Origin of the sequence: Streptomyces lunalinharesii (assembly GCF_039532155.1) — a bacterium.
Lineage (GTDB): Bacteria > Actinomycetota > Actinomycetes > Streptomycetales > Streptomycetaceae > Streptomyces > Streptomyces lunalinharesii.
Window position 1 is genome coordinate 113,878 of sequence record NZ_BAAARK010000017.1, and the last position, 55,367, is coordinate 169,244.

The following is a 55,367-nucleotide window of genomic DNA, read 5'->3' on the forward strand; positions in this document are numbered from 1 at the left end:
GGCGACCCACGCCCGGAAGTGGCTGGCCTACGCCTATCTGCACACCGGCAGCGAGGACGCCGCCCGCGACGTGACCTCGGCGGCGTACGGACGGCTCAGTCAGATGTGGCCGCACGCGCTGCGGCAGGCGTCGGTGGAGGCCTACGCCTGGTCGCTGCTCAAGGAACAGGTCATGGAGTGGCTCTACGACCGGCGGCAGCCGATCGCGCTCACCGGGACCGCCGCCTTCGCCGTCGTCACCCACGCCCTGTTACGCGAGTGCCAGCAGCAGTTCGCCATGTTGGAGAGCCAGTTGGGGCTCTACGCGGCGATCTCGCGGCTGCCGGAGCGGCAGTGCGACGTCATCGTGCTCCGGCACGTCGTCGGGTACCGCGACGGGGAGATCGCCGCGCTGCTCGGGGTGGACGAGGTCACCGTGCGCTCGTACGCGAGCCGGGGCAAGCGGAAGCTGGCCGCCGCGCTCGGCATCGATCAGGGATAGCCGGCCGGGTGGCCGGACAGCTCGACAGGAGTCGAACATGGGGGAACGGAACATGACGAGGGCGTATCCGGACGCGGGCGAACGGCGCGAGACCGTCGAGACGTTGCTCAGCGCCGCGGCGGCGGTGGCCGGGATCGGCGGCCTGGCGGACTTCGGGGCGCTGGACGACGCGGGGGCGCTCGACGGGTTGGGCTGCCTGGCGCCGTCCGCGGCGCCCGGGCGGGGGGCGGAGGCGCCGCCCGCTGTGGTGCCGCCGGCCCGGCCCGGGCGGGCCGCACCGAGCGGGTATCCCACCGCTCGGGACGAGGCCACCCAGGAACTCCAGTTGGCGTGCGCGCTGGTGGTCAACGCGGCGGCGGCCGCGGCGAGCCTGGAGCGGCTGGTGGACGACCACCACATCGACCCCGAGGGCGCGTTGGTCTTCGGGTGCCTGCTGCACATCACCGGGCGGTCCGCGGCGGCGCACTTCTGGTGGCACTTCGGCGCCGGGGCCGGCAGCCGGACCGCGGCGTACTGCCTGTACCTCGCGCACCGCCGGGACGGCGAGTTCCGGGACGCCTCCTACTGGCGCGAGCAGGCCGCGCACGCACCCGACGAGGAGCCCCGGGCGGTGGCGGCGTTCGACGAGAAGCAGCTGCTGCCGGACGAGGCCCGGCACAACCTGCTCGTGCAGTGGCACAGCGGCCTGGCGCCGACGCTGCCGACCGCGCTGGAGAACGTGATCAACCGACTGGTGGTGGAGGGGGACGACGAGGACTTCGGCGCCATCCCCCGACCGTCGCCGACGCTGGTGGCGGACCTGGGACGGGCGGCGCTGCACTGATGGCCCGATCGCAAGGCCGCCTCAACACAGCGGGATTCAGAGGAAGTTGACGCCCTGGGCCAGGGGGAGGTCGGTGGAGTAGTTGACGGTGTTGGTGGCCCGGCGCATGTAGGAGCGCCAGGCGTCGGAGCCGGACTCCCGGCCGCCGCCGGTGTCCTTCTCGCCGCCGAACGCGCCGCCGATCTCCGCCCCCGAGGTGCCGATGTTGACGTTGGCGATGCCGCAGTCGGAGCCGTCGGCGGCCAGGAACCGTTCGGCTTCCCGCTGGTCGCGGGTGAAGATGCTGGAGGACAGGCCCTGCGGGACGCCGTTCTGCAGGGCGATGGCCTGTTCCAGGGTCCGGTAGGTCAGGACGTAGAGGATCGGGGCGAAGGTCTCGGTGCGGACGACGGCGGTCTGGTCGGGCATCCGGACGAGGGCGGGCCGGACGTAGGCGGCGTCGGGGGCCTCGTCGGCGAAGCGGCGGTCGCCGCCGGTGACGACGGTGCCGCCGTCGCGGCGGGCGGCGGCCAGCGCCTCGGTCATCGCGCCGTGCGCGGCGGTGCTGATCAGGGGGCCGACGAGGGTGTCCGGGTGGTACGGGTCGCCGAGCGGGAGCTGCGCGTAGGCGTGCGCGAGGCGTTCGACGAGCGGGGCGGCGAGGTCCTCGTGGACGATCAGCCGGCGCAGGGTGGTGCAGCGCTGGCCCGCGGTGCCGGCGGCGGCGAAGACCACACCGCGGACGGTCAGGTCGAGGTCGGCGGAGGGGGTGACGACGGCGGCGTTGTTGCCGCCGAGTTCCAGCAGGCAGCGGCCGAAGCGGGCGGCGACCCGCGGCGCCACCTGCCGTCCCATCCGCACCGAGCCGGTGGCGCTGACCAGGGCCACCCGGGGGTCGTCGGCGAGCAGTTCGCCGTGTTCCGGTCCGCCGAGCAGCAGGTGGTGGACGCCGGGCGGGGCGCCGGTGTCGGCGGCGGCGCGGGCCAGCAGGGCGGTGCAGGCGAGCGCGGTGAGCGGGGTGAGTTCGGACGGCTTCCAGACCACCGGGTCGCCGCAGACCAGGGCGATGGCGGCGTTCCAGGACCACACGGCGACGGGGAAGTTGAAGGCGGAGATCACCCCGGCGACGCCGAGCGGGTGCCAGCTCTCGGAGAGCCGGTGGCCGGGGCGTTCGCCGGCGATGGTCCGGCCGTAGAGCTGGCGGGAGAGGCCGACCGCGAAGTCGCAGACGTCGATCATCTCGCGGACCTCGCCGAGCGCCTCGGAGCGGATCTTGCCGGCTTCGAGGGTGACCAGGTCGGCGAGGTCCTCCTGGTGGGCGGTGAGCAGTTCGCCGAGCCGCTTGACCAGGGCGCCGCGGACCGGGGCGGGGACCGTGCGCCAGGTGCGGAAGGTGCGGTGGGCGTCGGCGAGGGCGGCCTCGGCCTGCTCGGGGGTGGTGGCGGGCAGGTGGGCGAGGACGGCGCCGGTGAGCGGGGTGCGGGCGGCGACCGTGGCGCCGGTGCCGGGGTCCCGGGCCAGGTGGGCGTCGAGGCCGGCCGCGCCGCAGCGGCGCAGCGCGGTGCCGGCGCGGGTCCGCAGGGCGTCGGTGTCGGGGAGGGCGAGGGCGGCGGGGTGGGCGCGGACGGTCATCGGTGACTCCTCGTGGGGTGGGCCGGGGTGGCTAGGCGTCGGTCGAGGCGGTGGGGGCCGGGGCGGGCAGGGCGCGCAGGGCCTCGTCGGCGCCCAGGGCGGTCAGTGCGGCGCGCAGCGAGCGGTCCTGCTGTGCGGCGTAGCCGGCGAACGGGTCGTGCACCGGGCGGCCGAGGGCTTCGGCGAGGCGGTGGGCGTCGAAGGGGGTGCCGTCGCGGTGCGGGTCGCGGGTGCCGTCGCCGGTGAGGTTGGAGCGGAAGATGCCGGCGGCGGAGCGGGGCAGGAAGTCCTCGTAGACGAGCGGGTGGGCGGTGAGCCAGCCGTCGGCGAGCAGGGCGGCTCGGTCGGCGGGCGGGCGGCGGCCGTCGCGGGGGCGGTCGGCCACCGGGCGGTAGGTGAAGAACGCCAGCCGTTCGGCGTGGAGTTGGGCCTCGGTGCGGGGGAAGTCCCGTTCCCACAGGGTGCGGGCGGTCGCCTGGCGTTCGGCGTCGGGGCGGCCGGCGGTGCGGCGGTCGGTCTCGGCCGTGAGGGCGTCGTAGCGGGCCCGGCCGGTGCGGGTCAGGGCGATGCCGCGGGCCTCGACCTCGCCGAAGCGCACCCGCAGCGCGCCGCGGGTGAGCCGGCCGTCGGGGTCGCGGAAGGTGCGGGGTTCGGCCAGCGCGCGGAAGGAGGTCTGGCGCAGCAACACGTCGGGGCCGGCCCAGCGCGGCGGGCCCTGGATGCGGTCGATCATGGTGATGCCGCGCTCCTCCATCCGCCGGTAGAGGGCGTCGATGTCCAGGACGCGCGGGGTGAGGTGGTTGACGTGGGTGGTGGTGACCCCGCCGATGTCGGCGGCGACCGCGGAGATCCGTTCCAGTTCGGCGTACCAGGCGCGGTCGACGGGCTCGGTGGAGAGGGTGAACGCGTCGACGGCGAGGGTCAGGAAGCGTTCCGCGGCCGCTTCGTCGAGGCCGTGCTCGCGCTCCGCCCGTGCGGCGAGGTCGAGGAGTTCGGGTGGGAAGAGCCGGCGGCGGGCGAGGAAGGCGGTCAGTCGGGACTCCAGGTCGGCGTCGAAGAAGCGGCGGTCGCCGGTGGTGAGGAGGGAGGTGAAGACCCGGAAGGGGTTGCGGTCGAGTTCGGTGGCGTCCAGGGGGCGGAAGGCGGTGGAGACGACGGGGACCGCGCCGACGTCGCCGTCGCGGAGGTCGTAGAAGCCCACCGGGTGCATGCCGAGCGCGGCGAACACCTGCCCGGCCTGGCGGAGTTCGGTGGGGGTGCCGACGCGGATGGCGCCGTGGCGTTCGGCGGTGACCCGGTCGAGGCTGCCGAGCCGGCCGGCGTCCGGGTCGCGGCCGGCGACCTCGTCGTTGATCTGCCCGGTGACCTCCAACAGGGTGGTGTAGGCCGGGACTTCGGTGCCGTACATGGCGGAGAGCCGGCGGGCGAACGCGGCGCGCAGCCGCCAGGTGGGGGTCAGGGCCATGGGTCGTGCCTTCCGGGGCGGTCGGGTCAGATGATGTGGGCTTCGGGGCGGACGGCGCGGTGGTCGTCGAAGCGGGTGGCGGCGAGCGGGCCGACGTCGAGGAAGGGCTCGCGGCGCAGGTACAGGTCGCGGACGAGCTCGCCGACGGCGGGTGCCTGGAGGAAGCCGTGGCCGGAGAAGCCGGTGGCGTAGAGGAAGCGGCCGGGGTGCGGGGCCTCGCCGATGAGGGCGTTGCGGTCCGGGGTCATCTCGTAGAGGCCGGCCCAGCCGCCGGTGATCGGCACCCGCGCGAGGTCCGGGACCCGGCGGGCCGCGGCGGCGCGGAACGGGGTCAGCCATTCTTGGCTGAACTCCCTTGCATAGCCCGGCTGTTGGTCCGGATCGGACAGGCCGACGAGCAGGCCGTCGGCGCCGTCGTTGTGGAAGTAGAGGGTGGAGGCGTAGTCGAGGGTGAAGGGGATGCGGGGCGGGCGGGGGCGCAAGGGGCCGGTGAAGGCGATCTGGCGGCGCAGCGGGGTGACCGGCAGGGTGACGCCGGCCAGTGCGCCGACGGCGGCGGACCAGGCGCCGGCGCAACAGATCACGGTGGGGGTGCGGACGGTGCCGTGCGGGGTGCGGACCGCCGTCAGCCGGCCGTCGACGGTGTCGATGGCGGTGACCGGGCAGCGGGTGCGGACGGTGGCGCCGAGCCGGCGGGCCGCGCGGAGGTAGCCGGTGACGGCGGCCTTGGGCGTCGCGTAGCCGTCGGTGGGCGAGAAGGCGGCGGCGACCAGGGTGCGGGGGTCGACGTAGGGGCACAGGTCCTGGGCGGCGCGCGGGGTGATCAGGCGGCTGGGCACCCCGTGGGCGTGCTGGACCTCGACGCCCGCGGCGAAGGTGTCCCGTTCGGCTTCGTCGCCGAGGAGGAAGAGGTAGCCGACGGAGTGCAGGGCGATGTCGGCGCCCGGGCGACGGGCGAAGTCCCGCCAGGCGTCCAGGCTGCGCCGACCGAGCCGGATGTTGAGCGGGTCGGAGAACTGGGCGCGGACCCCGCCCAGGGGTTTGCCGGACGAGCCGGAGGCCGGCAGGTCGCGTTCGAGCAGCAGCACCCGGCCGGCGTCCGCCTCGGCCAGGTGGAAGGCGATGCTGGCGCCGATCACCCCGCCGCCGACGACCACGACGTCGGCGGCCTCGGGGAGCGGGGCGGGCTGCGGGTCGGGGACTGGGTGGGCCAGGGCCGTGGGGTGGGCCATCGGGGCCGCCTTCCCGTCGTCACGTGGTCGCGTCGGCACGCCGCGCCGGGGGCACGTCGTCGTGTGGGCCGGCCGCCACGGGGCAGGGCCGGCCGCGGGGCCGGTGCTCTTCGATGGTGACGGCCGGGCGGGCGCCCGTCCATGCAGAGTCGCTGGAGGTGATCTGTGAGGAGCCGTGCAGGTCCGGGGGTTTGACGGGACGCGGGTGGTGCGCCGGGCCGGTGGGTAGGGTCCGGCCGTGGAATTGCCCGGGGTGCAGCTCAGGACGCTGCTGGAGCTGACCCGGAGCCGCACCATGACCGCGGCGGCCGCGGCGCTGGGCTACACGCCGGGGGCGGTCTCCCAACACATCGCGGCGCTGGAGCGGACCACCGGTGCCGAACTGGTGCGGCGGGCCGGGCGGCGGGTGGAGCTGACGGATGCCGGGCGGGTCCTGGCGGTGCACGCCGAGCGGATCCTGGGCGCCCAGGCCGAGGCGGTGGCGGCCCTGGAGCGGGCCCGGGGCGAGGTCGGCGGGCGGCTGCGGCTGGGGGTGTTCGGGACCGCGGCGGCGGTGCTGCTGCCGCCGGCGCTGCGCCGGTTGGCGGCCCGGCACCCCGGAGTGCGGGTGGCGAGCCGCGAGGTGGACGTGGACCAGGCGTACGCGGAGGTGCTGGCCGGCCGGGTGGACCTGGCGCTGGGCCTGGACTATCCGGACGCGCCGCTGGACCGCGACGGGGCGGTGGAATTGGTGCGGCTGCGGTCGGAGCGGTTCGCGCTGGCGGTGCCGGCGGGGCGGGTGCCGCGGGCGGCGGACCGGCGGCCGGTGTCCCTGGCGGCGGCCCACGACTGGATCCTGCCGGCGGCCGGCTCGTACTACGGGCGGGCGATCCGGACCGCGTGCCGCCGGGCCGGCGGCGAACCGCGGGTGGTGCACGAGGTCACGGACACCGCGACGTCGCTGGCGATGGTCGGGGCGGGGCTGGGGGTGGCGCCGCTGACCGGGCTGATGCTGCGGCTGCGGTCGGAGGGGATCGTGGCGGTGCCGCTGCGGGAGACGGTCGAGCGGCACGTCGTGGTCGCGGTCGGCTCGGCGGCGCGGGGCCGGCCGTCGGTGGCCGCGCTGATCGCGGCGCTGCGGGCGGGGGCGGAGGGGGAGGCGGGTGCGGCGGCGGACGGGGCGGCGGGGCGGCCGGGGGCGGGCGGTGCGACGTCCGGGTCGGGTGCCGGGTGAGGGGAACGTCACACGCAGGAGTTCAGACCGGCGGGTCGGCGGCGGGTCGCTCGCAGGCGTGACCCCTCCCCCACACGGCCCAGCCGGCCGCGCTTCAGCCCGCGGTGGCGTCGTCCGCGGGCGGCGGCCAGGTCGGGCGGCTGTCGACCGGGACGGCGGCCAGGGCGTGGCCGACCGTCGGGTAGCAGGAGAAGACCCCCATCGACTGCGTGCCGACCAGGAGCTTGAGCATCCGGACGCCCAGGGACGCGAGCAGCAGCCGGCCCTCCAGGCGGCGGCAGAGCCATTCCAGGGCGAGCAGGCAGCTCAGGCCCCGGGAGTCGCAGAACCGCAGGGCGGTCAGGTCGAGCACGAGGAACCGGTGTCCGGCCGAGACGATGGACCGCGCCTCGGCGAGGAACGCCTGCTCGGTGCGGAGGTCGAGCTCTCCGCTGACCCGCAGCACCGCGCACTCGTCCTCCTGGACGAGTGCGGTGACCGCCAACGACCGCATCTCCGAGCTCATGCCGTCCAGCCTAAGCGCCGCCGTACCCCGCACCACCGGGGTGCCACCGGCGCACACCGGCGGGCCCGGGCGGCCGCCGCGGGCGCGCGCACGGCCGGGAACGGGCCCGGCACCGGGTCGGCACCCCGGAGAACGGCGTCCGCAAGCGAACAGAAACGGGCAGCATTGGTGCCGTTGCGGGCAGCCGCGGGCGATTGATCTGTTGCTATAAACCTGGCTGCGGGCAGAAACGGGCAGCACCGTGACCGAACGGAAAGCGATCGGTGCGGATCGTGCCCGAACGGAAGACGGCGGACGAAGCGCGGCGGGTGGATTCCCGCCGGGGCAGGAGAGAGCCATGAGGGCCGAGGAACGCCAGAGCCGCCTCCTGGTGCTCGCCCGGCAGTCCGGACGCGTCGAGGTCGCCGAGGCCGCGGCGGAGTTCCAGGTGGCCCGCGAGACCGTGCGGCGCGATCTGCGGGAGCTGGAGCGCCGGGGACTGGTCCGGCGCACGCACGGCGCGGCCTACCCGGTGGAGAGCGCCGGGTACGAGACGACGTTGGCGCGGCGGGAGACCCAACAGGTGCCGGAGAAGCGGCGGATCGCGGCGGCCGCGGCGGAGCTGGTCGGCGAGGCGGAGACGGTCTTCGTCGACGAGGGGTACACCCCCGAGCTGGTCGCGATGCTGCTGCCGACGGACCGGCCGCTGACCGTGCTGACCGCGTCGCTGCGCACCGCCTCGCTGGTGGCGGCGTCCGACAGCACGACGGTGCTGCTGGCCGGCGGCCGGGTGCGGGCCGGGACCCAGGCGACGGTCGGGCCGTGGTGCCGGGACATGCTCGCCGGTTTCGTGGTGGACCTGGCGTTCGTCGGCGCCAACGGGATCTCCCGGGAGCACGGGTTGACCACGCCCGATCCGGCGGTCGCCGACGTGAAGGCGCAGGCGGTGCGCTCGTCCCGGCGGCGGGTGCTGGTCGGCGTGCACAGCAAGTTCGGGGCCAGCAGCTTCTGCCGGTTCGCCGGGATCGGCGACCTGGACGTGATCGTCACCGACACCGGGCTCTCCGCGCCGGAGGCGCACCGCTACTCCCTCCTGGGGCCGCAGGTGCTCCGGGTCTGATCCGCCCGGCCGGCACCGCCGTCGACCCACCACCCGCACCCAACTGACATGCCCATGTCCGTTCATGCACATGCCCGTACCCCCACGGGCCGAGTCACCTTGGAAAGGCAGGAGCCGTGCGAGCACGATCCCCCGGAGCCGTCGGCGGCGCGGGCCGCCACGGGCGCTGGCTGGCCGCCCTCGTGGCGGCCCTGTCGCTGGCCACCGCCGGCTGCTACCGCGGCGCCGGCGGCACCGGCGACGACGGGCCGCGCACCCTCAACGTGTTGATGGTGAACAACCCGCAGATGGTGGACCTGCAACGGCTCACCGCCGAGCACTTCACCAAGGAGACCGGCATCCGGGTCCACTTCACCGTGCTGCCGGAGGACGACCTCCGCGACAAGATGAGCCAGGACTTCTCCAGCCAGGCCGGACAGTACGACGTGGCCAGCCTCAGCAACTACGAGACGCCCCTCTACGCCCGCAACGGCTGGCTCACCCCGCTGGGGCAACGGGCCGCGAAGGACCGGGAGTTCGACCAGAAGGACCTGCTCACCCCGGTGCGCTCCTCGCTCACCGCAGCCGACGGCGAGGTCTACGCGGAGCCGTTCTACGGCGAGTCGTCGTTCCTGATGTACCGCAAGGACCTCTTCGAGGCCGCCGGACTGACCATGCCCGCCCACCCCACGTGGACCCAAGTCGCCTCCATGGCAGCCAAGTTGGACGGTTCCCGGAAGGGCCTGAAGGGCATCTGCCTGCGCGGGCAGCCCGGCTGGGGGCAGTTGACGGCGCCGCTGACGACGGTGGTCAACACCTTCGGCGGGACGTGGTTCGACAAGGACTGGCGGGCCCGCGTGGACTCCCCCGAGTTCGCCAGGGCGGCCCGGTTCTACGTCGGACTGCTGCGCGCGCACGGGGAGCCCGGCGCGCCGCAGGCCGGCTACACCGAGTGCCTCAACGACATGCAGCAGGGCAAGGTCGCCATGTGGTACGACGCGACCGCGGGGGCCGGTTCGCTGGAGAGCGCGGACTCGCCGGTCGCCGGTCGGATCGGGTACGCGCCGGCGCCGGTCGAGCGGACCGCCAGCGCGGGGTGGCTCTACACCTGGGCCTGGGGCATCCAGAAGGCCAGCACGCACCAGGAGGCCGCCTGGGAGTTCGTCCGCTGGGCGTCCGGGAAGGCGTACGAGGAGTTGGCGGGGCGGGAACTGGGCTGGTCGCGGGTGCCCGCCGGGAAGCGGGCCTCGCTCTACCGCGACCCGGACTACCTGAAGGAGGCCGGGGCGTTCGCCGCGGCGACCGAGCGGGCGATCACCTCAGCCCGGCCCGACGACCCGGGGGTGCAGCCGCGGCCGGCGCCCGGAATCCAGTTCGTCGGCATACCGGAGTTCTCGGACCTGGGCACCAAGGTCTCGCAGGAGATCAGCGCGGCGATCGCCGGCAAGCAGAGCGTGGACGACGCGCTGCGGGCCGGCCAGCGACTGGCGCGGGAGGTGTCCGATGCGTACACCGGTCGCTGAGCGGGCCAAGGGCTGGGCCCGGCGCGCCCCGCTGCTGCCCGCACTGGTCTTCCTGATCGTGGTCACCCAACTGCCGTTCGTGGTCACGGTGGTGATCTCGTTCATGCGGTGGAACGCGCTGGCGCCCGACCACCGCGGGTTCGCCGCCTTCGCCAACTACCGGGCGGTGGTCACCGATCCGGCGCTGCGCTCGTCGGTGGGCACGACGGTGCTGCTGACGGTGACGGTGGTGCTGGTCAGCCTGGTGTTGGGGCTGGGGCTGGCGCTGCTGCTGGACCGGAGCTTCCGCGGCCGGGGCGTCGTCCGCACCCTGCTGATCACCCCGTTCCTGGTGGTGCCGGTGGCCGCCGCACTGCTGTGGAAGCACGCCCTCTACAACGCCTCGTACGGACTGTTCAACGGGGTGCTGACCTGGCTGTGGCACCTGTTCGGGGCCGGCGACCCGCCGCAGCCGGACTGGATGACCGACTCGCCGCTCCTGGCGGTCGAGCTGTCGCTGGTCTGGCAGTGGACCCCGTTCATGATGCTGATCCTGCTGGCGGGGTTGCAGAGCCGGCCGGCGGACGCGGTGGAGGCGGCCCGGATGGACGGCGCCTCGACCTTCGACGTCTTCCGCCACCTCACCCTGCCGCACCTGCGGCGCTACCTGGAACTGGCGGCGCTGCTGGGGACGGTGTACGTCGTACAGAACTTCGACGCGGTGTTCACCCTCACCTCGGGCGGGCTGGGCACCGCCAACCTGCCGTACACCATCTACCAGACCTTCTACCAGGCCCATGACTACGGCCGGGCGTCCGCGCAGGGCGTCGTGGTGGTGCTCTGCTCACTGCTGGTGGCGAACTTCGCCCTGCGCACCGTGTCGTCCCTGCTGCGCGAGGAGATCACCCGATGACGCGAGGAGACCGCAGGGACGGACGGCGGATGCGCGGGGCGGCACTGGGCCTGCTGGCCTGGGCGTGCGGGATCGCCTTCTTCCTGCCGGTGGCGTGGATGGTGCTGACCTCCTTCCACCGCGAGCCGGACGCCGCGACCAACCCGCCGAGCCTGCTGGCGCCGCTCACCCTGCACGGCTACCGGGAGTTCTTCGGGGCCGGCGGCGCGGGGGTGAGTCCCTGGCCGCCGCTGCTCAACTCCCTGACGGCCTCGGTGGCTTCGACGCTGCTGGTGCTGGCGCTGGCGGTGCCGGCGGCGTACGCGCTGGCCATCCGGCCGGTGCGCAAGTGGCGGGACGTGCTGTTCTTCTTCCTCTCCACGAAGATGCTGCCGCTGGTGGCGGGCCTGCTGCCGGTCTACCTGGTCGCGCAGAACACCCGGATGCTGGACAGCATCTGGCTGCTGGTCATCCTCTACACCTCGATGAACCTGCCGATCGCGGTGTGGATGATGCGGTCGTTCCTGGCCGAGGTGCCGGTGGAGATCCTGGAGGCGGCGTCGATCGACGGGGCGGGGCTGCCCACCACACTGCTGCGGATCGTGGGGCCGGTCGCCCTGCCGGGCATCGCCGCGACCGCGCTGATCTCGTTCATCTTCAGCTGGAACGAGCTGCTGTTCGCGCGGGTGCTGACCGGCATCGTGGCCGGCACCTCGCCGGTGTTCCTGACCGGGCTGGTCACGAGCCAGGGGCTGTTCCTGGCGAAGGTGTGCGCGGCGGCCACCGTGGTGTCGCTGCCGGTGCTGGTCGCCGGGTTCGCCGCGCAGGACAAGCTGGTGCAGGGGCTCTCGCTGGGCGCGGTGAAGTGACCTGACCGCACCGGCCGGCCCCCGCTCGCCGGGCCGGCCGGTGCGGTCAGCCGGCGTCGTCGGCCCCGTCGGCCAACGCGTGGGCGAGCCGGTCCAGGAACTCCCGCTGCGCGGTGACCAGCCGTGCGCGCGCCTGCCGCGGGGTGCACCACGCCACCCGGTCGACCTCCGGGAAGCTGCGGAGCGTCCCGGAGCCGCGCGGCCACTCCAACGCGAAGGTGCCGGGCGTGATCGCCGCCGGGTCGAGGTCGGCCGCGACGGCCCAGACCGTCACCACCTTCCCGCCGGACTGGCGGACGTCCCCCAGCAGCACGTACCGCCCGTCCGGTGGCGGCAGCCCCAGTTCCTCGGTGAACTCCCGGCGGGCGGCGGCCAGCGGCTCCTCCGGCGGCACGTACTCGCCCTTGGGCACCGACCAGGCGCCGGCGTCCCGGCGGGCCCACAGCGGGCCGCCCATGTGCGCCAGCAGCACCTCGGTGCCGCCGTCCGCGCCGCTGCGGTGCAGCAGCAGTCCGGCGCTGCGTTTGCCTGCCATCCGCTGCGGTGCTCCCTTCCCGCCGGCGTGGGTGCGGGTCATCCGTGCGCGGCGCGCACGGTGTCGAGGGTGTCGGCCTCCGCGGCCGTCTTGTCGTCCCGGTAGCGCACCACGCGGGCGAACCGCAGGGTGACTCCGGCCGGGTAGCGGGACGAGGTCTGCAGCCCGTCGTAGGCGATCTCCACGACGAGTTCCGGGCGGACCGTCACCACGTGCCCGTCGTCCGCGACCGCCAGTTCCCGAAGCCGTGCGGTCTGCCAGGTGAGGGTGGCGTCAGTGAGCCCCTTGAAGGTCTTGCCCAGCATGACGAACCCGCCGTCCGCGGCCCGCGCCCCCAGGTGCAGGTTGGAGAGCTTGCCGGTGCGGCGGCCGTGGCCCCACTCCGCCGCCAGCACCACCAGGTCCAGGGTGTGCACGGGCTTGACCTTCAGCCAGGCGGCGCCGCGGCGACCGGCGCCGTAGGGCGCGTCGAGGGCCTTCACCACGACGCCCTCGTGGCCGCGCTCCAGGGTGCGGTCGAAGAACTCCGCGGCGGCGGCGCGCGCCCCGGCGTCGTCCGGGTCCGCCACCACGCAGCGCCGCACCCGCGCCGCCTCGGGCACGAGCGCGGCGAGTGCCGCGTGCCGCTGCTCGCCCGGGAGGTCCAACAGCGCGCGTTCGTCGAGCGCGAGCAGGTCGAAGAAGACCGGGGTCAGCGGCAGGGCGGCCCGGGCCGCGGCGACGTCCGTGCGGGAGCCGAAGCGGCCGGCGACCCGCTGGAACGGGACCGGGCGCCCGTCCGGCCCCAGGGCGATCACCTCGCCGTCGAGGATGCAGCGCGCGGCGGGCAGCGCCCGGACGAGGGCCACGACCTCGGGCAGCCGGTCGGTGACCTCGTCCAGGGTGCGGGTGTGGATCCGCACGTCGGAGCCGTCCCGGTGCACCTGGACCCGGATGCCGTCGAGCTTCTCCTCCACGGCGCAGCGGCCGAGCCGGTCGATCGCCTCGGCCACCGAGGCGGCGGTCTGCGCGAGCATCGGTCCGACCGGCCGGCCGACGGTGAGCCGGAAGTCGGCCAACGCCGGCGGCCCCTCCGAGAGCAGCGCCCGGGCGACGTCCGGGAGCGAGCCGGCCAGCATCACGGCGCGCCGGACCGCGTCCGGGGCCGCGCCGGTGGCGGCGGCGAGCCCTTCGACGGCGAGCGCGTCCAGGGCGCCCTGGCGGACCTCGCCGGTCAGCAGCCCGTGCAGGAAGCGCTGCTCCTCGGCGGTGGCGGCGGCGAACAGCTCCCCTACCAGGCACCGCCGCTCGGCCTGGGCGCCGGGGCCGGCCACCCGGGCCAGCGCGGTCAGTGCCCCGTCCGCGGCGCGGACGGTGAGGGTGGCCCGGTCGGCGGGGGGCGGCGGATCGCGCAGGGCGCTCCAGCCGATGCCGATCCTGCCCTGGGGCAGCCGCCCGGCCAGGTAGGGGATGACCACCGGGGCGTCCTCGGGGGCGGCGGCGCGGAACAGCTCGGCCAGCAGCGCCGTCTTCCGCGAGCGGGCCGTGGTGGCGGCGACCTCCGCGGACACCCGGGCGACGGCGGCGAGCAGCATGGGGCCATCGTGCCCCCGTGCCGGCGCCGCCGCCCCCGGACCGCCCCCATTTCGAACGTCCGACCGATTACGGGGTCGGGTGTCCGCCGCCGGCGGTCACCGCCCGCTCTCGTGGACGATCTCGCCGCCGACCACGACGGTCTCCGCGACCGTGCCGGGGATGTCCTCGGGTGCGGCCCGGAGGATGTCCCGGGACAGCACCACGAAGTCGGCGAGCTTGCCGACGGTCAGCGAACCCCGTTCCTCCTCCAGGAAGTTGGCGTACGCGGAGCCCATGGTGTAGGCGTGCACGGCGGTCTCGACGCTCACCGTCTCCTCGGGCTGCCAGGCCACGCCGCCGCCCAGCGGCTGCCGGGTGAGGGCGGTGTAGATGCCGATCATGGGGTCCATCTCGGCGACGTTCCAGTCGCTGGAGAAGGCCAGTACGGCACCGGCGGAGTGCAGGCTGCGCATCGGCCACGCCTTGTGCCAGCGCTCCGGACCGACGTTCTCAGCCCAGTCCTGGCCGGGGCCGGCGATCTCCGGGGCGCAGTGCCGGGGCTGCATGCAGGCGACCACGCCCAGCTCGGCGAAGCGCGCGGTGTCCGCCGGGTCCAGGCACTCGACGTGCACGACCTGGTGGCGGGCGTCGCGCGGGCCGTTGGCCGTCCGGGCGGCCTCGACGGCGTCCAGGACGGTGCGGATGCCGCGGTCGCCGGTGGCGTGCACGAAGCACTGGAAGCCGCGCGCGTCCAGCTTGACCAGCAACTCGCCGAATTCGGCGGCCGGGTAGAAGGTCTCGCCGCGGTGGTGGCCGCAGCCGGCGTAGGGCTCCAGGAGGGCCGCGGTGCGGGGTTCGACGACGTCGTCGATGTAGAGCTTGAGCGGGCCGACCCGCAGCCGGTCGTCGGCGAAGCGGCCGGCCGCGGCGGCGAAGTCGTCCAGGTCGGCGTCGGTGGTGCCGCGCGGGTGGAAGAGCGCCGCGACGATCCGGGAACGGAGTCGGCCCTCGGCCCGGGCGCGCTCGAAGAGGGACAGGTCGTCGAGGGAGTTCTGGGGTTCCACGACGGTGGTGATGCCGAACCGGACGGCGTCGTCGAGGCTCTTGGCGAGCCGCCCGTACTGGCGGTCGGCGCCGGCCCACGGGACGCCGAGTTCCTTGAGGGCGCGGTGGCCGTCGCGGGAGAGGCCCTTGACCGCGAAGTCCTTGACGAATCCGGTGGGTTCGCCGGTTTCCGGGTCGGTCTCGGCCTCGCCGAACGGCAGGCTGGTGTGGTCCCGGTCGATGCCCAGGCGGCGCAGTGCCGCGGTGTTCAACCAGGCGGTGTGCACGTCGTAACTGAGGACGAAGGCGGGGGTGTCGCCGGTGGCCGGGTCGAGGTCGGTGGCGCGCGGCATCCGGCCGTCGGGGATCGCGGAGTAGTCGAACGCCTCGGCCTCGATCCACTCGGCGTCGGGGTGCGCGGCGTGCCACGTGCGGATCTCGTGGTGGATGGCGTCCAGGGTGCGGACGCCGGCGAGTTGGACGCAGGCGTCGTCGGAACCGAGCCGGACGTGGTTGTGGGCGTCGATGAAGCCGGGCAGCACCAGTTTGCCGCCGGCGTCGAGCACCATGGTGTCGGGGCCGGTCCAGTGGGCGGCGTCGGCGTCCGCGCCGAGCCAGGCGATCCGGCCGTCGCGCACGGCGAGGGCCTCGGCCGCCGGCAGCTCCGGGTCGACGGTGTGGATGCGGGCGCCGGTGAGGACCAGGTCGGCGGGGCCGGTCGGGGCGGTGGTACGGGACATCGCGGGGTCTCCTGGGTCGTGCGGTGGTACGGGAGGTTCGGATGGTCGGGAGGGGCCGGGCGGGGCGCCGGTGACGGGGCGGGGCGGGGCGGGCGGGTCAGGCGGCCGGGGTGGTGGCGGCGACCGTGCGCCGGGCGAGCGCCCAGTAGACGAGGCCGGAGACGACGGCACCGAGGAGGGTGAGGTCGGCGCCGTCCAACGGGGCGACCAGCGGGCCGGTCCACAGTTCGGAGTGGCAGGTCAGCGCGGCGAAGGCCATGCCGGTCAGGAGGGCCACCATGCCCGGCGCGTGGTACCCGGCGCGGTACCAGTACCGGCCGGCCGGGCCGGCGTGCAGGGACCCGGTGTCGTAGCGGCAACGGCGCATCAGCATGTCGGCCAGGAAGACGCCGCCCCAGGGGGCGAAGACGATGATCAGCAGCGAGAGGAAGGAGAGCAGCGACTCGGTGAAGTCGGTGAAGAACAGGGCGCCCAGCGCGCCGAGCGCGGTGACGGCGGCGCTGATCAGGATCGCCTTGGAGCGGCTCCAGGGGATGCCGAGGACCTGGAGGTTCAGGCTGGACGAGTAGAGGGTGATGATCGAGTTGGTGACCGAGCCGAGCAGCACCAGGGCCAGGAAGGCGGCCTGGAACCACCCCGGGAGCAGCTTCTCCGTGCCGGCCACCGCGTCGGTCATCTCGGTGCGGGTCGCCGCCGCCGCGCCGATCACCCCGAGCGCCACCGAGGAGACGAAGCCGCCGAGGGCGCCGTACCAGGTCAGCGAGCGCAGCGAGGTGGACTGCGGCAGGTAGCGGGTGTAGTCGGCGGGCATCGGCACGTACGAGATGGGGCCGGCCAGCATCACCACGAACGCCAGGCTCCAGCCCGCGGCGCCGGCCGGGCCGCCGGGGGCGTCGACGTGCGCCCCGGGCAGCACCAGGACCAGCAGCGCGGCGAAGCCGACGGCCAGCACGTAGGCCATCCAGCGTTCGGCGAACTGGACGGTGGCGTGCCCCCACATCGCCACCACGAAGGTCAGGGCGAGGGTGATCAGCAGCGCGAGGGCACGGGCCGCGGCGCCGCCCTGCCAGCCCACATCGACGAAGAAGGCTTCCAGGGCGAGCGTGCCGACGACCGTGTTGACGATGGTGTAGCCGATGCTCACCACCCAATTGAGCAGGCCGGCCGGCCAGTTGCCGCGGACGCCGAAGGCGGCGCGGGAGATCACCAGGGTGGCGGTGCCGGTGCGGATGCCGCTCAGGCCGGCGGCGCTGATCACGAAGAAGGCCAGTCCGCCGAGCACGATGACGCCGGTGGCCTGCCAGAAGGAGAGCCCGAAGGAGACCGCGAGCGCACCGTTGATCACGTAGGTGAAGGTGAGGTTGGAGCCGAACCAGAGCCAGAAGACGTCGCGGGCGCTGCCGTGCCGCTCGTCGTCCGGGATCGGGTCGATGCCGTGGGTCTCGACCTTGAAGACCTCGTCGCTCTCCCGTTGGGCACCGACCGTACGGCGCTGACCTGCGGTTCCGTCGGGATCGGCGGTGTCGATGCCCCCGGTGTCCGGCTGCTGCTGTGCCATCGCGCCTGCCCTTCCGTGCCCCTACAGATCTTGAATGCCGTTCTAAGTTCTAGAACGGCATTCAAGATGTGCGACCGCTCCCCCGGTCGTCAAGACCCCTGCACGAATTCGCCGATAGGGTCGACCGGAGAGGGCACCACGAGCGAAGGGCACCACGGGTGGGACGGGCGGCACGACGGCGCGACGGGCACATCGCCCAGGAGCGCATGCTGGACGAGGCGATGGCGGCCATCGCCGAGAACGGACTGGCCGCGCTCACCATGTCGGCCCTCGCCGAGCGGCTGGGCACCAGCGGCGGCCACATCCTGTACTACTTCGGCAGCAAGGACCTGCTGCTGCTGGAGGCGCTCCGGTGGAGCGAGGCGGCGCTCGCCGAGGAGCGCACGGCACTGCTGGCGCGGCGACTGACCGCACAGCGCAAGCTCGACCTCTTCCTGGAGCTCTACCTGCCGCGCGGACCGCGCGACGCACGCTGGATGCTGTGGATCGAACTGTGGGCCCGCACCCCCTCCAACGAGGAGCTGCACCGCGCACAGGAGGAGATGGACCAGGGATGGCAGGACGATCTGGCCACGCTGCTCGCCAAGGGGGTGGCGCGGGGCCGCTTCGCCCCCATGGACACCACCGCGCGGGCCGGTGAACTCCTTGCACTGCTCGACGGGTTGAGCACCCGGGTCGTCCTCGGACAGCGCGGCACGGACCACGACCGGGCCCTGACCGTGGCCCGTTCGGCGGCCCGCCGACTGATCGGCCAGCCCGAGTGACCTGGGCGGGTCGCACGGCCCGCCCGAAGGCACCACCGACGACACCACCCAGCCGGCCGCACCCCGCGCATTCCCCGACGGCCGGGGCGCCCGGCGGCGGTACCGTGGAGGGGTGACCGCGCCCCGCGCCCCCGAACCCCTCGGCGCCGACGAGAGCCCCTCCCGCCCGCCCGCCGTCACGCACGTCTGGTACGCCGCGTACGGCTCGAACACCCACCCGGAGCGGTTCCGGCACTACCTCACCGGGGGCCGCCCGCCGGGCGGACGACGGGAGTTCCCCGGTTGCCGCGACCCCCGCCCGCCCCGGCGCAGCACCCCGCTCCTGCTGCGCGGCCGGCTCTACTTCGCCACCGAATCGGCGGTGTGGACCGGCGGCCGCGCCTTCTACGACCCCGACGCCGACGGCGAACTCCCCGCCCTGGCCTATCTCCTGACGATCTCTCAGTTCTCGGACGTCGCGGCCCAGGAGATGTACCGCACCCCGGACGCGGACCTCGACCTGACGGGCGTTCTCGCCCACGGCCGCGACCGGCTCGGCCCCGGCCGCTACGAGACGCTGGTCTGCGCCGGTCGGCTCGACGGCCACCCGGTGCTGACCTTCACGGCGCCCTGGCGCAGCACCGAGGTCCCCCCGAACCCGCCGTCCGCCGCCTACCTGCGGCACGTCGCGGCGGGCATCAGCGGCGCGCACGGCTGGAGCCCGCACCGGACCGCGACCCATCTCGCCGCGTGCCCGGGGGTGCACCCGCGGTGGTCGGTCCCGGCCATCGCGGAGCTGCTGGCACCGCCGGAACGCCCCGGCCCCGTCCCGCCGGGGCCGCCCTGACTTGCGGAACGACCTCGGATGGGGTTATGCCGGTTCTAGGTGTGAACGTGGCTTCCGACTCCCCTGAGTAGGGGGTGCACACAGTGCTGTTCACCGACCGCGCGGACGCCGGACGGCAGCTGTCCGAGGCGTTGCGCCATCTGGCGAAGGACGATCCCGTCGTGCTGGGGCTGCCCCGCGGCGGGGTGCCGGTGGCGTACCAGGTGGCCCAGGCCCTCGACGCCCCCCTCGACGTGATCGTGGTCCGCAAGCTCGGCGTCCCGTACCAACCGGAGCTGGGGTTCGGCGCGATCGGCGAGGGCGGCGTGCGGGTCCTCAGCGAGGACATCATCCGCCGGGGCCGGGTCGGTCCGGCGGACGTCGACGCGGTGCAGCGCACCGAGGAGGCGGAACTCGCCCGGCAGGCGGGGCGGTTCCGGGCCGGCCGGCGACGGCTGCCGCTCGACGGCCGCACCGCGATCGTCATCGACGACGGCATCGCGACCGGGGCGACCGCGGCCGCCGCCTGCCGGGTGGTCCGCGCCCAGGGCGCCGCCCGGGTCGTGCTGGCGGTGCCGGTGGCCCCGCCGGACGCGGCCGCGCGCCTGCGCACCGCGGCCGACGAGTTCGTCTGCCTGTCGACCCCGTACGCGTTCTCCGCGGTGGGCGAGTGGTACCGCGACTTCTCCCAGACGTCGGACGACGAGGTGATCTCGCTGCTGTCCCAGGCGGCGGGCGGCACCGCCGAACGGGCCGGTGCGACCGCGGCCGGCACCCGGGCGTCGCGCGCCGCGCGCGACACGGGCGGCACCGAGGAGGTGCGGATCGAGGCCGGTCCGGTCCGGTTGACCGGCGACCTCACCCGGACCGCCGCCGGCGCTCCGGTCGTGATGTTCGCGCACGGCTCCGGCAGCAGCCGGCGCAGCCCGCGCAACCGCGCGGTGGCCGCGACCCTGCACCGCGCCGGCCTGGGCACCCTGCTCTTCGACCTGCTCACCCCGGCCGAGGAGGCCGACCGGGCCAAGGTCTTCGACATCGACACCCTGGCCCGCCGCCTGGCCGAGGCCACCCGCTGGCTCCGCGCCCGGGAGGCCGTCCCGATCGGCTACTTCGGCGCCAGCACCGGCGCCGCGGCCGCCCTCAGGGCCGCCGCCTACCCCGACGCGGACATCGGCGCCGTGGTCTCCCGCGGCGGTCGACCCGACCTCGCGGGCCACTCGCTGCTCGCCGCCGTGCAGGCCCCGACGCTGCTGATCGTGGGCAGCGCCGACACCCTCGTCCTCGGCCTCAACCGCCAGGCCCAGTCGGCACTGACCTGCGAGAACCGCCTCGAAATCGTCCCCGGTGCCACCCATCTCTTCGAGGAGCGGGGGGCCTTGGACACGGTGTCCGCCCTCGCCCGCGACTGGTTCACCCGCCACTTCCACCTGCTGCCGGCGTGACGCCGTGACACCGGGAGCCCGCTGACCGGCACCGCAACGCCCGGCCGAGCCGCTACGACCGCACGAGGCTACGACCACGCGAGGACGGTGGCCGACGGACCGCGTCGGCCACCGTCCTCGCGCCACCCGGGGCTAGTAGCGCAACGCCCCCGCGATCCCGCCCACCTCGGCGAGCACGCCGTCCGGTACGAACCGCACCTCGGCGCCGGTGTCCAGGGACCGCTCCACGATCGAGTCCACGATGTCGTCGACGGCGTCCCGCGCCCGGGGGTCGGTGGGCACCACGTGGCCGCCGGTCTCCCGTACGGTCTCCCGGTAGTTCTCCTCCACGGCCAGCAGCGCGACCCGGCCGCTCTCGGCGCTCTGCCGGATCTCGTCCAATCCGGCCGCGAAGGTCCGCCGCCCGCGGGCCCGGTCCAGTTGCGCCAGCACGTCGGCGACTTCGGCCTCCGCGCGCTTCTCCGCGTACGGGCGGACGGCCTGCCAGAGGGACTCGGGCGGGCCGGCGGCCAACCCGGCCTGCGGCACCTGCGTCACCGCGATCTTCAGGCCGGTGCCGCCCCGCATGACCGTCCCCGCGTCGTCGAAGAGGGAGAGCGCGGGCGCCTCGCCGACCACGTACAGCGGCCGGGGGTCGGCCTTGAGGACGCTCGCCAGCGCGGTGTCCGCCTCCCGCAGGAACTTGCGGGTGTGCTCGTTGCGGAAGGTGCTGGGCACGTCCCCCACCTGCAACTGGTCCTCGGGGTCGGGGTCGACCAGGCTGCGGGTCAGGGGGAAGCCACCGCGCCGCACCTCGGTGAGGCGGTCCACCGCACCGCTCCACAGGGTGACGTGGTCGGCGGAGAGCGCCAGCACCCAGAAGGGGTGTTCGGCGGCGTGCGCGGCGACGAGGTTGCGGGTCAGGAAGGTGTCCGAGAGCACCACCCGGGCCGGCACCGTGCAGCCCAGCGACCACACCTGGTGCTCCCCCGGCGCGGCGAAGAGGACCATGCCGTCCTCGGCGTGCGCCAGGTCGACCTCCGCCGCCGCCTTGTCCAACTGCTCGATGACGTCGATCCGTCGCTCCCTGGAGACGTTCGGATCGGCCTGGAGCCGCTCCTTCGCCTCGGCGATCATGTTCCGCAGCAGGACCGGGTCCTGTGCGTTGTCCGGCTCACGACGGTGCGTGGGCATCAGCACCGACACGGCCGGATAGGGCCGCTGCCGGCGAAGCTTGGCGAGGTCGGCAGAGCTGAGCGCAGCATGCATCGGAACCCTTCTTTCGACGAGCGGATTCACGGGGCTTGCGGTGGGCGGACCGGCTGGCACGACCTCGAAGAACGGGTCCGGAACGGGCTCCCGGATCCGCGCCCCGGCCACCCCCGACGCCTTACCACACTATGAACGATATGCCCGATTCCCCGGTCGGGCAGCAGGTGCCGCGGCACCGCACCCGGGCCCGCGCGGCCGGGGATTCCGGCCCGGTCGGCGGCGCTGCGGCCCCGGAAGCGACCTTGCGCCATCCGTGGTGTCATCGAAGGGAAGACGCCGTGCGAACGGCGCGGACGCCGTGCGAGAGGCGCGGTCGTCGCACCGCACGAGCCCGCACCAGGACGCCGGAACGACGCGGCGGAGCACACCGGACGGGCCGGCGGGCGCCACGCGGCCGAGCGCGCCGCGCGGACCACCACAGTCGAGAACCAGTCGAGAACCACCATCGCCGAGAACGCTGTGACAGCGGGAGGAACCATGGCCGGCAAGCTGCGAGCCCGGGACATCATGACCGGCGGCGTGCAATGCGTCGGTGCGCACCAGTCGTTGAAGGACGCGGCGCAGATGATGCGCGACCTGAGGGTCGGCGCCCTGCCGATCTGCGGTGACAACAACAGGCTGACGGGGATGATCACCGACCGGGACATCGTCATCCGGTGCTGCGCCGAGGGCATCGACCCGTCGACGGTGCAGGCCGGTTCGTTGCAGAGCAAGATCCACTGGATCGACGCCGAGGCGGACGCCGGCGAGGTCCTGCGCACCATGGAACAGCACCGGATCAAGCGCCTCCCGGTGATCGACGTCAAGGGCGGCCACCAACTGGTGGGCATGATCACCGAGGCCAACCTCGCCAAGACCCTGACCGAGGCCCAGGTCGCCGAATTCGCCACCCGCGTCTACGCGACGGCCTGACCCCACCGCCCCGACTCCCGGCGGCCGGGCCCGCGACCCGTTCCCGCACCCGGCCGCCGCGGACCCCACCACCGAACCCACGACCGAGCCCGCCACCGACCCCGCCACCGCCCCCTACAGGTCCGCCTCCTCGCCGAGGTACAGCCCGGCGAACGCCTTGGCCGCGGCCTCCGAACCGAGCAGCCGCCGCAGCCGGGCCGCGGCCGTCCCGGCCCGGAACCGGTCGCCGGACGACGCGCCGTGCAACACCTCCGAGAGCCACTGGGAGAACTCCAGGTACTGCCAGACCCGGCGCAGCGCGGCCGCCGAATACCCGGCCAGCGGACGGTCGTCGCCCTTGTAGTGGGCGATCAGCGCCGCGCCGAGCAGCAGCGCGTCGTTGATCGCGAGGTTCATGCCCTTCGCCGCGACCGGCGCGAGCAGGTGCGCCGCGTCGCCGGCCAGGTGCAACCGGCCGTACGCCATCGGCTCCACCACGTAGTTGTGCATCGCCAGCACGGTCTTCTCGCTCAACGGGCCCTCGCGCAGCGGCCGGGCGCCGTCCGCGGCGAGCCGGACGCGCAGTTCCCGCCACACCCGCTCGTCGGGCCAGTCCGCCGCCGCGTCCGCAGCCGGGACCTCCAGGTAGTACCGGGTGACGTGGGCGCTGCGCGCCATGTGCGCGCCGAATCCGCGCGGGTGGATGCCGAAGACCACTCCGTCCGCGGACGGCGGCGCCTCGGCCAGCACCGCGAGCCAGGCGACCCCGTGGTCGTGACGGGTCATCCGCACCTGCCCGTCGGGGATCGCGGCGCGGCTGACCCCACGCGCCCCGTCCGCGCCCACGACGTGGTCGCAGGTGATCCGGTGCCGCTCGCCGGTGTGCGGGTCACGGTAGGAGACCGCGGCCCGCGGCCCGTCGAGGTCGTGCAGCCGCACGTCCTGCACCTCGAAGCGCACCGCGCCGCCCGCCCGGTCCGCGTACGCGGCGAGGAGGTCGCCGACCAACAGCGGCTGCGGGTAGACGAAGTGCCGCCGGCCCGACAGCCGCGCGGTCCGTACCGCGTGCCGGGCGCCGTCGACGCGGAACTCGAACTCCCCTTGCGTCTCCGCCCGTTCCAACAACCGCTCGGCCAGTCCGTGCCGGCCGAGCGCCCGCACCGCCCACTCCTCGACGAACCCGGCCCGCGGCCGCCGCTCGACGAACTCCCGGCTCTCCGCCTCCAGTACGAGGCAGTCGACGCCGGCGGCCCGCAGCACGTTGGCCACGGTGAGCCCGGCGGGCCCGGCCCCGATGACGACGACGTCGGCACGGTCGGTGGGCGGGGCGGCGGACGAGGGGGAGGGCGAGGACACGGCGGGCGGTTCCCTTCGGGCCGGGCACAGGATCGCTCGCAGTATGGCGGTTGGCCGAAATCCTGCGCCCGGCGCCCCTGTTGGGGCTCCCACCAGCAGCCCGCGCAATCCCGCACCCCTCCGGCCATTTCCGTACGTAACCCCGCCCGACCGTGCCGGAACACCGGCCGAAGACGGCCGCGGGCCCCTGTGGTGCGCATCCACAGGGGCCCGCGGCCGGCGCCGTCGCGCCACGTCGGCTCAGGAGGCGTCGTCGCGGTCCTTGAGCGAGTCCTGCACGCCCCGGGCCTTCTCCTTGGCGCTGTGCACGGCGCCCTTGGTCTTGCCCTTGGCCTGGTCGGTGCGGCCCTCGGCGGCCATCCGCTCGTTGCCGGTGGCCTTGCCGGTCATCTCCTTGGCCTTGCCCTTCATCTTGTCCATCGAGCCCTTGTCGGCCATGGCGAACTCCTTCGTTCGGTGGGGAGGGTGCGGAGCCCCGACGGGCGCGGGGCTCCGCCACCACGCTGCCGCAGCACGCCACGGGCCGCATCCGCAAAGCCCGGGCCGCCGCACCGCTCAGTGCGCGGTCCAGCCCCCGTCCAGCGCCAGCGACGCCCCGGTCATGTACGACGCCTGCGGGGTGCACAGGAACGCCACCGCCTCGGCGACCTCCTCGGGCTCGATCAGCCGTTTGAGCGCCGAGTCGACCAGCAGGACCTCGGTCAGCACCCGTTCCTCGGGGATGCCGTGCGCCGCGGCCTGATCGGCGATCTGCCGCTCCACCAGGGGCGTGCGGACGTATCCGGGATTGACGCAGTTGCTGGTCACGCCGTGCGCGGCCCCCTCCAGCGCGGCCGTCTTCGACAGCCCCTCCAGACCGTGTTTGGCGGCGACGTACGCGGACTTGAACGGCGAGGCCCGCAGGCCGTGCACGGACGAGACGTTCACGATCCGGCCCCAGCCCTGCCGGTACATGTGCGGCAACGCCCCGCGCAGCAGCCGGAAGGGCGCCTCCAGCATCACGGTCAGCACCTCGTGGAACACCTCCGGCGGAAAGTCCTCGATGGGCCGGACGAGTTGGATGCCGGCGTTGTTGACCAGCACGTCGCTGCCGGCCGCGACCCGCTCCGCGGCGTCCAGGTCGGTGAGGTCCAGCGGGAGCGGCTCGACGGTGCCCGGGGTGCCGGCCGGCAGCCCGTCCGCCAGTGCGGTGAGCCCGGCGGCGTCCCGGTCCACCGCCCGCACGGTGGCGCCGGCCGCCGCCAGCCGGCGGGCGCAGGCCCGTCCGATGCCGCTGGCGGCGCCGGTGACCAGGGCGGTCCGGCCGTGCAGGGCGAGGGACACCGGGCCCGGGGCATCCGGCGTGCCGGGATTGCTGATCGCGGTCATCTGCGCATGATCGCAGTGCGGCCGGCGCCGGAACAGTGCCGCGCAGGACGCCGCCCGGTCCGCCGCACGTCACCCGAACGGCCGCCCCGGATCGCCCCGCCGCACCCGGCCTCCTAGCGTCGAACGACGCGGAGCGCCGACGCCGCACCGCCACGAGGAGGCCGCCATGCACAGGCTGATCGCCGTGCCGACCGTGCTGCTCGCCCTGGCCGCCGCCGGCTGCGCGGGCGGGGACCACCCGGCAGACGCACCGGCCGCCTCGGCCCCGAACACCACCCCCGCCCCGCAGGACTCCCCCACCATCCCGGGCCAGCCGGTGAGCTGCGGCGAACTCTCCGACGTCCTGGGGCAGGCACACGGCGTGGCGCTGTTCGCGGACCCCGGCGCCGCCGGCACGGTGGGCTGCACGGAGGCGCGGACGGTGATGGCGGAGTTCTTCCGCAAGGCGCCGCCGCAGTCGAGCGGACCACCGCCGGCGCTGGCCGTGCGCGGCTGGTCCTGCCAGTACGACGGCGGGCCGACCGGCACCTGGGTCACCGAGTGCCGCCGGGGCGAACGCGCGATGCACACCGAGGACACCGGGCAGGGCGGCGGCCCCGGCGGTCCGCCGGACTCCTCACAGCTGCCCGGACTGCCCGACGACTCGTCGCTCCCGATGGAGGAGCCGTCGACGACGGAGCTGTGACCCCGGTCGTCGTCAGCCGGCCGCCTCGGGCTCCGGCTGCGCCGCGCCCTGGAACCACGTCGGGCCGGCCGCCTGGGCCTTCTCGATCCGGTGCAGCGCGTAGTCGTCCAGCGGCGGCAGGGCGTCCGGCGCGAACCAGCCGACCTCCAGCGACTCGTCGTCATTGACCCTCGCCTCGCCGCCCACCGCCCGACAACGCAGCGTCACGTCCATGAACTGGCACACGTCGCCGTTGGGGTAGCGGGTCGGCGGCATGGTCTCGACGAGGACCACACCCTCGGGGACGACGCGCACCGCGGTCTCCTCGTACACCTCTCGGACCGCGGTCTCGGCGGGCTGCTCACCGGGGTCGGGGATGCCGCCGATCACCGACCAGCCGCCGGTGTCGGCCCGCTTGCCCAGCAGCACCCGGCCCGCGTCGTCGAACACCACCGCGCTCACCCCCGGCAGCCACAGCAGCTTCGTGCCGATGTCGGTCCGGAGGTCACGGATGAAGTCGGGGATCGCCATGCACCGACCCTACGGGACCGGTGGGAGCGCCCCCGGCCGCGCGGACGACGCCACCGGACGCGCCGGGGCCCCGGGCGATGCCGGTCGCGGCGCTATGCCGTCGACGCCGGGCGGCGCAGCCGGAGCCGCTCGCGCACGCAGCGCACCGCGCCCTCGGCGTCGTCGACCGTGACGGTGAAGGTGCGCCCGTCGCCGAGCCGGAGCACCATCGCCTCGCCGCGCCGGACGACCACGGCCGTGCCCTGCTCGGGCCGCCAGCGGTAGCCCCAACCGCCCCAGTGGCGCGGGGTGACGCGGGGCGCGAAGTCGGCGCCGACGACGGTGTCCAGGGGGATCCGGCGGCGCGGCACTCCTATGTGGCCGCACCGCACCTCCAGGGCGTCGGCGTCGACCCGGACCGCGACGTGGACGAAGGCGAGGGTGCCGAAGATCACCAGCAGACCGGCCGCGACGCAGCCCACCACCGCCATCACCAGGGGCGCCAGGCCGGAGGTCCAGGTGCTGTTGACCGCGAGTTCGATGCCCAGTGCCAGGCAGGCGGCGCCCACACCGGCCAACAGCCACTGGACGCGGTTCGAGGCCCGGCCGTGCCAGACCTCGGGAATCTCCGCATGGGAGCCACCGGCCGGGCGGACACCGGCCGGGACGCCGCTCGTCGTGCCGTGCTCGTCGGGGGCTGCGGCCCCCTCGTGGGGGTGGTCCCTCATGAGACGCAGCGTACGCGCCTTCGCACCCAGGGGCAGGGCGCCGGAACGCGGCGGTGCGCCGGCCGTCGGGTCAGGCGGTGTACGGCGCGGCCGGGACGGCGCCGGCGAGCAGCCGGCCCTCCTCGTAGGCCAGGACCACCTCGGGCAGGGCACCCGGACGGCCACTGAGGAGCACGCCGAGGGTCCCGGTGGGAGCGGCCGCGGGGGCCGGCTCGGCACCGATGCGGCGCAGCGCCTGGGCGGCGACCGCCTCGGCGGAGCCGTGCAGCACCAGCGGCGGGTTGCCGGCCTGCTGGACGGCGGCGCGGATGCGCTCGGCGACCAGTTCGTAGTGGGTGCAGCCCAGGACGACGGCCCGGACCTCGCGCGGGGTGAGCTGCGCGGCGGCCGTCACCGCGGCCTCGATCGCGGCCTCGTCGGCCTGCTCGACCGCGTCGGCGAGGCCCGGGCAGGGCACGCCGGTGACCTCGACGCCCTGGGCGAACCGGGCGATGAGGTCCTGCTGGTACGGGCTGCCGGTGGTGGCCGGGGTGGCCCAGATGGCGACCGGACCGCCGCCGGCCGCGGCGGGCTTGATCGCCGGAACGGTGCCGATGACCGGGATGTCCGGTTCCAGTGCGGCGCGGAGCGCGGGCAGCGCGTGCACCGAGGCCGTGTTGCAGGCGACGATCAGCGCGTCCGGGCGGTGCGCGGCGGCGGCCCGGGCCACGGCCAGGGCGTGCGCGGTGACGTCGTCAGGGGTGCGCGGGCCCCACGGCAGGCCGTCGGGGTCGGTGGAGAGCACCAAGTCCGCGTCGGGCCGCAGGCGCCGTACGGCGGCGGCCGCCGGGAGCAGGCCGGTTCCGGAGTCCATCAGCGCGATCTTCACCCGGACACTTTACTCAACGGCCCGTCCCGTTTGTCATACCGGGCCGGGGCGACCGCCGGGCCGCGGGCCCCGGGAGGGCGTGTCGAGCGCCGGTCCGCGGCGGCCCCGGTGGGGCAGACTGCGGCCGTGGAAGCGATGGAGTGGATCGGCGCCGGGTCGCTGCTGGCCTGGCTGTGGCTGCTGCTGGGACAGGGCTTCTTCTGGCGGACCGACGTCCGGCTGCCGGACCGTCGCGACCCGGACCGCTGGCCGTCGGTGGCGGTGGTGGTGCCGGCGCGGGACGAGGCCGCGGTGCTGCCGGCGAGCCTGCCGACGCTGCTGGCGCAGAAGTACCCGGGCCGGGCGGAGGTCTTCCTGATCGACGACGGCAGCACCGACGGGACCGGCGCGCTCGCCCGTGAGCTGGCCGCCGCCGGGGGCGGGCTGCCGTTGACCGTCGCCTCACCCGGCGAGCCCGAGCCCGGCTGGACCGGGAAGCTGTGGGCGGTGCGGCACGGCATCGCGCTGGCGCGGGAGCGCACCGCACCGGAGTACCTGCTGCTGACCGACGCGGACATCGCCCACGCGCCGGACAGCCTGCGGGAGTTGGTCGCCGCGGCCCGCTCCGCGGGGCTGGACCTGGTGTCCCAGATGGCCCGGCTACGGGTGGCGACCTTCTGGGAGCGGCTGGTCGTGCCGGCCTTCGTGTACTTCTTCGGGCAGCTCTACCCGTTCCGGTGGATCAACCGGCCCGGCGCCCGGACCGCGGCGGCCGCCGGCGGCTGCGTGCTGCTGCGGAACCAGACCGCGGAGCGGGCCGGCGTGCCGGAGGCGATCCGGCACGCGGTGATCGACGACGTGTCGTTGGCGCGGGCGGTGCGGCGGGCCGGCGGAACCGTCTGGCTGGGGCTGGCGGACCGGGTGACCAGCGTGCGCCCCTATCCGCGGCTCGCGGAACTGTGGCGGATGGTCTCCCGCAGCGCCTACGCCCAGCTGCGGCACCACCCGCTGCTCCTGCTGGGCACCGTCCTGGGGCTGGCACTGGTCTATCTGGCGCCGCCGGCCGCCCTGTTGGCCGGGCTCGCGACCGGCACCCCGGTGGTGGCCGCGCTGGGCGGCGCGGCCTGGGCGGTGATGTGCGGGACGTACCTGCCGATGCTGCGGTACTACCGGCAGCCCCCCTGGGCGGCGCCGCTGCTCCCGTTCACCGCGCTGCTCTACCTCCTGATGACCGTGGACTCGGCGGTGCAGCATTACCGGGGGCGCGGCGCCGCGTGGAAGGGCCGCACCTACGGCGCGCCCTGAGCGGTCACTTGCTGGCCGGGGACCAGTTCAGGCCCCAGCCGTAGGCGTGGTCGACGGTCCGCTGGGGGCTGACGCCCGGCTCGGGGACCAGGTAGCGGGCCTCGCGCTGGACGACCAGCTCGCCGCCGGTGTTCGTGATCAGGGCCAGGGCGCAGACGGTGGCCGGCACGGTGCAGGCGTCGAGGGTGAACTCGACCGGGGCGCCGTGCTGCGGCTGGAGGGTGACGGTGGCGTCCAGGCCCTCGAAGCTGCGGGCGCCGGCGTAGATCGTCACGAAGATCAGGATGCGCCGGAAGCGGGCCTGGTGGTCGAGGTTGATGGTGAGGTTCTCGCCGGTGGCGACGGCGCCGGTGCGGTCGTCGCGGTCGAGCTGGATGTACGGCGGGGCGTGCAGGTCGCCGAATGCGTGGGCGAGCGGGTGCACCACCCCGGCCGCCCCGTCGCTGAGTTCGTACAGCGCGCACAGGTCGAGGTCGAGGTCGCCGGAGGACGGCAGCAGCGCGCCGCGGGCGCCCAGTGCCTCCATCGCCTTGCGACCGAACTTCTTGCCGAGGCGCTTGCCGGCACCGCCCGCGCTCCAGTTGAGGTTGACCCGCATCGCGCCGGACGTGCCCCCCTGCTTCGTCAACGAAACGGCCGGCGCCTCCTTCGTCAGGGTGACCTTCGTCAGGCGGACGGGACCGGGCGCGGGCGCCGGCGCACCGTGGCCCAGCGGGGGCGGAATTGACGCCACCGGTTGACCGGTCGGCAACGGCGGGGCGGCGGACGGCACCGGCGGGGCCACCGGGGGCGCCACCGGCGGTGGCGGAACGGCGGCCGGGGCGGGCGCCGGCGCGGGCGCTACCGGGGGCGCGTCCGCCACGCTGATGCCGAAGTCCGTGGCCAGCCCCGCGAGCCCGGTGGCGTACCCCTGCCCCACCGCGCGGAACTTCCAGCCGCCCTGCCGGCGGTAGAGCTCGCCGAGCACGAAGGCGGTCTCGGTGGTGGCGTCCCGGCTCTCGAACCGGGCCAGTTCGGCGCCGTCGGAGGCGTCCAGCACCCGCACGCAGAGTCCGGGCACGCCGCCGAAGTCGCCGCCGTCGGCGGAGGCGGCCAGCACCACGGAGTCGACGGCCGACTCGACGGCGGCCAGGTCCACGTGCAGGACGTCGGTCACCGCCGCGCCGGCCGGCCGCTTGCCCTCGTGGCGCACCGCTCCGGAGGAGTGCTCCGGTTGGTTGTAGAAGACGAAGTCGGCGTCGCTGCGGACCCGCCCGGACACCAGCAGGAGCGCCGAGGCGTCCACGTCGGGCGTCCCGGGGCCGGACCGCCAGCCGAGTTCCACCCGGACCGCCGGCGCCGGCACCACAACGTTGCCGCCCTTGAGCATCGACATCGCCGCACCTTCCTGTCGTCCCCGTCGTCGTGGAGCGTCCGTGCCCCCGTCAGCGGTGGCTGCCTCCAACCTACTTGGCCCGGAACGCCCCGAACGCCCACCGTTCATCTGCGGGAAGCAGGGTCTTTACACGATCCCTACGGGCGATCGCGACCGATTTTCACAAGTTCGCTCACTTTGGTGACCCGGGGCCGCTCCGAACCCGTAAAACAACCCTCTTGTCAGGCTCCCCAATCGACACATCGTGGGCTTAACTTATGAGGCATGACCTCCCCCCGCTCCACTTACAGCGGCGGCTACTACGCATCGCCCTCCTTCCCGGACACCCCCATCTACGACAGCCTCGTCGCGGAGCGGGGCACCCCGCAGATCGCCCCGATCCGCGTGAACCCCTCCCCGTGGGAGACCGGTTCCTCGCTGCCGGCGCTGCCCTCGGCACTGCCGGCGCTGCCCCCGGCGCCCTCCGCGCCGGCGGCCGGCCACGGGTACCCGGGCGCCGCGGCGCAACCGGTCGCACCGTTGCAGCACGCCCCGGCGCCGTACATCCCGCAGCAGGCCGGGAACCGCGGCTACCCGCCCCCGCAGCAACACCAGCGCCCGGCTCCGGGCACGGGGTACGAGGCGATGCGTCCGGCCGCCCCGGTCGCACCGCGGCCCGCCTCGCCGTTCGACGACCCGGGATACGGCCGCCAGTACCCGCGCGGGTACTGAGCCGACCGATCGAGCAGTGGTGCGAAGCGGCTGGCAGGATGGGGGGCATGCCCACGCCACAGGTCCAGTCGCTGCACGTCTACCCGGTCAAGGCCCTCACGGGGTCAGGTCCCGGCGAAGCGGTGGTGGAACCGTGGGGGCTCGCCGGGGACCGACGGTGGCTGGTGGCCGATGCCGAGGGCCGGCAGATCACCCAACGCCAGCAGCCGCGGCTGGCGTTGGCCCGGGCCGAGGAGCTGCCCGGCGGCGGCCTGCGGCTGACCGCACCGGGCATGCCGGCGCTGGTGGTCGAGGTTCCCGAGCCGGTGGGCACGGTGGCGGTCGAGGTCTTCAGTGACGTGGTCGAGGCGGTGCCCGCGGGCCCGGAGGCGGCCGCGTGGTGGCACGGCTTCCTGGGCGTCGCGTGCCGACTGGTGCACATGGACGCCCCTGAGAAGCGCCGCCCGGTGGACCCGGAGTACGGCGAGCCGGGCGACACGGTCAGCTTCGCCGACGGCTTCCCCCTGCTGCTGACCACCACCGCCTCCCTCACCGCCCTCAACGCCCTCATCGCCGACGGCACCCGGGCCGCCGAGGGGCCCCTGCCCATGAACCGTTTCCGGCCCAATGTGGTGATCGAGGGCACCGCGCCCTGGGCGGAGGACCACTGGCGGCGGGTGCGGATCGGCGAGGTCGAGTTCCAGGTGGCCAAGCCCAGCGGTCGCTGCGTGGTGACCACCACCGACCAGCTCACCGCCGAGCGCGGCAAGGAGCCGCTGCGGACCCTCGCCCGCCACCGACGCTTCGGTGGCCAGCTCGTGTTCGGCCAGAATCTGATCCCGCGCGGAGCCGGCACGCTCCGCATCGGCGACCCGTTCGAGATACTCGACTGACGGTCCGCGCGCGACCGCCGCGGGCTCCGTTGCGGGCCGGTCGGCGGCTGCCTACAGTGAGCGCTCAGCGCCGCCGACGGGACGGGCCGCGGGGGGAGACAGAGAGCTGTTGTGCCGATGCCTGCCAGGGACGCGTTGAGCGATCGCCTCATCCCCGTCCAACACCTGCGCCCCGGGGACCATGCCTTCGTCAGCTACGGCGACGACGAGGTGCGCTGGGAGGCCGTCACCGCCTTCGTCCGGCTCGGGCTGGCCCGCGGCGAGCAGGTGCTGGTCCTGCCCTGTCCGGCCGTGCCGGAAGAAGAGGTGCTGGCCAGGATCGACTTCCCCGGCGGCAGCACCGCCCGGGCACGCGAACGCGGCCAGCTGCGGATCACCAGCATGCGGGAACTGATCGGACCGGACGCCGCGTTCACCGCCGACCGCCAGATGGCGCAGCTGCACGCGGCGGTCGACCGGGCGCGGGCCGAGGGGTACGGCGGCCTGCGGGCCTTCATCGACATGGGCTGGGTGGCCGCGCTCGGCGCCGACGTGGCCGCGGTGGCCCGCCGCGAGTCCGGCGCCCACGCACTGTTCGCCGGGCGGCCGTACACCGAGGTCTGCGCGTACGACCGCCGCCGGTTCGACCCGGCGGTGGTGGCCGCGATGCAGCAGGCCCACCCGCGCGCCGTACTGGAGCGGTTGGGCAGCCTGCGGACGGTGTCCGGGCCGCATGGGGCGGTCTCCTTCGTCGGCGAGGCGGACGCCGCCAACCGGGCCGGGTTCGTCAGGTCGCTGGAGATCGCGCTGGCCCGGACGGCGGCGGCCCGCCGGCTCACCGTGGACCTCACACGGCTGCACTTCCTTTCGGTGGGCTGCGCGGTAGGTCTGCTCACCCTGGTCCGGGGCGCCACGGGCCACGATCTGGTCGAGGTGTGCTGCGACCGCGGGCAGCACCGGACGTTGCGCCGGCTCGGCGCCGATGCGGTGCCGCGGCTGGCGGCGAGGGAGGTGGTACGGCCGTGCTGAACCCGGAACCGGCCGGACACGGTCAGGCGGAGGTACCGGCCGAGGAGCCCGGACGCCGGCTGCTGCAGCGGCGCTTCACCGCGCGGCTGCTGCCGCAGCTGCGGCTGCTGGTCGAGGAGTGCGCCGCCCGCGAGGGGCTGAACGAACCGCGGCGCGGGGAGTTCGTCCTGGCGGTGGACGAGATCGCGGGGAACGCCGTGGAGCACGCCGGCGGTTCCGGGCGCCTGGTGTTGCAACGGGTCGGCGACGAGTTGGAGTGCCGGATCAGCGACGCCGGCCCCGGCTTCAGCGAAGCGGTGATCCCGGAGCTGCTGCCGGGGCTGGACGGTGCGCCGAAGGGGCGGGGCCTGTGGCTGGCGCGGCTGGTGGCGGACCGGTTCGCGGTCGCCCCGGGCACCGGCACGGCGGACCGGCGGGGCGCGGTGGTGACGGTGGCGGTCCGGCTGTCCTGACCGCGCCGCCGGGCGTTCGGGACGCGGCCCCGCGGGCCTTCCCGCCTCCAGCAACGGGCGGCGCCGGCAAGGCCGTTGACAGGTCGGCCCGTGCGTTCCCGGCGGGGACGCACGGGCGTCCCGGTCGCGGTGTGCACGGACGACGACGGAGGGGGCACGATGCAGGCGGTCACGGGCATCTGGCGCTGGCGGCGCAACCCGCTGCGACGCGGGACGGATCGACTGGAAGCCTGGGTGGCGCTGGCCGCCGCCCTGCTGATCGCGGTCGGGGCGCCCGCCGCCGGCTGGTTCACCGGCCGGGCCGCGCACGGCGCACTGTCGGAGGCCGTACGGCTCCAGCAGCACCAGCGCCGCCTGGTGTGGGCGACCGCGGACGGGCCGGCGTCCGACGCCCCCGCCGATCCCGACCCCGAGACGGCCCCGCAGCGCGACGCGCACCTGCGGGTCCGCGCCCACTGGCCCGGACCGGACGGCCGCCCGCGGAGCGGGGAGGTGACCGCGCCGCGCCCGGCGGACCCCGGTGACCGGTTCCGGATCTGGGCCGACGAGCAGGGGCGGGCGGTGACCCGGCCGATGGACGAGGACACCGCGGCGGCGCACGCGGTGCTGGCCGGCGGGGGCGCCGCGGCGGCGGCCGGCGCGCTGGTCGAGGGCGGCCGGCGGCTGGTCGTACGGCGGCTGATGGCCCGTCGGTTCCGCCGTTGGGACGCGGCCTGGGCGCGCGCCGGGCAGGACTGGGGCCGGGCCGGCGCCGGGAGTTGAGGCATGGCTGATCAGGCGGTGGACCGTGTCAACTGGCGCCCTCCGAGCGCGCTACGGTGGTGCACCCAGCCTCTCGGCTGGTGCCCCGCAGACCTCAAAGCGGACATCCGCGGACGGATGGCGGCCGGGGCGACATCTGCCGTACGAAGTGGGGACACGACACCGCCATGGCACAGGGCTCGGTCCAGGTGACGCACTCCGGAACGTCGCGATGGCGGCGCCGCACCGGTGAGTACAGCTCGCTCGCCGCCGCCCTGGAAGCCGCCGGGGACGGCGACGTGCTGACCGTGCCGGCGGGGACGTACCGGGAGAACCTCGTGCTTCAGCGGGCGGTGACGCTGCGCGGTCCGGAGGGGGCGCGCGGGTCGGTGCGGATCGCGCCGGCCGACGGGGTGGCGCTGACGATACGGGCCTCGGCCACCGTCCACGACCTGCACCTGGAGGCGACCGACTCGGCGTCGCCGGCGCTGCTGGTGGAGGAAGGCGCCCCCGAACTGGCCGACATCCGGGTGGTGACCCGGTCCGCGGCGGGGATCGAGGTGCGCGGCGGGGCCCGGCCGACGGTGCGGCGCTGCACGGTCGACAACGCCGGCGGGGTCGGCATCAGCATCCTGGACGGGGCCGGCGGGCTCTTCGAGGAGTGCGAGGTGATGGCGGCCGGCCAGGCAGGGGTGGCGGTGCGCGGCGGCGCCCACCCGCGGCTGGAGAACTGCCGGATCCACCACTCCTCCGGCGCGGGGCTGTCGCTGACCGGCGACGGCACCGCGATCGAGGCGGTCGGCTGCGAGCTGTACGAGATCAAGGGCGCCGGCATCCAGGTCGCGGCCCGGGCCACCGGCCACCTCACCGACTGCACGGTGCACCGCACCACCGCCGACGGGGTCACGTTGGACACCGACGCGGTGCTGACCCTCGCCGACTGCGACATCCACGACGTCCCGGAGAACGCGGTGGACCTGCGGTCCCGGTCGGTGCTGACGCTGACCCGCAGCACCGTGCGGCACTTCGGCCGGAACGGCCTGTCCGTGTGGGACCCGGGCACCCGGGTGGACGCCAACCAGTGCGAGATCCACGACAGCACCGGCGACTACCCGGCGGTGTGGGTCAGCGACGGTGCGACCGCGGTGCTGGACTCGACGCGGGTGCATGACGTCCCCGACGCGCTGTTCGTCCTGGACCGGGGTTCCCGGGCGGACGTCGTGGACTGCGACCTCGCGCAGGTCCGCAACACCGCGGTGTCGGTGAGCGACGGCGCCACCGTCCAACTCGACGACTGCCGGATCCGGGAGGCCTCGACCGGAGCGTGGTTCCGCGACCACGGCAGCGGCGGCACGCTCGCCAACTGCACCATCGACGGGGCGCAGACCGGCGTCATCGTCACCAAGGGCGCGGACCCCAACATCGAGGGCTGCACGGTCAGTTCGCCCGCCGAGGCCGGCTTCTACGTCTCGGCGGAGGGCCGGGGCACCTTCCACAACTGCCGGGTCACCGGCAGCTCCGGCTTCGGCTTCCACGTGATCGACGGCTGCCGGACGACGCTGACCCGGTGCCGCACGGAGCGCTGTGCGCGCGGCGGTTACGAGTTCTCCGACGCGCACGGCACCGGCGCCGGCCCCACCGTCGAGGACTGCACCAGCGACGAGAGCCGCACCACGCAGGCGCCGACGTTGACCACGCCGACGGTGCAGCAGGCGACCCAGACGGCCGGGCTGCTGGGCAACGTCCCGGCGCCGCGCTCGGCCCCGGCCGCCCCCGCGCCGCCGGACGCGCCGGCGCCCGGCCGCCCCTCCGAGGAGGTGCTGGGCGAGCTGGACACCCTCGTGGGGTTGGACAGCGTCAAGCGGGAGGTGCGCACCCTGATCAACATGATCGAGGTGGGGCGCCGCCGGCAGGAGGCCGGCCTGAAGGCCGCCTCGGCCCGCCGGCACCTGGTGTTCACCGGCTCCCCCGGCACCGGCAAGACCACGGTGGCCCGGCTCTACGGCGAGATCCTGCACGCCCTGGGAGTACTGGAGCGCGGGCACCTGGTCGAGGTGTCGCGGGTGGACCTGGTGGGCGAGCACATCGGTTCGACGGCGATCCGCACCCAGGAGGCGTTCGACCGGGCGCGCGGCGGGGTGCTGTTCGTCGACGAGGCGTACGCCCTCTCCCCCGAGGACTCCGGGCGGGACTTCGGCAAGGAGGCCATCGACACCCTGGTGAAGCTGATGGAGGACCACCGGGACGCGGTGGTGGTGATCGTGGCCGGCTACACCGCGGAGATGGAACGGTTCCTGGCCGTCAACCCCGGCATCTCCTCGCGTTTCTCCCGCACCATCAGGTTCGGCGACTACGCCCCGGAGGAGCTGCTGAGGATCGTCGAGCAGCAGGGCGAGGAGCACGAGTACCGCCTCGCCGACGGCGCCGGCGAGGCGCTGCTCAAGTACTTCACCACGCTGCCCAAGGGCCCGGCGTTCGGCAACGGCCGGACCGCGCGGCAGACGTTCGAGGCGATGGTCGAGCGGCACGCGGGCCGGGTCGCCGCGCTCGCCGAGCCGAGCACCGACGACCTGACCCTCCTCTACGCCGAGGACCTGCCCGAACTCCCCTGAGCACCGGCCTCGTTGGTGCGGCGGCCCAAGATGCCCGACTCCAGCCGGGCGAGCAGGTCGGCGCGCACCCGGTCGAAGACCGGATCGGCCTGGTAGTCGCCGTGGCCCAGGATCTGGGCGGGCAGCGGGTTCTGCAGGGTGCGCCCGAAGGCCAGCGGGTCGCGCAGCGGTCCCTCGTCGACCGCCCGGCCGTCCTCGCTGGTGAGCCGGATGGGGCCGCCGATGGGGTCGGTGAAGCGCCACAGGTTGCGCCAGTCGTCCATCTCGCGGTGCAGGCCGGAGAGCGCGGGCGGGCCGAAGTAGGCGGGGAACCAACGGCCGTAGAGGCGTTCCAGCGGGCTGCCGTAGGTGAGCAGGGCGACCCGGCTGCGGGTGACCAGGTCCAGTTGCCAGACGGCGGCCGCGGCCAGCACGCTGCCCTGGGAGTGGCCGGAGATCACCAACCGGCCGTCGCACTGCTCGGTCCACGTGGCCATCCGCCAGGTCAGGTCGGGGACGGCGCGCTCGGCGTAACAGGGCGGCGCGAAGGGGTGCGCGGCGCGCGGCCAGAAGGTGCCGACGTCCCAGAGGATGCCGATGGTGCGGCGGGCGGAGTGGTCGCGGTAGGCGCGCCGACCCATGGTGAGCAGCAGGATCACCCCGGCGCCCATCAACCAGGAGCCGAGAGCTTCGGCGGTCTGGGCGGCGGCGTGCACGAAGGGCGCCGAGCCCTCGGCGGCGCGGCCGGGGGCCAGGTCGGTGAGCCAGGCGCCGGCCACCGCACCGGCGCCCAGGACGAGGGTGACGGCGGCGATGGCGGCCACCAGGACGGGGGCCGCGTCGGTGAGCCCGGCGCGGGCGATGGTGCCCGCGATGCGTTCGGTGCGCAGCACGTCGGGGCGCTCGCGCGGGTCGTAGAGGCCGGGAACGTCCTCGGCGACCTGCTTGCGGACGACCAGCACCCGGACCCCGGCCAGTGCGACGACGGCGGCGACCACGAGCAACAGGACGGGCAGGACCGACGCCTGCCAGGAGAGCAGCACCGGCGGCCCGGGGATCGGCGCGTGGCGCTGGCCGGGCGTGGCCGGGCCGTCGATCCAGTCCGCGAACCGCTGGGCCACGCCCCCGGACAGCACCCCGGCGACCGCGCAGGACAACAGCGCCACGGCCGGGCCGCCCATGCCGCGCAGTGCGGTGCGGGCCTCGTCGTGGGAGGCGCGCTGGAGGAACCAGGCCGTCACCGCGAGGGCCAGCACCAGCGCGCCCTGGCAGACGGCGATCCCGCCGAACGCCGCCACCCCGGGCAGCGGGCCGGCACTGTGGACCGCCGGTCGTGCCCAGGCCGCGTAGCCGGCGGTGAGCGCGAACGCGGCCAGCGCGGCGTACGGCAGCGCCCGCACCGCGAGCCGGTCGGACTCCTCGTCGCGGGTCGCTTCGCTGCGGGCGGTGCGCCAGACGACGGTCAGGGTGACCGCGGCGAGCAGCAGCAGGAGCCCGCTCAGGGTCTGGCCGACGGCGGTGAGCGGGCCGGCGCCGGCCCGCCGGTCGGCCCGGAGGGCGGCCACGAGCAGGGCCGCGGAGACGGTCAGCACACCGGCCGTGGTGTGCGCGGCGCGCAGCCGGGCGACCAGCCGGCGGCCGTACCAGAAGCCGTCGAGGCCGAGCGCGGTGCGTTCGTGGGCGGGGGTGCCGCGGGCGGCGCCGGGGCGCCGCGGCGGCGGTGAGGCGGACTCGTAGGCGCTCCAGGTGCGGTGCGAGAGCCACCAGAGGAAGCCGATGACGGTCAGCGGCAGCACGCAGGCGAGCACCAGCCGGCGGCCCGGGGCGCTCCACCAGCCCCCGTCCGCGGGGTTGAGGAAGCCCAGCCAGGACTTGCCGGTGGCGCAGACCGGGGTGCCGGCGCACTGCCAGGCGCTGAGGTCGAGGGCGACCTCGCAGGCGGCCGCGGCCAGGAGGACGGTGAGGCTCAGGGCGAGCAGCCGCACCAGGAGGTCGTAGATCCGCTGGCCGCGGTGGTCGGGCGGGGCGGCCGGGCGCATCCAGTGCGCGAGGTTGGCGACCATGAAGGGCAGCAGGATCAGCCAGAGCGCGCGGGCGCCGTTGCCGGAGGTGAGGTTGGACCAGCAGTACGCCTCGCGGACGGGACGGGCCCGGAAGTCCTCGGGCCGCTGCTCGGCGTCCGCGTCGTCGGTGCGGCGGTAGCAGGCGGCGGTGTCGTCACCGGTGATCCGCTGGACGCGCGGGTCGCCGAGCATCTCCTGCGGCGTCGTGCCGCCCACGCCGTGGACGAGGAGTTCCAGGGCGAGCTGCGATTGCGGTGCGGTGGTGGGTGGCGGTTCGGTCTGCGGGCCCGGCTGCGCTGCGCGGGCGGGTGGTGGTGTGGTGGCCGCGGTCTCCACTGGCTCTCCCCCGATGTCAGTGCGGTGCGGTGCGGTGCGTGGTGTGGTGCGTGGTGCGTGGTGTGGTTCCGGGCGGGTGCGGTCGGTCGTGCGGTGCGCCCTCCTCGGAATTGTTCCCCTCTTCTGGGAGCCCGCGCACCCGGGTTGCGGTTCCCGGCGCGGCGGTTGTGGCCGGTGGCGGGCGGCGGCCCCGGACCGGGGTCGCCGTCGGACCCTCGTGCGAGGATGAGGGCACCAGAGATCGCAGGCGGCGCAGAGCCGGCGCAGGGACCCGGGGCGGTGCGCCGGGGCGGAAGGGACGGGCCGCGGTGGGCGACAACCAGAACCTCCTCGCGGAGCAGCGGCGGGCGCTGATCCTCGAAGAGGTCAGGCGGCGGGGCGGCGTGCGGGTCAACGAACTCACCCGCCGGCTGAACGTCTCCGACATGACGGTCCGTCGCGATCTGGACGCACTGGCCCGCCAAGGGATGATCGAGAAGGTGCACGGCGGCGCGCTCCCGGTGAGCGAGCCCAGCACCCACGAGCCGGGCTTCGAGGTGAAGTCGGGGCTGGAGCCGGGCGCCAAGGCCGAGATCGCCAAGGCCGCGGCCGAACTGGCGGTGCCCGGCAGCGCGATCGCCCTGGCCGGCGGCACGACGGCGTACGCGCTGGCGCAGCGGCTGCTGGAGGTGCCGGAGCTGACGGTGGTGACGAATTCGGTGCGGGTGGCCGACGTCTTCTACAACGCCCAGCGGGCCGCGGCCAGCGGCGGCGACGGGCGCCCGCCGGCCGAAGCGGCGACGGTGGTGCTGACGGGCGGGATGCGCACGCCCTCGGACACCCTGGTCGGCCCGGTGGCGGACGCCGCGATCCGCTCGCTCCACTTCGACCTGCTCTTCCTCGGGGTGCACGGCATATCGGTGGAGGCGGGGCTGTCCACCCCCAATCTCGCGGAGGCGGAGACCAACCGGCACTTCGTGCGGTCCGCGCGCCGGGTGGTGGTGGTCGCCGACCACACCAAGTGGGGCACGGTCGGCCTGAGTTCGTTCGCCGCGCTGGACGACGTGGACGTGCTGGTGACGGACGCCGGGCTGTCCGCCGCGGCGCGGGCGGAGTTCGCCGACCGGCCGACGGAGCTGGTGGTGGCGGGCGAGCCGGTGGCCGACGCGGACGACTGATTTCGCGTCGGCTAGGGTGTGCGGCGCTGGTCAGCCCCGTCCCCCAGGAGGTGCTCGTCCCATGTCCCGACGGCTCCGTCCCGTCGAGCTCGACTTCGTCGAATCGGCCCCGCTGCGGCTGGTGTTCACCGCCGAGACCGCCGCGCCGCCCGCGACCGTCTACGCCGCCCTGGCGGGCGACGTACCGGGCTGGGCCGACTGGTTCACCGGCGTGGCACGGGCGGCGCCGACCCGCGACGGCCAGGGCCGCGACGTGCTGCTGACCGGCGGCACGCACTTCGACGAGACGGTGTTGGCGAGCGACCCGGGCGCGCGCTACGCCTACCGGGTCGACAGCACCAACGCCCCCGTGCTGCGCGCCCTGTTGGAGGACTGGCGGCTGACGCCGGCCGGCACCGGGACCCGGCTGCGGTGGACGTTCGCGGCGGACGGACCGGCGGCGTTCCGCTGGCTGATGCCGATGGCCCGGCCGGCCCTGGCCCGCTCCTTCCGCGCTTCGGTACGGGCGCTGGACCGGCGGCTCACGGGCAGCTGACGCCCGGGCCGGACCGGGCTCAGGCGTCCCAGGAGCCGGTGGCCAGGAAGTGCTCGACGGTCCGGGCGTAGGGGGCGATGTCGAGCCCCTGCTCGGCCAGCCAGTCGTCGGAGTAGTACTTGTCGAGGTAGCGGTCGCCCGGGTCGCACAGCAGCGTCACCACGGACCCGGTCCGGCCCTCGGCGACCATCTCCGCGACGATCCTCAGGGCGCTCCACAGCCCGGTGCCGGTCGAGCCGCCCGCCTTGCGGCCGATCGCCCGCTCCAGTGCGCGGACCGTGGCGACGCTCGCCGCGTCCGGGACCTTCATCATCCGGTCGATCGCACCGGGCACGAAGCTCGGCTCCATGCGCGGCCGGCCGATGCCCTCGATGCGGGAGGCGGTGGCGCAGTCGGTCGCCGCGTCGCCGGTGAGCCAGCCGTCGAAGAAGCAGGAGTTCTCCGGGTCGGGGACGCAGATCCGGGTGTCGTACTGCATGTAGTGCACGTAGCGGGCGATGGTCGCGGAGGTGCCGCCGGTGCCGGCGGTGGCGACGATCCAGGTGGGCTCGGGGTAGCGCTCCAGCTGCAACTGCTGGTAGATCGACTCGGCGATGTTGTTGTTGCCGCGCCAGTCCGTGGCCCGCTCGGCGTAGGTGAACTGGTCCATGTAGTGCCCGCCGGATTCAGCGGCGAGCCGGGCGGACACCTCGTAGACCGTCCGCGGGTCCTGGACCAGGTGGCAGGTGCCGCCGTGGAACTCGATCAGTCGGGTCTTCTCCCGGCTGGTGGTGGCCGGCATCACCGCGATGAACGGGACGCCGATCAGCGAGGCGAAGTACGCCTCGGAGACGGCCGTGGAGCCGCTGGAGGACTCGATCACCGGTTTCCCGGGGCGGATCCAGCCGTTGCACAGCCCGTAGAGGAAGAGGGAGCGGGCCAGCCGGTGCTTGAGGCTGCCGGTGGGGTGCGTCGACTCGTCCTTGAGGTAGAGGTCGATGCCCCACTCCTCGGGCAGCGCGAAGCGCAGCAGGTGGGTGTCGGCGGTGCGGTTGGCGTCCGCCTGGACCTTGCGGACGGCCTCTTTGAGCCAGTCCCGGTAGTCCGGATCCGAGCGGTCCACGTCGACGGTCGGCAGGACCGACGGGTGCGGCGTGCGGGCGGCGTCCTGGGGTCCAGGGTGCCCGGTCCGGCTCTGCGGCTGTCGTGCGGTGCTCACCGGCGCGCTCCTCCAGGGGTGTACGGGCCCGCCCGGAAGGCCGGGCAGGTTTCGACTATAACCACCCGGCGCACGCTTCTCACCTGCATAAACAACCCTTTGAGGGGCCCCAAGGAGGCCCTGGGGGAAGGGTGTTGTGCGCCTCTGCGCCCCATACGGCACTGGTGAACGGCGCGCAGTGGCGGCAAACTTCCCTAGGGGGCGGTGGACGGCACCCGCCCACGACATCGGGGAGTGGTGACGATGGCGGAGTCGGAGTACAACGCGACCGGCGTGCGGATCGAGCGGGCGTTGCGCTCACTGACCAGAGCGGGGCAGGTCCGCATCAGCGGCGGCCGGCTGTCGCTGCTGACCAGCTACGGCACGGAGATCGACAGTGCCCCGCTCGGCGCGGTGGAGGCCCACAAACCGCTCTTCGCGGCCCGGGACCGCGCACTCGCCGTCCTCAACGGCAACCGCTACTCGCTGACCCTGGGCACCCGCGACCGCTTCCTCAACGCGGTGGAGGCCGCACGTCGGCCACGCGCGTGAACGCCGGGTGCGGCCGGGGTGGTGCGGTTGCGGGGGTGCACCGGCTGCACGACTCTGGACACGTATCACTGAGGGTTCACCAGCGATGACGCTGTTGGGCAGCGGGCATCGCCGGTTCCGATCTTCGCCCCTCCCCGGTACGAGGGGTGCCCGGCCTCATCAGGGAGTCGCGGTCGTGATCAGGCAGCCCAGCAGACACTGCACGGTGGAAGTCCAGGCCGTCCCGGCCCGGATCGGGCACGTGCGCAGGATCGTCTCCGCGCAGCTGCGGTACTGGCACCTCGACGCCCTGGTCGATCCGGCCGCCCTCGGGGTCACCGAACTCCTCGCCAACGTCCACCGGCACGCCCGGCCCAGCAAGCAGTGCACCGTCGAACTGTGCGTGCTGCTGGACCAGTTGACGGTCTCGGTGCACGACCTCGATCCCCGGATGCCGCGCCTGCGGGCCGCTGCCAGCTGGGAGACCTGCGGACGCGGGCTGGCCCTGATCGCGGCGCTCAGCGAGGACTGGGGGGTGCGCCCGCACGCGCAGGGCAAGGTCGTCTGGTTCACCCTCCCCGCGCTGACCAGCCCGCCGGAGGAGGCTCGGGCGCCGCACCCGCACTGGGCGCCCGCCCCGGTGGAGGAGGCGGGTGCCGACCCCCGGCCCCGCAGTCGGAGCGCGCGGGTCGGCTGACCGCGGGCGCCGCGTCAGGCCGGGCCGGCCTTGCGGCCGCCGCCGAAGTGCTCCTCCAGGACGGACAGCCGGCGCCAGTACTCCTCCTCGTCGATCTCGCCGGCGGCGAACCGGCGCCCCAGGACGGCGATCGGGGTCGGGGCGTCGCCGCCGGGCGCGGTCCTGGCACCGGGCCACGGGCCGCGGAAGGCCCGGCCGGGGCCGCCGTGCCGCCACACGGTGCGGCGCAGCAGGGTCACCACGCCGACGGCCACCGCCGCCCAGACGAGTGGGACGAACAGGATCCAGGGGCCCGGGCCACCGCCGGACCAGTGTGCTGCCAGTGCGTTCATGGGGTTCCACTCCTTGACGGGACGTGCCGGGCGCCCGCTGCCCGTGGACCGGGGGCGGTGCGCCGACTGCCTGCCTTCGAGACTCGTCGCCGCGGGCCCGCGCGTCGTCGTACGCCCGGCGGCACTCCCCGTACGACGCCGGAGGTACGCCCGCCGGGGCAGGAGGTAGGCGAACCCCCGGCGCCGTCGTCGATCCCACCCTTGATCTTTGTAACTACTGGTATGTACAGTCGCGGCATGGGCAACCACCAGAACGACGGCACGGCGATCGGCACGCCCCCGTCCAGCACGCAGGAACGGCTCGTCACCAGCGCCCGGGAACTCCTGTGGGAGCGCGGCTACGTCGGCACCAGCCCCAAGGCGATCCTTCAGCACGCGGGGGTGGGCCAGGGCAGCATGTACCACCACTTCGCCGGCAAGTCCGACCTCGCGCTGGCGGCGATCCGGCGCACCGCCGAGGACATGCGCACGGCGACCGACGAGATCCTCAGCGCCCCGGGCACGGCGTACGACCGGGTGGCGGCCTACCTCCTGCGGGAGCGGGAGGTGCTGCGCGGCTGCCCGATCGGGCGGATGACGCAGGACCGCGACGTGGTGCAGGACCCCGCGCTGCGGGCCCCGTTGGACGCGATGTTCGACTGGCTCCGGCGACGGATCGCCGAGGTCCTCGCCGAGGGCCAGCGCCGGGGTGAACTGGCCGCCGGCCTCGACCCGGCGGCCACCGCGGCGAGCGTCGCCGCGGTCGTCCAGGGCGGCTACGTGCTGGCCCGGGCCGCCGAGGACCCCGCGCCGTTCGATGCCGCGGTGCACGGCCTGCTGGCCCTCTTGGCCACGCACGCCACACCACCCCCGCCCGTCGCCCCCTGACGCACCCGCCCCGTCAGCCCTCCCTCCCCTACGGAGCCCCATGCACGCCATGCAATACCGCGTCACGCTGCCCGCCGACTACGACATGGAGATCATCCGCCGGCGGGTGCGGACCAAGGGCCACCTGCTGGACGACTTCGCGGGCCTCGGCCTGAAGGCGTACGGCATCCGGGAGCGCGGCACCGACGGCTCCCCGGTCAACCAGTACGCCCCGTTCTACCTCTGGGCCGACCAGGAGGGGATGAACCGCTTCCTGACCGGCGACGGGTTCCGCGGCGTGGTCCGCGACTTCGGCCGACCGACGGTCCACACCTGGCAGGGCCTGTACCACCGGCCGGGGCCCGCGGCCGACCGCGTCCCCGACTCGTTCACCCAGCGGGCCACGCCGCTCCCGGAAGGCGTCGACGTGGCGACCGCCGTGGCGGACGCGCTCGCCGCACACGCGGAGTCGGCGACCGCGGACGGCGTGCACACCACCGCCCTGGGCCTGGACCCCCGCGGCTGGGGGCTGGTGCACTTCACCCTCTGGGCCGGCCCCGTCCCCGAGTCCGCGGGCGGGGCGCGCTTCCGCGTGCTGCACCTGTCCGCGCCGGGCACCGACCGGCTCGGCGCCGGGCGGCAGTGGTGACCACGCCGCCCGCCACGACACCCGGCCGCCGCACCGAGCCGACCGCCGGCCCCACCCTCCGCACCGTCCTCGGGGACCTCGCCCCCGAGCAGCTCGGCGTCTGCGACGCGCACGACCACCTGTTCCTCGCCAGTCCCCAACTACCGGGCCAGGAGCTGGCCGACCCTGAGGCGGCCGCCGCCGAGTTGCGCGCGTTCCGGGCGGCCGGCGGCGCCGCGGTGATCCAGTGGACGCCGCACGGCATGGGTCGGCGGGCGACCGAACTGCCACGCCTGGCCCGGGAGTCGGGCGTGACCGTCGTCGCCGCGACCGGACTCCACCAAGCGGCGCACTACGCCCCGGAGTTCCTGGCCGGGCTGGCGGATCCGGCCGCCCTCTTCGTCGCCGAACTGACCGAAGGCATCGGCCCCGACCGCGGCGCCGACGCCCCGCACGCCCGCCCCCGCGCCGGCATGATCAAGGTGGCCGGCGGCTTCCACGGCCTGGACCGGCACGCCCGACGCACCATGACGGCCGCCGCCGAGGCCCATCGGGCGACCGGCGCGACCATCGGCATCCACCTGGAGCTGGGCACCGGGGCCCTGGACGTCCTCGACCTGCTGTGCGGCGCGCTCGGCGTCCCGCCGCACCGGGTGGTCCTCGGCCACCTCAACCGTTCCCCCGACGCCGCCGTGCACCGGATGGCCGCCGAGGCCGGCGCGTACCTCGCCTTCGACGGCCCCTCACGCGCCCACCACGCCACGGACTGGCGGCTCCCGGACGCGGTGGCGGCCCTCTGCGACGCCGGGTTCACCGACCGGATCCTGCTCGGCGGCGACACCACGACGGCCGGCGCCCGATCGGTGAACGGCGGCCCCGGCATGCCGTACCTGCTGCACCGCCTCCGCCCGCGACTGGAACTCGCCGTGGGCACCGACGCGGTGGAACGGATGCTGCGCGCCAACCCGGCCCGGGCGTTCGCGACGAACTGGCCGTGACCATGCGGCCCCGGCCCCTGGAAGGACATCCCCACGAGGGCCGGACCGCCGGCCGTTGACCCACCGGCTGCCGCATCGACGGACCCGCGGACGCTCCGACCCACGGACCTACGGCCCGGTGGTGCGCCGCAGCCGGGACCGGGACCGGTCCGGCCTCAGCGCATCCGCCGCCGCCGGCTCGGCGCCGGCCGGTCCGTCGACGCGGCGGCCGACCGGGACTTCGGCACCGCCCCGCCGTACAGCATCAACAGCGTGCCGGTGGCGAAGACCACCAGGAACAGCGCGATCGAGCCGACGGCCATCAGCACCGCGGGGGCCTGGAGCACCTGGTTGGCCAGCGCCAGGACCACGGCCGGCACGCTGCTTCCCGCGGACAGCAGCAGCATGGCGACGCCGATCGCGGACGGCGACGTCGATTGGGCCTCGTCGGTGACGACCTCCATCTTGGCGGGACCGAGTTCCCACCTGAAGGTCAGGCCGGTGCTCTCCTTCAGCACGGCCGCGTCCGCCCGGTTGCTGGGTTCTTCCAGGCTGAGGTCGAGATCCGTGGTGGCCATTTCCCGCCCCTCTCCCCTCAGCCGCCCTCCCTCTTCTAAACCGCTCACGCCTCGACGCTATCGATCACCCATGAGCACATCAACGTGACTTTCCGTGCTCTTACGTGACTGTTACTCATCCCCCCACGCGCCGGTGACGGTGCCGGACGATGTCCGTACGCAACGCACACCTCGTACGGTCATGATGCGCGTACCGTACATACGATTGCTTGACAGCGTATGTACGACCGGGCATCGTGGAGGCGTTGGGCCTGACTCTGACAGGGTCGGGCCACGGACGGTTCGGACGAAGGGGAAGCCGTAGATGTCCACCTTGCCCAAGGGAGCCGCTGCCCAGGAGTGGCAGAACGCCGGCCCGACCCGCATCACCGTCAACCTCGCCCCGAAGGCGGCCGCCGCACTCGACCAGGCCGTCAAGCTCACCGGCGACACCAAGACGGACACCATCAACCGCGCCCTACAGATCTACGCCTACCTGGAACGCGTCACCCAGGACGGCGGCGCCCTCTACACCAGGCCGGCCGACGGCGACGAACTCGAACGCCTCCACTTCGTCTGACCGACCGCCGCGCACCCGAGGTACCCGACGACAGCGACGTTCGTGGCGAGCGCTAGGGGTGGTAGAGGGTCCGGGCGCGCGTCAGATCGGCCGGGCCGTGCGGGCCGAGGTCGAGGAAGTGGTCCACCTGCCACGCCTGGGTGCTGCGCGCCTGCCGGTTGGTCGTCGCCGCCCACGGCGGATAGACCCGGAACCCGCGCTTCCCGCCGGAGCCGTTGCGGGAGACGACGTCCTTCCCGCACAACACCTCGCGCGGGAACACGAACTGACCGAAACCGTCGTCCGCGCGGCAGCTGATGACGAACAGGTCCACCCCGTCCTCGACGTCGAAGGGCCGGATCGGCCCCTCCACAGACCGCTGCCACACGGTGACGAACTGCCCCACCTTCGTCGGCGTGGTCTTCGCCACCCGAAACCGGACCGCCTGGCCGTCGAGCGTGAACGCGCAGGCCGCGTACTCGGCGCCCTCCGGTTCGGGCACCGGCAGCGAACAGACGAAACCACCCGGCTCGTACACGGCGCCCTTCGCCACCAGCAGATCCTCGTGGACTCCCGTCCATGGTTGATGCGTCATACCGCCATCTTTCTGTTTCCGCCGTGGGGTCTACTGTCTTTGCGCCTGCGGCGCGTTGCCGCTGCGCGGGGCTTGTTGGGGTGCGGTGCCGGGTTGGGGGGAGGTGGGGTGCCCGGACTGCTGCGCTTTACGTCCGGGCACCCCACCTCCCCCCAACCCGACCCCTCCCGTATGAGGGTGGGAAAGGGGTGAGCGGGGGCCTGCGCCGGTGGGTTCCTGCGGCTCCGCGGGTGGACTCATGCGCCGCAGTTAGCGCAGTGGTGGCCAGTACCAACCCACCGGAGCCCTGCCACCACCCACCCCGTCTTTCAACCCACCCTCAACGGGAGGGGGCGGGCCGGAGGGGGTGGTGTGCAGGACGTAAAGCGCAGCAGTCCTGCACACCACCCCCGCAGGCCCGACACCGCCACCCAAACGCCCCGCGCAGCGGACAACAAGCCCGCGCCGCAGGCGCAACAGCGAGACGCCCCACGGCGGAAAACCCCACAACGTGGGAAGAGGCCCGCGCCGCCAGGCGCAAACCGCAACCACCACGGCGGAAAAGACAAAAACGTGGGAAGAAGAAGCGAACCGCGTCAATGCACTACCAACGGATCGTCCAACACCGGTTGCCACGCCAGCTCCGCCGCGCCCACCAGGCTGTTGTGGTCCAGGCTGCACGGGAGGATCGGCACCCCGCCGCTGCGGCCCCAGAGGCTGCGGTCGGCGACGACCGCCCGGAGGCGTTCGGGGTCGGCCTCCAAGAGGACGCGGTGCAGGCCGCCGAGGATGATGCGGTCCGGGTTGAGGATGTTGACCAGGCCGGCGAGGCCCAGGCCGAGGCGGTCGATGAGGAGGTCGGCGGCGGTGCGCACGCCGGGGTCGGCGTAGGCGGTGCGGAGAAGTTCGCCGGCCTGGTGGAGCAGGGAGAACTCCGGTCCCGGTTCGCGGCCGGCGGCGACGAGGAAGGCGAGCGGATCGGCTTCGACGTCCAGGCAGCCGCGGCTGCCGCAGTGGCAGGGCGCACCCTCGGGGTTGACGGTGAGGTGGCCGACTTCCAGGGCGAGGCCGGAACTTCCGCTGTGCAGGCGGCCGTCGAGCACCAGCGCCCCGCCGACGCCGCGGTGCCCGGAGGCGACGCACAGCAGGTGGCGGGCGCCGCGGCCGGCGCCGTGCCGGTGTTCGGCGAGTGCCCCGAGGTTGACGTCGTTGCCGGTGAAGCCGATTTTCTCGGTGACGCCGGGGATGCCGGCGTCGGCGAGCGCGTGCAGGAAGAGTTCGCGGACCGGGGCGCCGGAGGGCCAGGCGAGGTGGAGCGGGTTGAGCGCCTCGCCGTCGGGCTCGGCGACCGCGGAGGGCACCGCGAGGCCCGCGCCGAGACAGCGCCGCCCGGTGTCGCGCAGCAGGGCCGCGCCGGCCTGGACGACCTCGGCGAGGACGTGCGCGGGGTCCGCGGGGATGATGCCGCAGCTGGGTGTGGTGGCGACGATCCGGCCGCCGAGGCCGACCAGGGCGGCGCGGTACCCGTCGGCGTGGATCTGCGCGGCGAGCACGACCGGGCCGCCGTCGTTGAGGGACAACCGGTGGGAGGGCCGCCCTTGGGAGCCCGCGGAGGCGTGCGGTCGGGAGTCGACGGTGATCAGGCCGAGCGCTTCGAGTTCGGCGGCCACCGCCCCCGCGGTGGCACGGGTCACGCCGAGTTCGGTGGTCAGCACGGCACGGGTGGGCGCGCGTCCGGTGTGTACGAGCTCCAGTGCGGGTCCGAGGGCGCTGCGGCCCCGCTCCAGCCTGGTTGTCCGAGTCTGGGTCACCCCTCTATTCTGGCTTTGTGCCGACGCTAAACAAAATACGCACGGCCTTGACCCGCAATCGGGGCCACAAGCCCACCAACCTCCCGAAAACCACCCGACCGACGCATAGCGGGGCGCCGATCGCCGCCCCGGAGGCGGCCGGCCACCGTTGCAGGCGGCTGCGCATCGCGCTCACCGCGTTCTTCGCCGTCGACGGCTTCCTCTTCGCCGGCTGGGTCGTCCGGATCCCCGCGATCAAGGAGCAGACCGGCGCCGGCGCGGGCGCCCTCGGACTCGCCCTGCTCGGCGTGTCGGCCGGGGCGGTCGCGTTCATGATGCTCACCGGACGGCTGTGCCGGCGCTTCGGCAGCCACGCGGTGACCGTCGCCTCCGGCGCGGCCCTCGCGCTGAGCATCCTGCTGCCCCCGCTCGCCCACTCGGCGACCGCACTGGGCCTGGCCCTCCTGGTCTTCGGTGCCGCGTACGGCTCCCTCAACGTCGCCATGAACAGCGCCGCCGTCGAACTGATCGCCGTCCTGCGCCGGCCGGTGATGTCCGGCTTCCACGCCGCCTTCAGCCTCGGCGGCATGGTCGGTGCCGGCCTCGGCGGGCTGGTCGCCGGGCACCTCTCGCCGGCCTCGCACCTGTCAGCGCTCGCCGCGTGCGGCCTGCTGGCGACGGCCGGCGCGGGCGCCGTGCTGCTGCGGGAACGGGCCGGGGCCGGGAGTGCGGCGCCGCGCCCCGAGGAACGCGCGGCGGCCGGCCCGGGCCGTCCCCGGCGGGCCCCCGCGTCCGGTCGGGCCCGCCGGCTCGTCCTTGTCTTCGGGGTGATCGCGCTGTGCACCGCGTACGGCGAGGGCGCGCTGGCCGACTGGGGCGCGCTGCACCTGTCCCAGGACCTGGCCGCCGCGCCGGGCCTCGCGGCGGCCGGCTACGCGGTGTTCGCGCTGGCGATGACCGTCGGGCGGCTCTCCGGGACCGCGGTCGTCGAGCGGTTCGGCCCGGCGCGGGCCCTGGTCGCGGGTGGCATCACGGCGACGTCCGGCCTGCTGCTCGGGGCGCTCGCGCCGACCGCGTGGGCCGCCTGCGTCGGCTTCGCGGTCGCCGGGCTGGGGCTGGCCAACATCTTCCCGATCGCCCTCGCACGCGCCGGGGCGGCCGGCGGCCCCCACGGGGTCGCGGTGGCCTCCACGATCGGCTACGGCGGCATGCTGCTGGGGCCGCCCGCGATCGGCTTCCTCGCCGAGGCGTGGGGCCTGCCGGTCGCGCTGACCACGCTCGCGCTGCTGGCGGCGGTGGCGGCGCTGATCGCGCACCTGACGCGCGGGTCGCACCGCGGTACGGCGGAGCCCCGCCCGGTCGGTAGCTGAGCGGCCCGGAACGGAAGCCGCGACAACTCTGCTGGTGCGAGAGGGCGTTCCGCTCCGGGACGGCGGCGTGCGGGCGGGCGGTGACGGGGCCGCACCGGTCGGTGGGGGCCCCGCGGCGCCGACCGTCCGGTGCTCCGGGCCGGCGGCGACCGCCCCGGCGCCGGCCGGTGTCAGTGGTGGCTGGCACACTCGGACGCATGGAGATCACTGAGTTCGTCGAAACCCTGCGGCTGGACGGCGGGCTGCTCGCGGACGCCGCCGACGAGGCCGGCCCCGACGCCACGGTGCCGGCCTGTCCCGAGTGGCGGATGCGGGACCTGGTGCGGCACGTGGGGACGGTCCACCGCTGGGTGACGGGCATGGTGACCGAGCCCCGGGAGCAGCGGCGTCCCCTCCCGGAGCTGCCGGAGCTGACCGACGACGAGCTGGTGCCCTGGCTGCGCGAGGGCCACCACCGCCTCGTCCTGGCGCTGCACACCGCACCGGCGGACCTGCGGACGTGGACGTTCCTGCCGGCCCCCTCGCCGCTCGCCTTCTGGGCGCGTCGACAGGCGCACGAGACGTCGGTGCACCGCGCCGACGCCCAGCAGGCGGCCGGCGTCGCGCTGACGCCGCTGCCGGCCCGCTTCGCCGCCGACGGCGTCGACGAACTCCTGCGGGGCTTCCACGCCGGCGACCGCAGCCGCGTGCGCCCCGCGAAGCCCGGCACGCTGCGGCTGCGCGCCAACGACACCCCCGACGCCGTGTGGACGGTGCACCTCACGCCCGACGGCCCGCCGCGCACGGAGCGGCACACCACACCCGACGCGGCGGACGCCACCGCGGACTGCACGGTCGAGGGCCCGGCCGAGGAGCTGTACCTCGCCCTGTGGAACCGCCTGCCGTGGGACGGTCTGAAGGTCTCCGGCGACCCGTCCCTGCCGGCGCTGTGGCGGGAGCGGGCCGCCATCTGATCGTTGCGGCCCTCCGCACTGCGCTGACGCCCCGCCCCCGCCCCCGCCGCGCGGCCCGGGGCGTCAGCCGAGCCAGCCCGGCCGCACCAGGCCCGACTCATAGGCGAGGACGACCAGTTGGGCACGGTCCCGGGCGCCCAGCTTGACCATCGTGCGGCTGACGTGGGTCTTGGCGGTGAGCGGGCTGACCACCAGCCGGCGGGCGATCTCCTCGTTGGAGAGCCCGATGCCCACCAGGGCCATCACCTCCCGCTCGCGTTCGGTGAGCGCGCCGAGCGCGGCGGCCGGCGCCGGCTCCTTGGAACGGGCGGCGAACTCCGCGATCAGCCGGCGGGTCACCCCCGGCGAGAGCAGCGCGTCCCCGGCCACCACCGCGCGCACCGCCCGCAGCAGTTCGTCCGGTTCGGTGTCCTTGACCAGGAAGCCGGAGGCACCGGAGCGGAGCGCCTCGAAGACGTACTCGTCGAGTTCGAAGGTGGTCAGCATGACGACCTTGACGTCCCGCAGCGCCGGGTCCCCGGTGATCCCCCGGGTCGCGGCCAGGCCGTCGACCACCGGCATCCGGATGTCCATCAGGACCACGTCCGGCCGGTGCGCCCGGACCCCGGTCAGGGCCTGCTGGCCGTCGGCCGCCTCGCCCACCACCTCGATGTCGGCCTGGGCGTCCAGCAACGCCTTGAAGCCGGCCCGGACCAGAAGCTGGTCGTCGGCGAGCAGTACCCGGATCACGACTCCTCCTCGGGGATGGCGCGGCCCGCGGCGGTGAGCGGGACGCGGGCCAGGACGCGGAAGCCGCCGTCCGGCCGCGGACCGGCCTCGATGGTGCCGCCCAGGGCCGCGGCGCGCTCCCGCATCCCGGCCAGCCCGTTGCCGCCGCCCGTCGGTTCCTCGGCGCCGGCGGTCGCCGGGCCGTCGTCGTCGACCCGGATCTCCAGCGCACCGGGAGCGTAACGGAGCCGGACCCGGGCGGTGCGCGATCCCGAGTGCCGGACGATGTTGGTCAGCGCCTCCTGGACGATGCGGAAGGCGGCGAGGTCGGTGCCGGGCGGCAGGGCGATGGCGCCACCCTCGGTGGTGACGTCCACGGCGAGGCCGGCGCCGCGGGCCTGTTCGGTGAGTTCGGGCAGCCGGTCCAGGCCGGGCGCCGGCGCCCGCGGGGCGTCCCCCGGGGTGCGCAGGGTGTCCAGGACCTGCCGGACCTCGCCGAGCGCCTCCTTGCTCGCGGCCTTGATGGTGGTCAGGGCGGTCCGCGCCTGTTCCGGGTCGGAGTCCAGCAGCGCCAGCCCGACGCCGGCCTGGACGTTGATGACCGAGATGCTGTGCGCGAGGACGTCGTGCAGTTCACGGGCGATCCGCAACCGCTCCTCGTCGGCCCGGCGACGTTCGGCGGCCGCGCGTTCGGCCCGCGTCCGGGCCAGTTGCTCGCGGCGCACCCGGACCAGCTCGGAGGCCGCCAGCACGGCCGCCACCCAGGCGGTGACGACCAGTTCCTGTGCCCACGGGGCCGGCCCGAGGTACGGGGGCAGCCACCGGTAGAGCCAGTGCGCGGCCAACAGGTGCAGCAGCCACACCCCGCCCACGGCGCACCAGGCGACCACCCGGTGCCCGGCGACGATCGCCGCGAAGGCACCGAGCGCCAGCGTGACGAAGACCGGACCGTAGGGGTAGCCGGCCGTGAAGTAGGCGGCGCAACAGGCCGCGGTGCCGACGGCGGTGGCCCGCGGGAAGCGGTGCCGGAAGAGCAGCAGCGCGGCCCCGGCGAGGAGCAGCGCATGGCCGAACGGGTCGAGCGGGACGCGGCCGGCCTGAGAGTGGGCGGCGGCGTTGCTGCCGACGGTGACCAGCACAGCCACCGCCAGCGTCGAGCGCCAGGGCAGTCGGCCGCGGGGGCGGTCGCCGGGCACCGGGGCCGTCGACCACCCGCCCCCTGCCACGTCGTGGCGGCGCCGCGCCCACGGCGGCCGTGCGTTGTCCATGCCGCAACGCTAGACCGCGGTGCGGCGCGGCGGCGTCCACCGGAGGCGGTGGGCCCGGCTACTCCCCGGGGAGTACGTCCGACCGCCGGATCAGGCCGGGCCACCACCTGCCGGAGCGGGCCGCCCCGGCACCCGGGAGCGCCCCTACGAGGACGGCGGCGCGGTCCGGTGGCGCGGCGCCGGCCGGCCCGTCACTGCCGGTCGGCCGCCGGCTCCGGGTCGCTGACCTCCATCGGTCGCGCATCGGGCGCGGTCGGACCGGACGCCTCCGCCCGGTCGAAGGCGTTCAGCGCGCGCCGGGCGAGCGGGTGCGTGCGGACCATTTCGGCGAGCGTCGTGGTCCCGCGGGTGATCTTCGCGAACGCCCGCCACGCGGGCCGGAGCCCCGTCAGCGCGGCGTGGAACATTCCGGGGCGGCGCGCGAAGGCGGCCAGCAACCGACGGCCGACCGCCATCTCCACGCCCAACCCGGCCTTGATGGCGAAGGCGTAGTTCAGGGCCTGGCGCCGGGCGTCCACCGCGTCGTGCGCCTCGGAGATCCGCACCGCCCACTCGCCCGCCAGCCGGCCGGAACGGAGCGCGAAGGAGATCCCCTCCCGCGTCCAGGGCTCCAGCAGGCCCGCCGCGTCGCCACAGACCAGCACCCGCCCCCGGGACAGCGGCGAGTCGTCGGCCCGGCAGCGGGTCAGGTGCCCGGAGGAGATCCGCGGCTCGAAGCCGGCCAGGCCGAGCCGGCCGACGAAGTCCTCCAGGTAGCGCTTGGTGGCCGCGCCCTCGCCGCGGGCCGAGATCACCCCGACGGTCAGGGTGTCCCCCTTGGGGAACACCCAGCCGTAACTGCCCGGCATCGGTCCCCAGTCCAGGAGCACCCGGCCGGCCCAGTCCTCGGCGACCGTCTCCGGCACCGGGATCTCGACCTCCAGCCCCAGGTCGACCTGGTCGACCTTGACGCCCACGTGCGCGCCTATCCGGCTCGCACTGCCGTCCGCGCCGACCACCGCCCGGGCCAGCACCACCTCGCCGTCCGCGAGCACCACCGCGACCGTCCGGCGGTCGGGGACGTTGGCGCCGTGCTGCTCCACGCGCGTGACCGTCACGCCCGTCCGCACCTGTGCCCCGGCGTCCGTGGCGGACTCCACCAGGGCGGCGTCGAACTCCGGACGGTTGATCAACCCGAAGAGCATGTGCCGGGAACGGCGGGTGCGGGTCAACCGCCCGTTGAGCGTGAAGGTGACCGCGTGCACCCGGTCGCGCAGCGGCAGTTCGAAGCCGGGCGGCAGGGAGTCCCGGGACGGGCCGATGATGCCGCCGCCGCACGTCTTGTAGCGGGGGAGTTCGGCCTTCTCCAGCAGCAGTACCCGGCGCCCCGCACACGCCGCGGCGTGTGCCGCCGAGGCGCCCGCGGGCCCCGCGCCCACCACCACGACGTCCCACACCTGCTGGTTGCCTTCGGCCGCCTGCTCGCTGCTCACCTGTGCTTCCGCTCCCGTCCGATGCCTGGCTGCGCGTACCGCCCGCATCCTACG

General features: G+C 74.8%; 54 protein-coding genes (1 of these 54 running past the window's edge). 29 read left to right on the forward strand and 25 right to left on the reverse strand.

The genetic code is table 11. From position 1 onward, the window contains the following. Together ABD385_RS24345 and ABD385_RS24350 are read left to right on the forward strand one after the other, a co-directional pair. Positions 1-481 carry the 3' portion of an RNA polymerase sigma factor gene (locus ABD385_RS24345; RefSeq protein ID WP_344579738.1) on the forward strand. The gene continues 119 nt to the left of window position 1, outside the view, so the window shows 481 of its 600 coding nt (coding positions 120-600); its start codon lies off the left edge, out of view; it ends in the stop codon at positions 479-481. 37 nt (positions 482-518) lie between these two features. Beyond that, positions 519-1,304: a hypothetical protein gene (locus tag ABD385_RS24350; RefSeq protein ID WP_344579740.1), complete on the forward strand. Its 786-nt coding sequence runs from the start codon at positions 519-521 to the stop codon at positions 1,302-1,304. 36 nt (positions 1,305-1,340) lie between these two features. Here the strand turns inward: ABD385_RS24350 and amaB are convergent, their stop codons facing one another. Genes amaB through ABD385_RS24365 form a run of 3 tightly spaced genes read right to left on the reverse strand, consistent with a single transcriptional unit; the run spans position 1,341 to position 5,612 of the window. Then, positions 1,341-2,915, reverse strand: coding sequence for an L-piperidine-6-carboxylate dehydrogenase (amaB, locus tag ABD385_RS24355; protein ID WP_344579743.1), 1,575 nt, complete (start codon positions 2,913-2,915; stop codon positions 1,341-1,343). A gap of 31 nt (positions 2,916-2,946) precedes the next feature. Next, positions 2,947-4,380 (reverse strand): 2-oxoadipate dioxygenase/decarboxylase, encoded by a 1,434-nt coding sequence (hglS, locus tag ABD385_RS24360; protein WP_425585461.1) that lies wholly within the window; start codon positions 4,378-4,380, stop codon positions 2,947-2,949. A 26-nt stretch (positions 4,381-4,406) separates the two neighbouring features. Beyond that, complete coding sequence (locus ABD385_RS24365; protein WP_344579746.1) at positions 4,407-5,612, reverse strand: NAD(P)/FAD-dependent oxidoreductase; 1,206 nt, start codon at positions 5,610-5,612, stop codon at positions 4,407-4,409. A gap of 238 nt (positions 5,613-5,850) precedes the next feature. Between ABD385_RS24365 and ABD385_RS24370 the strand changes: the two genes are divergently transcribed. Further along, on the forward strand, positions 5,851-6,825 hold the full coding sequence (locus ABD385_RS24370) for a LysR substrate-binding domain-containing protein (RefSeq protein ID WP_344579749.1): 975 nt from the start codon (positions 5,851-5,853) through the stop codon (positions 6,823-6,825). A gap of 94 nt (positions 6,826-6,919) precedes the next feature. On the opposite strand, the gene ABD385_RS24375 is transcribed toward ABD385_RS24370, so the two are convergent. Beyond that, positions 6,920-7,330 (reverse strand): STAS domain-containing protein, encoded by a 411-nt coding sequence (locus ABD385_RS24375; protein ID WP_344579750.1) that lies wholly within the window; start codon positions 7,328-7,330, stop codon positions 6,920-6,922. A 337-nt stretch (positions 7,331-7,667) separates the two neighbouring features. Here ABD385_RS24375 and ABD385_RS24380 point away from each other — a divergent pair, with 337 nt between their 5' ends. The 4 genes from ABD385_RS24380 to ABD385_RS24395 all read left to right on the forward strand — a co-directional run bounded on the left by ABD385_RS24380 (position 7,668) and on the right by ABD385_RS24395 (position 11,671). Then, positions 7,668-8,429, forward strand: a complete 762-nt coding sequence (locus ABD385_RS24380; protein ID WP_344579752.1) for a DeoR/GlpR family DNA-binding transcription regulator — start codon at positions 7,668-7,670, stop codon at positions 8,427-8,429. 116 nt (positions 8,430-8,545) lie between these two features. Next, on the forward strand, positions 8,546-9,931 hold the full coding sequence (locus ABD385_RS24385) for an ABC transporter substrate-binding protein (protein ID WP_344579753.1): 1,386 nt from the start codon (positions 8,546-8,548) through the stop codon (positions 9,929-9,931). Then, positions 9,912-10,823, forward strand: coding sequence for a carbohydrate ABC transporter permease (locus tag ABD385_RS24390; protein ID WP_344579754.1), 912 nt, complete (start codon positions 9,912-9,914; stop codon positions 10,821-10,823). Before ABD385_RS24385 ends, ABD385_RS24390 begins: the two co-directional genes overlap by 20 nt. Beyond that, a complete protein-coding gene (locus ABD385_RS24395) occupies positions 10,820-11,671 on the forward strand; it encodes a carbohydrate ABC transporter permease (RefSeq protein ID WP_344579755.1) in 852 nt (283 codons plus the stop codon). Before ABD385_RS24390 ends, ABD385_RS24395 begins: the two co-directional genes overlap by 4 nt. Before the next feature lie 46 nt (positions 11,672-11,717). Here ABD385_RS24395 and ABD385_RS24400 read toward each other — a convergent pair whose 3' ends face one another. The 4 genes from ABD385_RS24400 to ABD385_RS24415 form a co-directional block, all read right to left on the reverse strand. After that, on the reverse strand, positions 11,718-12,206 hold the full coding sequence (locus ABD385_RS24400) for an NUDIX hydrolase (protein ID WP_344579756.1): 489 nt from the start codon (positions 12,204-12,206) through the stop codon (positions 11,718-11,720). Between the two features lie 38 nt (positions 12,207-12,244). After that, positions 12,245-13,780, reverse strand: a complete 1,536-nt coding sequence (locus tag ABD385_RS24405; protein ID WP_344579757.1) for an ATP-dependent DNA ligase — start codon at positions 13,778-13,780, stop codon at positions 12,245-12,247. A gap of 96 nt (positions 13,781-13,876) precedes the next feature. Further along, positions 13,877-15,544 (reverse strand): amidohydrolase, encoded by a 1,668-nt coding sequence (locus ABD385_RS24410; protein WP_344579760.1) that lies wholly within the window; start codon positions 15,542-15,544, stop codon positions 13,877-13,879. A gap of 97 nt (positions 15,545-15,641) precedes the next feature. Further along, positions 15,642-17,102, reverse strand: a complete 1,461-nt coding sequence (locus ABD385_RS24415; RefSeq protein WP_344579763.1) for a purine-cytosine permease family protein — start codon at positions 17,100-17,102, stop codon at positions 15,642-15,644. Between the two features lie 158 nt (positions 17,103-17,260). Between ABD385_RS24415 and ABD385_RS24420 the strand changes: the two genes are divergently transcribed. The 3 genes from ABD385_RS24420 to ABD385_RS24430 all read left to right on the forward strand — a co-directional run bounded on the left by ABD385_RS24420 (position 17,261) and on the right by ABD385_RS24430 (position 20,113). Next, positions 17,261-17,866: a TetR/AcrR family transcriptional regulator gene (locus tag ABD385_RS24420; protein WP_344579765.1), complete on the forward strand. Its 606-nt coding sequence runs from the start codon at positions 17,261-17,263 to the stop codon at positions 17,864-17,866. Between the two features lie 112 nt (positions 17,867-17,978). Next, positions 17,979-18,692: a histone deacetylase gene (locus tag ABD385_RS24425; RefSeq protein ID WP_344579767.1), complete on the forward strand. Its 714-nt coding sequence runs from the start codon at positions 17,979-17,981 to the stop codon at positions 18,690-18,692. Positions 18,693-18,775: 83 nt separating this feature from the next. Continuing rightward, the gene (locus ABD385_RS24430) at positions 18,776-20,113 is read left to right on the forward strand and encodes a phosphoribosyltransferase family protein (protein ID WP_344579770.1); all 1,338 of its coding nucleotides are present in this window, start codon (positions 18,776-18,778) and stop codon (positions 20,111-20,113) included. 132 nt (positions 20,114-20,245) lie between these two features. Here ABD385_RS24430 and ABD385_RS24435 read toward each other — a convergent pair whose 3' ends face one another. Then, on the reverse strand, positions 20,246-21,361 hold the full coding sequence (locus ABD385_RS24435; RefSeq protein ID WP_344579773.1) for a baeRF3 domain-containing protein: 1,116 nt from the start codon (positions 21,359-21,361) through the stop codon (positions 20,246-20,248). Between the two features lie 480 nt (positions 21,362-21,841). Between ABD385_RS24435 and ABD385_RS24440 the strand changes: the two genes are divergently transcribed. Beyond that, entirely contained in the window at positions 21,842-22,276 is a 435-nt protein-coding gene (locus ABD385_RS24440; RefSeq protein WP_344579775.1) for a CBS domain-containing protein, read from the forward strand. Positions 22,277-22,390: 114 nt separating this feature from the next. Here the strand turns inward: ABD385_RS24440 and ABD385_RS24445 are convergent, their stop codons facing one another. The 3 genes from ABD385_RS24445 to ABD385_RS24455 form a co-directional block, all read right to left on the reverse strand. Continuing rightward, positions 22,391-23,611 (reverse strand): 4-hydroxybenzoate 3-monooxygenase, encoded by a 1,221-nt coding sequence (locus tag ABD385_RS24445; protein WP_344579777.1) that lies wholly within the window; start codon positions 23,609-23,611, stop codon positions 22,391-22,393. A 240-nt stretch (positions 23,612-23,851) separates the two neighbouring features. After that, positions 23,852-24,049, reverse strand: a complete 198-nt coding sequence (locus ABD385_RS24450; protein WP_344579780.1) for a CsbD family protein — start codon at positions 24,047-24,049, stop codon at positions 23,852-23,854. Positions 24,050-24,166: 117 nt separating this feature from the next. Further along, entirely contained in the window at positions 24,167-24,979 is an 813-nt protein-coding gene (locus tag ABD385_RS24455; protein ID WP_344579783.1) for a 3-hydroxybutyrate dehydrogenase, read from the reverse strand. Between the two features lie 166 nt (positions 24,980-25,145). Between ABD385_RS24455 and ABD385_RS24460 the strand changes: the two genes are divergently transcribed. Further along, positions 25,146-25,664: a hypothetical protein gene (locus tag ABD385_RS24460; RefSeq protein WP_344579786.1), complete on the forward strand. Its 519-nt coding sequence runs from the start codon at positions 25,146-25,148 to the stop codon at positions 25,662-25,664. Between the two features lie 12 nt (positions 25,665-25,676). Here the strand turns inward: ABD385_RS24460 and ABD385_RS24465 are convergent, their stop codons facing one another. The 3 genes from ABD385_RS24465 to ABD385_RS24475 form a co-directional block, all read right to left on the reverse strand. Further along, complete coding sequence (locus tag ABD385_RS24465) at positions 25,677-26,174, reverse strand: NUDIX hydrolase (protein ID WP_344579789.1); 498 nt, start codon at positions 26,172-26,174, stop codon at positions 25,677-25,679. Between the two features lie 92 nt (positions 26,175-26,266). Further along, the gene (locus tag ABD385_RS24470) at positions 26,267-26,881 is read right to left on the reverse strand and encodes a hypothetical protein (RefSeq protein WP_344579793.1); all 615 of its coding nucleotides are present in this window, start codon (positions 26,879-26,881) and stop codon (positions 26,267-26,269) included. Positions 26,882-26,951: 70 nt separating this feature from the next. Continuing rightward, positions 26,952-27,749, reverse strand: coding sequence for a glutamate racemase (locus ABD385_RS24475; RefSeq protein ID WP_344579795.1), 798 nt, complete (start codon positions 27,747-27,749; stop codon positions 26,952-26,954). Positions 27,750-27,884: 135 nt separating this feature from the next. Here ABD385_RS24475 and ABD385_RS24480 point away from each other — a divergent pair, with 135 nt between their 5' ends. Further along, on the forward strand, positions 27,885-29,033 hold the full coding sequence (locus tag ABD385_RS24480) for a glycosyltransferase (protein WP_344579851.1): 1,149 nt from the start codon (positions 27,885-27,887) through the stop codon (positions 29,031-29,033). A gap of 4 nt (positions 29,034-29,037) precedes the next feature. Here the strand turns inward: ABD385_RS24480 and ABD385_RS24485 are convergent, their stop codons facing one another. Next, entirely contained in the window at positions 29,038-30,408 is a 1,371-nt protein-coding gene (locus ABD385_RS24485; protein ID WP_344579797.1) for a TerD family protein, read from the reverse strand. A gap of 264 nt (positions 30,409-30,672) precedes the next feature. Between ABD385_RS24485 and ABD385_RS24490 the strand changes: the two genes are divergently transcribed. The 6 genes from ABD385_RS24490 to ABD385_RS24515 all read left to right on the forward strand — a co-directional run bounded on the left by ABD385_RS24490 (position 30,673) and on the right by ABD385_RS24515 (position 36,804). Beyond that, positions 30,673-31,119 carry a DUF6643 family protein gene (locus ABD385_RS24490; protein WP_344579799.1) on the forward strand — a complete coding sequence of 149 codons (447 nt, stop codon included), beginning with the start codon at positions 30,673-30,675 and terminating at the stop codon, positions 31,117-31,119. A 47-nt stretch (positions 31,120-31,166) separates the two neighbouring features. Then, entirely contained in the window at positions 31,167-31,991 is an 825-nt protein-coding gene (locus tag ABD385_RS24495) for an MOSC domain-containing protein (RefSeq protein WP_344579801.1), read from the forward strand. 117 nt (positions 31,992-32,108) lie between these two features. Then, positions 32,109-32,999, forward strand: a complete 891-nt coding sequence (locus ABD385_RS24500; RefSeq protein ID WP_344579802.1) for an MEDS domain-containing protein — start codon at positions 32,109-32,111, stop codon at positions 32,997-32,999. Next, positions 32,993-33,451 carry an ATP-binding protein gene (locus ABD385_RS24505; RefSeq protein WP_020931230.1) on the forward strand — a complete coding sequence of 153 codons (459 nt, stop codon included), beginning with the start codon at positions 32,993-32,995 and terminating at the stop codon, positions 33,449-33,451. Before ABD385_RS24500 ends, ABD385_RS24505 begins: the two co-directional genes overlap by 7 nt. Before the next feature lie 159 nt (positions 33,452-33,610). Beyond that, the gene (locus ABD385_RS24510; protein ID WP_344579804.1) at positions 33,611-34,213 is read left to right on the forward strand and encodes an Rv1733c family protein; all 603 of its coding nucleotides are present in this window, start codon (positions 33,611-33,613) and stop codon (positions 34,211-34,213) included. Positions 34,214-34,380: 167 nt separating this feature from the next. Then, entirely contained in the window at positions 34,381-36,804 is a 2,424-nt protein-coding gene (locus tag ABD385_RS24515; protein ID WP_344579806.1) for a right-handed parallel beta-helix repeat-containing protein, read from the forward strand. Here ABD385_RS24515 and ABD385_RS24520 read toward each other — a convergent pair. Further along, positions 36,774-39,182: a hypothetical protein gene (locus ABD385_RS24520; protein ID WP_425585462.1), complete on the reverse strand. Its 2,409-nt coding sequence runs from the start codon at positions 39,180-39,182 to the stop codon at positions 36,774-36,776. The genes ABD385_RS24515 and ABD385_RS24520 overlap by 31 nt on opposite strands. 308 nt (positions 39,183-39,490) lie before the next feature. Between ABD385_RS24520 and ABD385_RS24525 the strand changes: the two genes are divergently transcribed. Then, positions 39,491-40,339 (forward strand): DeoR/GlpR family DNA-binding transcription regulator, encoded by an 849-nt coding sequence (locus ABD385_RS24525; RefSeq protein WP_344579807.1) that lies wholly within the window; start codon positions 39,491-39,493, stop codon positions 40,337-40,339. 61 nt (positions 40,340-40,400) lie between these two features. Continuing rightward, positions 40,401-40,874 carry an SRPBCC family protein gene (locus ABD385_RS24530; RefSeq protein WP_344579810.1) on the forward strand — a complete coding sequence of 158 codons (474 nt, stop codon included), beginning with the start codon at positions 40,401-40,403 and terminating at the stop codon, positions 40,872-40,874. 19 nt (positions 40,875-40,893) lie between these two features. On the opposite strand, the gene ABD385_RS24535 is transcribed toward ABD385_RS24530, so the two are convergent. Next, the gene (locus ABD385_RS24535) at positions 40,894-41,991 is read right to left on the reverse strand and encodes a PLP-dependent cysteine synthase family protein (RefSeq protein WP_344579855.1); all 1,098 of its coding nucleotides are present in this window, start codon (positions 41,989-41,991) and stop codon (positions 40,894-40,896) included. Positions 41,992-42,315: 324 nt separating this feature from the next. Between ABD385_RS24535 and ABD385_RS24540 the strand changes: the two genes are divergently transcribed. Then, a complete protein-coding gene (locus ABD385_RS24540) occupies positions 42,316-42,603 on the forward strand; it encodes a hypothetical protein (RefSeq protein WP_344579812.1) in 288 nt (95 codons plus the stop codon). A gap of 175 nt (positions 42,604-42,778) precedes the next feature. Then, on the forward strand, positions 42,779-43,279 hold the full coding sequence (locus ABD385_RS24545) for an ATP-binding protein (RefSeq protein ID WP_344579814.1): 501 nt from the start codon (positions 42,779-42,781) through the stop codon (positions 43,277-43,279). 14 nt (positions 43,280-43,293) lie between these two features. Here the strand turns inward: ABD385_RS24545 and ABD385_RS24550 are convergent, their stop codons facing one another. Beyond that, on the reverse strand, positions 43,294-43,611 hold the full coding sequence (locus ABD385_RS24550; protein ID WP_344579817.1) for an SHOCT domain-containing protein: 318 nt from the start codon (positions 43,609-43,611) through the stop codon (positions 43,294-43,296). Positions 43,612-43,848: 237 nt separating this feature from the next. Between ABD385_RS24550 and ABD385_RS24555 the strand changes: the two genes are divergently transcribed. From ABD385_RS24555 to ABD385_RS24565, 3 genes are read left to right on the forward strand one after another with little or no spacing between them, the layout of a single operon-like run. Further along, entirely contained in the window at positions 43,849-44,478 is a 630-nt protein-coding gene (locus ABD385_RS24555) for a TetR/AcrR family transcriptional regulator (RefSeq protein WP_344579818.1), read from the forward strand. Positions 44,479-44,518: 40 nt separating this feature from the next. Then, on the forward strand, positions 44,519-45,106 hold the full coding sequence (locus ABD385_RS24560) for a DUF4865 family protein (RefSeq protein ID WP_344579820.1): 588 nt from the start codon (positions 44,519-44,521) through the stop codon (positions 45,104-45,106). Further along, entirely contained in the window at positions 45,103-46,083 is a 981-nt protein-coding gene (locus ABD385_RS24565) for a phosphotriesterase family protein (protein WP_344579822.1), read from the forward strand. Before ABD385_RS24560 ends, ABD385_RS24565 begins: the two co-directional genes overlap by 4 nt. Positions 46,084-46,238: 155 nt before the next feature. Here the strand turns inward: ABD385_RS24565 and ABD385_RS24570 are convergent, their stop codons facing one another. Then, complete coding sequence (locus tag ABD385_RS24570) at positions 46,239-46,640, reverse strand: hypothetical protein (protein WP_344579823.1); 402 nt, start codon at positions 46,638-46,640, stop codon at positions 46,239-46,241. A 304-nt stretch (positions 46,641-46,944) separates the two neighbouring features. Between ABD385_RS24570 and ABD385_RS24575 the strand changes: the two genes are divergently transcribed. Further along, positions 46,945-47,199, forward strand: coding sequence for a ribbon-helix-helix domain-containing protein (locus ABD385_RS24575; protein WP_344579825.1), 255 nt, complete (start codon positions 46,945-46,947; stop codon positions 47,197-47,199). 52 nt (positions 47,200-47,251) lie between these two features. On the opposite strand, the gene ABD385_RS24580 is transcribed toward ABD385_RS24575, so the two are convergent. Together ABD385_RS24580 and ABD385_RS24585 are read right to left on the reverse strand one after the other, a co-directional pair. Beyond that, positions 47,252-47,773 carry a MepB family protein gene (locus ABD385_RS24580; RefSeq protein WP_344579827.1) on the reverse strand — a complete coding sequence of 174 codons (522 nt, stop codon included), beginning with the start codon at positions 47,771-47,773 and terminating at the stop codon, positions 47,252-47,254. Positions 47,774-48,348: 575 nt separating this feature from the next. Next, entirely contained in the window at positions 48,349-49,563 is a 1,215-nt protein-coding gene (locus tag ABD385_RS24585; RefSeq protein ID WP_344579828.1) for an ROK family protein, read from the reverse strand. Between the two features lie 17 nt (positions 49,564-49,580). Between ABD385_RS24585 and ABD385_RS24590 the strand changes: the two genes are divergently transcribed. Continuing rightward, positions 49,581-50,912 carry an MFS transporter gene (locus ABD385_RS24590; protein WP_425585463.1) on the forward strand — a complete coding sequence of 444 codons (1,332 nt, stop codon included), beginning with the start codon at positions 49,581-49,583 and terminating at the stop codon, positions 50,910-50,912. Between the two features lie 197 nt (positions 50,913-51,109). Next, a complete protein-coding gene (locus ABD385_RS24595) occupies positions 51,110-51,865 on the forward strand; it encodes a maleylpyruvate isomerase family mycothiol-dependent enzyme (RefSeq protein WP_344579830.1) in 756 nt (251 codons plus the stop codon). Between the two features lie 63 nt (positions 51,866-51,928). Here the strand turns inward: ABD385_RS24595 and ABD385_RS24600 are convergent, their stop codons facing one another. From ABD385_RS24600 to ABD385_RS24610, 3 genes are all read right to left on the reverse strand, one after another. Next, the gene (locus ABD385_RS24600; RefSeq protein WP_344579832.1) at positions 51,929-52,594 is read right to left on the reverse strand and encodes a response regulator transcription factor; all 666 of its coding nucleotides are present in this window, start codon (positions 52,592-52,594) and stop codon (positions 51,929-51,931) included. Further along, complete coding sequence (locus ABD385_RS24605; protein WP_344579833.1) at positions 52,591-53,841, reverse strand: sensor histidine kinase; 1,251 nt, start codon at positions 53,839-53,841, stop codon at positions 52,591-52,593. The genes ABD385_RS24600 and ABD385_RS24605 overlap by 4 nt, the downstream gene beginning before the upstream one ends. 191 nt (positions 53,842-54,032) lie before the next feature. Then, positions 54,033-55,313, reverse strand: a complete 1,281-nt coding sequence (locus tag ABD385_RS24610; RefSeq protein WP_344579834.1) for a geranylgeranyl reductase family protein — start codon at positions 55,311-55,313, stop codon at positions 54,033-54,035. Between the last annotated feature and the right edge of the window lie 54 nt (positions 55,314-55,367).

What these genes read in the sequence shown, in the direction of transcription:
- hglS (WP_425585461.1), bottom strand. Translation starts at nt 4,380, where the DNA reads ATGGCCCTGACCCCCACCTGGCGGCTGCGCGCCGCGTTCGCCCGCCGG.
- ABD385_RS24380 (WP_344579752.1), top strand. Translation starts at nt 7,668, where the DNA reads ATGAGGGCCGAGGAACGCCAGAGCCGCCTCCTGGTGCTCGCCCGGCAG.
- ABD385_RS24550 (WP_344579817.1), bottom strand. Translation starts at nt 43,611, where the DNA reads ATGAACGCACTGGCAGCACACTGGTCCGGCGGTGGCCCGGGCCCCTGG.
- ABD385_RS24605 (WP_344579833.1), bottom strand. Translation starts at nt 53,841, where the DNA reads ATGGACAACGCACGGCCGCCGTGGGCGCGGCGCCGCCACGACGTGGCA.
- ABD385_RS24540 (WP_344579812.1), top strand. Translation starts at nt 42,316, where the DNA reads ATGGCGGAGTCGGAGTACAACGCGACCGGCGTGCGGATCGAGCGGGCG.
- amaB (WP_344579743.1), bottom strand. Translation starts at nt 2,915, where the DNA reads ATGACCGTCCGCGCCCACCCCGCCGCCCTCGCCCTCCCCGACACCGAC.
- ABD385_RS24405 (WP_344579757.1), bottom strand. Translation starts at nt 13,780, where the DNA reads ATGCTGCTCGCCGCCGTCGCCCGGGTGTCCGCGGAGGTCGCCGCCACC.
- ABD385_RS24515 (WP_344579806.1), top strand. Translation starts at nt 34,381, where the DNA reads ATGGCACAGGGCTCGGTCCAGGTGACGCACTCCGGAACGTCGCGATGG.
- ABD385_RS24580 (WP_344579827.1), bottom strand. Translation starts at nt 47,773, where the DNA reads ATGACGCATCAACCATGGACGGGAGTCCACGAGGATCTGCTGGTGGCG.
- ABD385_RS24460 (WP_344579786.1), top strand. Translation starts at nt 25,146, where the DNA reads ATGCACAGGCTGATCGCCGTGCCGACCGTGCTGCTCGCCCTGGCCGCC.
- ABD385_RS24450 (WP_344579780.1), bottom strand. Translation starts at nt 24,049, where the DNA reads ATGGCCGACAAGGGCTCGATGGACAAGATGAAGGGCAAGGCCAAGGAG.
- ABD385_RS24530 (WP_344579810.1), top strand. Translation starts at nt 40,401, where the DNA reads ATGTCCCGACGGCTCCGTCCCGTCGAGCTCGACTTCGTCGAATCGGCC.
- ABD385_RS24485 (WP_344579797.1), bottom strand. Translation starts at nt 30,408, where the DNA reads ATGTCGATGCTCAAGGGCGGCAACGTTGTGGTGCCGGCGCCGGCGGTC.
- ABD385_RS24510 (WP_344579804.1), top strand. Translation starts at nt 33,611, where the DNA reads ATGCAGGCGGTCACGGGCATCTGGCGCTGGCGGCGCAACCCGCTGCGA.
- ABD385_RS24500 (WP_344579802.1), top strand. Translation starts at nt 32,109, where the DNA reads ATGCCTGCCAGGGACGCGTTGAGCGATCGCCTCATCCCCGTCCAACAC.
- ABD385_RS24410 (WP_344579760.1), bottom strand. Translation starts at nt 15,544, where the DNA reads ATGTCCCGTACCACCGCCCCGACCGGCCCCGCCGACCTGGTCCTCACC.
- ABD385_RS24560 (WP_344579820.1), top strand. Translation starts at nt 44,519, where the DNA reads ATGCACGCCATGCAATACCGCGTCACGCTGCCCGCCGACTACGACATG.
- ABD385_RS24455 (WP_344579783.1), bottom strand. Translation starts at nt 24,979, where the DNA reads ATGACCGCGATCAGCAATCCCGGCACGCCGGATGCCCCGGGCCCGGTG.
- ABD385_RS24395 (WP_344579755.1), top strand. Translation starts at nt 10,820, where the DNA reads ATGACGCGAGGAGACCGCAGGGACGGACGGCGGATGCGCGGGGCGGCA.
- ABD385_RS24595 (WP_344579830.1), top strand. Translation starts at nt 51,110, where the DNA reads ATGGAGATCACTGAGTTCGTCGAAACCCTGCGGCTGGACGGCGGGCTG.
- ABD385_RS24490 (WP_344579799.1), top strand. Translation starts at nt 30,673, where the DNA reads ATGACCTCCCCCCGCTCCACTTACAGCGGCGGCTACTACGCATCGCCC.
- ABD385_RS24390 (WP_344579754.1), top strand. Translation starts at nt 9,912, where the DNA reads ATGCGTACACCGGTCGCTGAGCGGGCCAAGGGCTGGGCCCGGCGCGCC.
- ABD385_RS24375 (WP_344579750.1), bottom strand. Translation starts at nt 7,330, where the DNA reads ATGAGCTCGGAGATGCGGTCGTTGGCGGTCACCGCACTCGTCCAGGAG.
- ABD385_RS24400 (WP_344579756.1), bottom strand. Translation starts at nt 12,206, where the DNA reads ATGGCAGGCAAACGCAGCGCCGGACTGCTGCTGCACCGCAGCGGCGCG.
- ABD385_RS24480 (WP_344579851.1), top strand. Translation starts at nt 27,885, where the DNA reads ATGGAGTGGATCGGCGCCGGGTCGCTGCTGGCCTGGCTGTGGCTGCTG.
- ABD385_RS24350 (WP_344579740.1), top strand. Translation starts at nt 519, where the DNA reads ATGGGGGAACGGAACATGACGAGGGCGTATCCGGACGCGGGCGAACGG.
- ABD385_RS24365 (WP_344579746.1), bottom strand. Translation starts at nt 5,612, where the DNA reads ATGGCCCACCCCACGGCCCTGGCCCACCCAGTCCCCGACCCGCAGCCC.
- ABD385_RS24495 (WP_344579801.1), top strand. Translation starts at nt 31,167, where the DNA reads ATGCCCACGCCACAGGTCCAGTCGCTGCACGTCTACCCGGTCAAGGCC.
- ABD385_RS24440 (WP_344579775.1), top strand. Translation starts at nt 21,842, where the DNA reads ATGGCCGGCAAGCTGCGAGCCCGGGACATCATGACCGGCGGCGTGCAA.
- ABD385_RS24465 (WP_344579789.1), bottom strand. Translation starts at nt 26,174, where the DNA reads ATGGCGATCCCCGACTTCATCCGTGACCTCCGGACCGACATCGGCACG.
- ABD385_RS24570 (WP_344579823.1), bottom strand. Translation starts at nt 46,640, where the DNA reads ATGGCCACCACGGATCTCGACCTCAGCCTGGAAGAACCCAGCAACCGG.
- ABD385_RS24415 (WP_344579763.1), bottom strand. Translation starts at nt 17,102, where the DNA reads ATGGCACAGCAGCAGCCGGACACCGGGGGCATCGACACCGCCGATCCC.
- ABD385_RS24435 (WP_344579773.1), bottom strand. Translation starts at nt 21,361, where the DNA reads ATGCATGCTGCGCTCAGCTCTGCCGACCTCGCCAAGCTTCGCCGGCAG.
- ABD385_RS24470 (WP_344579793.1), bottom strand. Translation starts at nt 26,881, where the DNA reads ATGAGGGACCACCCCCACGAGGGGGCCGCAGCCCCCGACGAGCACGGC.
- ABD385_RS24575 (WP_344579825.1), top strand. Translation starts at nt 46,945, where the DNA reads ATGTCCACCTTGCCCAAGGGAGCCGCTGCCCAGGAGTGGCAGAACGCC.
- ABD385_RS24555 (WP_344579818.1), top strand. Translation starts at nt 43,849, where the DNA reads ATGGGCAACCACCAGAACGACGGCACGGCGATCGGCACGCCCCCGTCC.